Source organism: Cutibacterium equinum (genome assembly GCF_028021195.1).
GTDB lineage: Bacteria > Actinomycetota > Actinomycetes > Propionibacteriales > Propionibacteriaceae > Cutibacterium > Cutibacterium equinum.
Genome location: NZ_CP115668.1, coordinates 173,014 through 230,684 on the forward strand (window position 1 = coordinate 173,014; position 57,671 = coordinate 230,684).

42 protein-coding genes, 1 tRNA gene, 1 other RNA gene and 2 pseudogenes (2 of these 46 only partly in view) are annotated in these 57,671 nt (G+C 62.0%); 27 read left to right on the top strand and 19 right to left on the bottom strand.

Translation table 11 applies throughout. From position 1 onward, the window contains the following. The 9 genes and pseudogenes from O6R08_RS00710 to O6R08_RS00750 form a co-directional block, all read left to right on the top strand. A protein-coding gene (locus O6R08_RS00710) for a glycosyltransferase family 2 protein (RefSeq protein WP_271418303.1) crosses the window boundary here: on the top strand, nucleotides 1-2,028 show its 3' portion. The gene continues 153 nt to the left of window position 1, outside the view; only the last 2,028 of its 2,181 coding nucleotides appear in the window; its start codon lies beyond the left edge, outside the window; it ends in the stop codon at nucleotides 2,026-2,028. 4 nt (nucleotides 2,029-2,032) lie between these two features. Then, complete coding sequence (gene rfbA / locus O6R08_RS00715) at nucleotides 2,033-2,902, top strand: glucose-1-phosphate thymidylyltransferase RfbA (RefSeq protein ID WP_271418304.1); 870 nt, start codon at nucleotides 2,033-2,035, stop codon at nucleotides 2,900-2,902. Between the two features lie 123 nt (nucleotides 2,903-3,025). Further along, nucleotides 3,026-4,600, top strand: a complete 1,575-nt coding sequence (locus O6R08_RS00720) for a polysaccharide biosynthesis tyrosine autokinase (protein WP_271418305.1) — start codon at nucleotides 3,026-3,028, stop codon at nucleotides 4,598-4,600. Between the two features lie 29 nt (nucleotides 4,601-4,629). Next, the gene (locus O6R08_RS00725) at nucleotides 4,630-5,850 is read left to right on the top strand and encodes an O-antigen ligase family protein (RefSeq protein WP_271418306.1); all 1,221 of its coding nucleotides are present in this window, start codon (nucleotides 4,630-4,632) and stop codon (nucleotides 5,848-5,850) included. 100 nt (nucleotides 5,851-5,950) lie between these two features. Next, complete coding sequence (locus O6R08_RS00730; RefSeq protein WP_271418307.1) at nucleotides 5,951-6,949, top strand: CgeB family protein; 999 nt, start codon at nucleotides 5,951-5,953, stop codon at nucleotides 6,947-6,949. Nucleotides 6,950-7,077: 128 nt separating this feature from the next. Next, on the top strand, nucleotides 7,078-7,974 hold the full coding sequence (locus tag O6R08_RS00735; RefSeq protein ID WP_271418308.1) for a prephenate dehydrogenase: 897 nt from the start codon (nucleotides 7,078-7,080) through the stop codon (nucleotides 7,972-7,974). Nucleotides 7,975-8,198: 224 nt separating this feature from the next. Next, nucleotides 8,199-8,357, top strand: a pseudogene (locus O6R08_RS00740) (ISL3 family transposase); the annotation flags it as partial. A gap of 280 nt (nucleotides 8,358-8,637) precedes the next feature. Next, entirely contained in the window at nucleotides 8,638-10,140 is a 1,503-nt protein-coding gene (locus O6R08_RS00745; protein ID WP_271418309.1) for a lipopolysaccharide biosynthesis protein, read from the top strand. A 251-nt stretch (nucleotides 10,141-10,391) separates the two neighbouring features. After that, a complete protein-coding gene (locus tag O6R08_RS00750) occupies nucleotides 10,392-11,459 on the top strand; it encodes a polysaccharide pyruvyl transferase family protein (protein WP_271418310.1) in 1,068 nt (355 codons plus the stop codon). Nucleotides 11,460-11,495: 36 nt separating this feature from the next. Here O6R08_RS00750 and O6R08_RS00755 read toward each other — a convergent pair whose 3' ends face one another. Then, on the bottom strand, nucleotides 11,496-12,722 hold the full coding sequence (locus tag O6R08_RS00755) for a Coenzyme F420 hydrogenase/dehydrogenase, beta subunit C-terminal domain (RefSeq protein ID WP_271418311.1): 1,227 nt from the start codon (nucleotides 12,720-12,722) through the stop codon (nucleotides 11,496-11,498). A gap of 293 nt (nucleotides 12,723-13,015) precedes the next feature. Between O6R08_RS00755 and O6R08_RS00760 the strand changes: the two genes are divergently transcribed. The 4 genes from O6R08_RS00760 to O6R08_RS11355 all read left to right on the top strand — a co-directional run bounded on the left by O6R08_RS00760 (nucleotide 13,016) and on the right by O6R08_RS11355 (nucleotide 15,497). Further along, nucleotides 13,016-13,690, top strand: coding sequence for an acyltransferase family protein (locus O6R08_RS00760; RefSeq protein ID WP_271418312.1), 675 nt, complete (start codon nucleotides 13,016-13,018; stop codon nucleotides 13,688-13,690). Between the two features lie 35 nt (nucleotides 13,691-13,725). Then, on the top strand, nucleotides 13,726-13,974 hold the full coding sequence (locus O6R08_RS00765; RefSeq protein ID WP_271418313.1) for a hypothetical protein: 249 nt from the start codon (nucleotides 13,726-13,728) through the stop codon (nucleotides 13,972-13,974). Between the two features lie 266 nt (nucleotides 13,975-14,240). Beyond that, on the top strand, nucleotides 14,241-15,089 hold the full coding sequence (locus tag O6R08_RS00770; protein ID WP_271418314.1) for a glycosyltransferase family protein: 849 nt from the start codon (nucleotides 14,241-14,243) through the stop codon (nucleotides 15,087-15,089). Between the two features lie 147 nt (nucleotides 15,090-15,236). Beyond that, nucleotides 15,237-15,497, top strand: a complete 261-nt coding sequence (locus O6R08_RS11355) for a hypothetical protein (protein ID WP_408640140.1) — start codon at nucleotides 15,237-15,239, stop codon at nucleotides 15,495-15,497. Nucleotides 15,498-15,682: 185 nt separating this feature from the next. Here O6R08_RS11355 and O6R08_RS00775 read toward each other — a convergent pair. The 15 genes and pseudogenes from O6R08_RS00775 to O6R08_RS00845 all read right to left on the bottom strand — a co-directional run bounded on the left by O6R08_RS00775 (nucleotide 15,683) and on the right by O6R08_RS00845 (nucleotide 35,430). Further along, nucleotides 15,683-16,988, bottom strand: a pseudogene (locus tag O6R08_RS00775) (ISL3 family transposase). A 636-nt stretch (nucleotides 16,989-17,624) separates the two neighbouring features. Then, nucleotides 17,625-18,557: a glycosyltransferase family 2 protein gene (locus tag O6R08_RS00780; protein ID WP_271418315.1), complete on the bottom strand. Its 933-nt coding sequence runs from the start codon at nucleotides 18,555-18,557 to the stop codon at nucleotides 17,625-17,627. A 1-nt stretch (nucleotide 18,558) separates the two neighbouring features. Beyond that, nucleotides 18,559-20,688, bottom strand: coding sequence for a glycosyltransferase (locus O6R08_RS00785; RefSeq protein ID WP_271418316.1), 2,130 nt, complete (start codon nucleotides 20,686-20,688; stop codon nucleotides 18,559-18,561). A 71-nt stretch (nucleotides 20,689-20,759) separates the two neighbouring features. Further along, nucleotides 20,760-21,809, bottom strand: coding sequence for a glycosyltransferase family 4 protein (locus O6R08_RS00790; protein WP_271418317.1), 1,050 nt, complete (start codon nucleotides 21,807-21,809; stop codon nucleotides 20,760-20,762). Continuing rightward, a complete protein-coding gene (locus tag O6R08_RS00795; protein WP_271418318.1) occupies nucleotides 21,809-24,073 on the bottom strand; it encodes an N-acetylneuraminate synthase family protein in 2,265 nt (754 codons plus the stop codon). The genes O6R08_RS00790 and O6R08_RS00795 overlap by 1 nt, the downstream gene beginning before the upstream one ends. 34 nt (nucleotides 24,074-24,107) lie before the next feature. Next, complete coding sequence (locus O6R08_RS00800; protein WP_271418319.1) at nucleotides 24,108-24,791, bottom strand: acylneuraminate cytidylyltransferase family protein; 684 nt, start codon at nucleotides 24,789-24,791, stop codon at nucleotides 24,108-24,110. Between the two features lie 70 nt (nucleotides 24,792-24,861). Next, nucleotides 24,862-25,356: a VanZ family protein gene (locus O6R08_RS00805; RefSeq protein ID WP_271418320.1), complete on the bottom strand. Its 495-nt coding sequence runs from the start codon at nucleotides 25,354-25,356 to the stop codon at nucleotides 24,862-24,864. Continuing rightward, the gene (locus O6R08_RS00810) at nucleotides 25,356-26,840 is read right to left on the bottom strand and encodes a sugar transferase (RefSeq protein ID WP_271418321.1); all 1,485 of its coding nucleotides are present in this window, start codon (nucleotides 26,838-26,840) and stop codon (nucleotides 25,356-25,358) included. The genes O6R08_RS00805 and O6R08_RS00810 overlap by 1 nt, the downstream gene beginning before the upstream one ends. A gap of 126 nt (nucleotides 26,841-26,966) precedes the next feature. After that, nucleotides 26,967-28,691: a malto-oligosyltrehalose trehalohydrolase gene (treZ, locus tag O6R08_RS00815; RefSeq protein WP_271418322.1), complete on the bottom strand. Its 1,725-nt coding sequence runs from the start codon at nucleotides 28,689-28,691 to the stop codon at nucleotides 26,967-26,969. A gap of 9 nt (nucleotides 28,692-28,700) precedes the next feature. Continuing rightward, entirely contained in the window at nucleotides 28,701-31,226 is a 2,526-nt protein-coding gene (treY, locus tag O6R08_RS00820; protein WP_271418323.1) for a malto-oligosyltrehalose synthase, read from the bottom strand. An 83-nt stretch (nucleotides 31,227-31,309) separates the two neighbouring features. Next, complete coding sequence (locus tag O6R08_RS00825) at nucleotides 31,310-32,272, bottom strand: phosphotransferase (RefSeq protein WP_271418324.1); 963 nt, start codon at nucleotides 32,270-32,272, stop codon at nucleotides 31,310-31,312. Nucleotides 32,273-32,459: 187 nt separating this feature from the next. After that, complete coding sequence (locus O6R08_RS00830; RefSeq protein WP_271418325.1) at nucleotides 32,460-33,131, bottom strand: hypothetical protein; 672 nt, start codon at nucleotides 33,129-33,131, stop codon at nucleotides 32,460-32,462. 48 nt (nucleotides 33,132-33,179) lie between these two features. After that, a complete protein-coding gene (locus O6R08_RS00835) occupies nucleotides 33,180-33,872 on the bottom strand; it encodes a hypothetical protein (protein WP_271418326.1) in 693 nt (230 codons plus the stop codon). Between the two features lie 56 nt (nucleotides 33,873-33,928). Further along, nucleotides 33,929-34,645, bottom strand: a complete 717-nt coding sequence (locus O6R08_RS00840) for a hypothetical protein (protein ID WP_271418327.1) — start codon at nucleotides 34,643-34,645, stop codon at nucleotides 33,929-33,931. Nucleotides 34,646-34,701: 56 nt separating this feature from the next. Continuing rightward, the gene (locus tag O6R08_RS00845; protein WP_271418328.1) at nucleotides 34,702-35,430 is read right to left on the bottom strand and encodes a hypothetical protein; all 729 of its coding nucleotides are present in this window, start codon (nucleotides 35,428-35,430) and stop codon (nucleotides 34,702-34,704) included. Nucleotides 35,431-36,821: 1,391 nt separating this feature from the next. Here O6R08_RS00845 and O6R08_RS00850 point away from each other — a divergent pair. From O6R08_RS00850 to O6R08_RS00860, 3 genes are read left to right on the top strand one after another with little or no spacing between them, the layout of a single operon-like run. Continuing rightward, entirely contained in the window at nucleotides 36,822-41,831 is a 5,010-nt protein-coding gene (locus O6R08_RS00850; RefSeq protein WP_271418329.1) for a DUF6531 domain-containing protein, read from the top strand. Between the two features lies 1 nt (nucleotide 41,832). Continuing rightward, a complete protein-coding gene (locus O6R08_RS00855; RefSeq protein WP_271418330.1) occupies nucleotides 41,833-42,525 on the top strand; it encodes a hypothetical protein in 693 nt (230 codons plus the stop codon). Nucleotides 42,526-42,573: 48 nt separating this feature from the next. Beyond that, nucleotides 42,574-43,245 carry a hypothetical protein gene (locus O6R08_RS00860; RefSeq protein WP_271418325.1) on the top strand — a complete coding sequence of 224 codons (672 nt, stop codon included), beginning with the start codon at nucleotides 42,574-42,576 and terminating at the stop codon, nucleotides 43,243-43,245. A 611-nt stretch (nucleotides 43,246-43,856) separates the two neighbouring features. Here the strand turns inward: O6R08_RS00860 and O6R08_RS00865 are convergent. Beyond that, a tRNA-Ser gene (locus O6R08_RS00865) sits at nucleotides 43,857-43,941 on the bottom strand. Nucleotides 43,942-44,102: 161 nt separating this feature from the next. After that, nucleotides 44,103-44,468, bottom strand: coding sequence for an RNA-binding S4 domain-containing protein (locus O6R08_RS00870; RefSeq protein ID WP_271418331.1), 366 nt, complete (start codon nucleotides 44,466-44,468; stop codon nucleotides 44,103-44,105). 245 nt (nucleotides 44,469-44,713) lie between these two features. Here O6R08_RS00870 and ffs point away from each other — a divergent pair. From ffs to O6R08_RS00910, 8 genes are all read left to right on the top strand, one after another. Continuing rightward, nucleotides 44,714-44,810: signal recognition particle sRNA small type (gene ffs / locus O6R08_RS00875), an RNA gene on the top strand. Nucleotides 44,811-44,846: 36 nt separating this feature from the next. After that, nucleotides 44,847-45,224 (top strand): hypothetical protein, encoded by a 378-nt coding sequence (locus tag O6R08_RS00880; RefSeq protein ID WP_271419137.1) that lies wholly within the window; start codon nucleotides 44,847-44,849, stop codon nucleotides 45,222-45,224. A gap of 94 nt (nucleotides 45,225-45,318) precedes the next feature. Continuing rightward, nucleotides 45,319-48,228 (top strand): DNA polymerase III subunit gamma and tau, encoded by a 2,910-nt coding sequence (locus O6R08_RS00885; RefSeq protein ID WP_271419138.1) that lies wholly within the window; start codon nucleotides 45,319-45,321, stop codon nucleotides 48,226-48,228. A 114-nt stretch (nucleotides 48,229-48,342) separates the two neighbouring features. Beyond that, nucleotides 48,343-48,666 carry a YbaB/EbfC family nucleoid-associated protein gene (locus O6R08_RS00890; RefSeq protein ID WP_271418332.1) on the top strand — a complete coding sequence of 108 codons (324 nt, stop codon included), beginning with the start codon at nucleotides 48,343-48,345 and terminating at the stop codon, nucleotides 48,664-48,666. Between the two features lie 30 nt (nucleotides 48,667-48,696). Continuing rightward, nucleotides 48,697-49,302, top strand: a complete 606-nt coding sequence (gene recR, locus O6R08_RS00895; RefSeq protein WP_271418333.1) for a recombination mediator RecR — start codon at nucleotides 48,697-48,699, stop codon at nucleotides 49,300-49,302. A 106-nt stretch (nucleotides 49,303-49,408) separates the two neighbouring features. After that, on the top strand, nucleotides 49,409-49,993 hold the full coding sequence (locus tag O6R08_RS00900) for a PadR family transcriptional regulator (protein ID WP_271418334.1): 585 nt from the start codon (nucleotides 49,409-49,411) through the stop codon (nucleotides 49,991-49,993). After that, the gene (locus tag O6R08_RS00905; RefSeq protein ID WP_271418335.1) at nucleotides 49,990-50,772 is read left to right on the top strand and encodes an ABC transporter ATP-binding protein; all 783 of its coding nucleotides are present in this window, start codon (nucleotides 49,990-49,992) and stop codon (nucleotides 50,770-50,772) included. Before O6R08_RS00900 ends, O6R08_RS00905 begins: the two co-directional genes overlap by 4 nt. Beyond that, nucleotides 50,772-53,450 (top strand): ABC transporter permease, encoded by a 2,679-nt coding sequence (locus tag O6R08_RS00910; protein ID WP_271418336.1) that lies wholly within the window; start codon nucleotides 50,772-50,774, stop codon nucleotides 53,448-53,450. Before O6R08_RS00905 ends, O6R08_RS00910 begins: the two co-directional genes overlap by 1 nt. Nucleotides 53,451-53,483: 33 nt before the next feature. On the opposite strand, the gene O6R08_RS00915 is transcribed toward O6R08_RS00910, so the two are convergent. Continuing rightward, a complete protein-coding gene (locus O6R08_RS00915; protein WP_271419139.1) occupies nucleotides 53,484-54,953 on the bottom strand; it encodes a threonine/serine exporter family protein in 1,470 nt (489 codons plus the stop codon). Nucleotides 54,954-55,433: 480 nt separating this feature from the next. On the opposite strand from O6R08_RS00915, the gene O6R08_RS00920 reads away from it, so the two are divergent. From O6R08_RS00920 to ileS, 3 genes are all read left to right on the top strand, one after another. Next, nucleotides 55,434-56,234: an HAD hydrolase family protein gene (locus tag O6R08_RS00920; protein WP_271418337.1), complete on the top strand. Its 801-nt coding sequence runs from the start codon at nucleotides 55,434-55,436 to the stop codon at nucleotides 56,232-56,234. A 9-nt stretch (nucleotides 56,235-56,243) separates the two neighbouring features. After that, a complete protein-coding gene (locus O6R08_RS00925) occupies nucleotides 56,244-57,059 on the top strand; it encodes a Cof-type HAD-IIB family hydrolase (protein WP_271418338.1) in 816 nt (271 codons plus the stop codon). 282 nt (nucleotides 57,060-57,341) lie between these two features. Beyond that, on the top strand, nucleotides 57,342-57,671 hold the 5' portion of the coding sequence (gene ileS / locus O6R08_RS00930; protein ID WP_271418339.1) for an isoleucine--tRNA ligase. The gene runs 2,937 nt beyond the window's last position; 330 of the gene's 3,267 nt are visible here — the first part of the coding sequence; its start codon is at nucleotides 57,342-57,344; the stop codon falls past the right edge of the window.

Here is a 57,671-nt window from a genome sequence, read left to right on the forward strand (position 1 = left end):
CGTTGGCGGTGGCGGCTGGATGTTCGGCGGGTTGATGCCACAGCCCGTCCGGGTGACGGTTATGCCCGCAATGTGGCTATTTCACATGCGCGGTCTGACCTGTTGATGTTCACGGGTACCGACGTGATCGTGTCGTCTGACTGGGTGCGATCTGGTTGGGAAGTGGGACGCGATGCCCCCGTGTTCACCGGAGTCCACCCGGGCGGGGATGGCTTGGTCTCGCTCGACGTTGACGGATGCAACTTCGGAGTACGTCGTTCGACACTCATTGATGCGAGGGGGTTCGATGCAAGCTTGTCCGGGACGGCTGCTGACGCAGACCTCGCTCGCCGCCTGACCGAAGCCGGTCAGTGCGTGAAGCTGGTGGCGGATCTGCGGGTGAATCACGACTTCCGGTCGCAACAGGGTTCGACGGGGCTCACCCCTCGCATCCGCGCAACCTTGTTCGACCGTGCTCGTCGCCCCGCCCCGGACCTCGGAGCTGGGTTGGATTCAGCAACGACTGACGTGCCGAGTGTGTCGGTCGTCATTCCGCATTACGGCGAGGTCGGGCCGACGATGTCGGTAGTTCGGGACCTTATGGCACAGGAGGGAGCGACCTCCTTCGAGATCATCGTCAGTGACGACTGCTCACCGGAACCCTTTCCCGATGGAGACGGCTGGACGGTGGTTCGCAGTGCCGTAAACGGTGGATACGGTGCGGCCTGCAACCGGGGGGCGAAACAGGCAACTGGAGAGTATGTGCTGTTCCTCAACAGTGATGCATCGCTCCAACCAGACTTCCTTCGACGTTTTCTGGACGCCGCCCGCCCTTGGGGCCGTGCCGTCACGGCACCGGCCGTCCGCCAGCAAGGAGAGGTCAGGGCCAGATTGGGGCGCTGGGGGCGGCCGCACCATTACATCTTCAACTGGGCGACTCCGGGAGCCCGTTTTCACGGACAGGAGTGGTTCGACTGGCTCCAAGGTCAGGATGTCTTTGCAGCCCATCGTCTCGCCGAGGAGGGGCGAGGGGTCGTCGTTGACTGGGTGAGCGGGGTCGCCCACATGATGCCCTTACAGGACTTCTGGGCTGTCGGAGGATTTGACGAGGACTTCTTCATGTACTGCGAGGAGATGGATCTTCATCGCCGGCTGAGGGAGGAACGCGGGCTCAACTCGGTGTACCTGCCCCAGGCGGAGGTCGGCCACGTTGGTGGTGGATCGTCCTCGCCGGACCGTGTGAGGTCCTGGAATGTCGATGGCGAATTCCGATTCTTCGAGAAATGGGGTGGTGCACAGTGCTTCATGGTGGGAATGATTGCGACATCCGTACTCAACTTCGGGTGGAATTGTGCGAGAAAAGTCCGTGGCATCGACGTCAACTCTGGGCGGATCTTCGTCAATGAATGTCGTGTGATCAGGCATGGGTGGCAGCACCGCAAGGACAGTGGTCCGCAGCGGCGTCCAATCAGGAAAGTCGCGGATGTGAGCGTCATAATTCCCGCCGCTCGGCCAGTTCTGGTGGTTGAGCCGTGGGCCGGACGCAGTCGTGCCGGGGCGCAGGGGCTGTTGGACTGCACCGGTTCTGATGTGGTGACCGCCACGGCCGATGAAGGTGGCCGTCCGTCGATCAATGACCTGATTAGTCGTGTCGAGAATTGGCTGGACCTCCATGAGGACGGAATAGTTGCCGTCCCGGCGGGGGCAGGGGCGACGTCTGGAAGAAGCGCTGTGATGGGTGGATTCCGAAGGTCGAGCTCGGCGGCGAGGCGGACACAAAGCCCTGTGAGCGTGCTGGTTCGTGACCGCGTTCTCGAATTCCTGGCACGCAGATCTCTTGCACACGGTGGCTCGGACATGGTTGTTCTGTACGAGGAGAAACCGGAATTGGAGACTGGTCATCCGGCGTGGGGATCGGTCGTCGCCGCCGCGAGATGCCGCGACGAGCGCCTTGTGGTCCGGTACAGCATTGGTGATGACGGTGCCGGGGAATGTGGCGAGCGGGAGTTCTATTGGGTGGTCATGCGAGGAAATGATGCCGTAGGCTGAACCCATGCGTGGAATCATTCTGGCCGGAGGTGCTGGGTCGCGGCTGCACCCCATCACTTTGGGGACGAGTAAACAGCTCATGCCCGTCTACGACAAGCCGATGATCTACTACCCGCTGACCACCCTCATCTTCGCGGGTATCCGGGATGTCCTCGTGATCACCACGCCGCACGAGGCGCAGGCCTTCCACCACTTGCTCGGTGACGGTTCCCAATTTGGTATCTCGATCGAGTTTGCCGTGCAGCCAGAACCCAAGGGTCTGGCGCAGGCTTTCACCATTGGGGCCGATTTCGTTGGGAATGACTCCTCCTGCCTGGTCCTGGGTGACAACATCTTCTCTGGTCCAGGATTGGGGACGCGGTTGCTCGCCAAGGCGCAGTCGGTGGACGGTGCTCTCATCTTCGGCTATCAGGTCGCGGACCCACGCGCTTACGGCGTCGTCGAGGTTGACGATGACGGTCTCGCTGTGTCCATCGAGGAGAAGCCGGAGCACCCCAAATCCCACTGGGCGGTTCCCGGTCTTTACTTCTACGACAACGACGTCGTCGCGATTGCACGAGATCTCAAGCCCTCGGCGCGTGGTGAAGTGGAGATCACCGACGTCAATCGCACCTACATGGAACAGCGCCGTCTGCATGTGGAGCTTCTCCCAAGGGGTACCGCGTGGTTGGATACCGGGACGTTCGACTCCCTCAACGACGCAGGAAACTTCGTGCGCGCGATCCAGGCCAGGCAGGGACTCCAGGTGGGGTGTCCGGAGGAGGCTGCGTGGCGGCGCGGATTCCTCTCAGATGAGGACCTTCTTGCTCGGGCTGCGAAGTTCGAGAAGTCCGGCTATGGGGCGTATCTGCGTGGCTTGGTGACACCCCCCTGAGCTTGTTGCCTACTCAGCAACTCCCCCTGATGAATGGTGTCCTGTAACATGGCCCCTGCCTGTGGGCTGACTATGCCCTTTCCACAGGTAGGGTCAGCGAACTACCAGAGGAGTCCATAACCCGTGACAGTCGTCGACGTAGTCCGCATCCTGCGGCGCAACCTTGTCCTGCTCATTGTCTGTGCACTCGCGGGAGGCCTACTCGGCGCGGTTTACCAGCTGTCACGCCCCGAGGTGTTCACGGCCAAGTCGACCGGAATGGTGGTCGCGGGAGATTCTGCTTCGGTCGGTGGAGCGATGTCAGGTAACGTGATCGCTCAGCAGAGAGCAGCCGCGTACACCAAGCTGGTGGGAACGCGGACGATGGCGGAAAAAACGGCCGAGAGTCTCAAGAAGGCCGGCAAGCCGGAGGCAGCGAAGGGTACGTTGACGGCGTCTGTCCCCGACGGTACGGCCTTCATCGACATCAAGGCCACGGGAGACACGGCCGAGAATGCCCAGGCCCTCGCCAATGCCGGCCTCGAGGCACTTATCTCCGAGGCCTTGCGGATGGAGACCTACGGTCAGGCCGCAGGTGGGAAGAAGAGTGACGCGGAGCTTGCCAAGATGACTTCGGTCCACGTCCTCGGATACGAGTCCGCCGGACTTCCTTCCGGTGATCGTGGCAAGTCGATGGTTCTCTATCTGGCAGTTGGTCTGGTGGCTGGCTTCCTCATTGGTGCGGTCGTCGCTGTGGTGCGCAAGCAATTCGACCTCAAGGTTCGCGATCAGGCGACCGTTGAAGAACTCACCGGTTCAGGAATCCTCAGTGTCATTCCGGACGACAAGAAGCTTGCCGAACAGCGAGAGAAGTCGATCGTTCACCTGTCCGGCATCACCGGCGAGGCTTTCCGGCAGCTGCGTACCAACCTCCGGTTCGCCAACGTCGACAACCCTCCCCGTGTCGTTGTCGTCACCTCGGCCAATCCGGGAGAGGGCAAGTCGACTGTGTCGACACACTTGGCGGTTGTCATGGCACAAGCAGGTGAGAGGGTCGTCCTCATTGACGCTGACATGCGCCGCCCGGTGCAGCACAAGGCTTTCGGAGCCGAGTCCGGTGTGGGTCTGTCCCAGGTCCTTGCTGGCGACGTCGCCCTGGATGATGCCTTGATGCGGACCGAGACCAAGCGGCTGCAGATGCTGGCTGCCGGACGTATTCCTCCGAATCCTTCAGAACTTCTTGGTTCCCAGCGAATGAAGGACTTGCTCACGGAACTGCGTAGCCGTGGCTACTTCGTCGTCATCGACGCACCCCCGCTGCTTGCGGTGACCGATGCGGGCCTGCTCGGAACGATCGCTGACGGCACGATCTTCGTGGCAGTTGTCGGCAAGACTCACCGTGATCAGGTGTCGTTGGTGGTCAAGCGACTGGAGCAGGTCGGTGCCCCGCTTCTGGGATCGGTGCTCACGCGGGTGCCTCGAAAGAAGATGGGCGACGTTCTTTACGGCTATGGTGCCTCCAGTTACAGTTCCTACCGCTCATACGGCGACTATGGCAAGCACGGTTACTACTCGTCGTACGGAACCGAGGAACAGGACAGCGAGGAATCAATCGCAGTCATCAAGGATGAGCGACAGCCACGAGAGGGGGCTGTTCGGGTTCAGAAACACGAACGTCCGGCCGTGGATTCAGGTATAACCCCCCGCCGAGCCAAATGACTGGAGCTGGAGACGCCCTCGCCCTCGGCATGAGGGCCGAGCAAGGTTCTTCCACATTAGGAGTGAAGGCTCGTCAGGCGGCGGAACGAATCGGCAGTATCCGTCTCCCGGATTTTCTCCTCGGTATGACCTTTGTCTTGGGTCGTTACGAGATTGGCTTGCCGATGCCCATCGATGTTGCTCTCACTGCTGGGGCCATTGCAGTGTGCGCGTTTGTGCGGCCGACCGTGAAAGTGCGAGGCCTTGGGTTCTATGCGTTGCTGTGGGCGTTCCTGCTGCTGTGGGTGGTAGGTGTGTCCATCCATCAGGGACAACCATGGGCACAGAGGTCATTCCGTTGGCTCCTGCTCATTCTATTCTCGGTGTGTCTTGCGCAGGGCCGTCTGTTATGGCGGTCATTCGTGGCAGGGTATGCGATATCCCTGATATTCATAAATATCCCTGCGAACTTCACGCCGCTTCGTAGTCCCGGGTACGAGGGACTTCTTCTCGGGTTTCTTGGTGACAAGAATGTGGCCGGGATGGTTTACGCTGTGGTCGGTATTCTCGTGTTGGCTGTGGTGCGGACCACCATCAGTCGTGTCCTGGTATTCTTGGTTTTCAGTGCTGCTCTTTTTGCCACAGGATCACGCACGTCGATGATGGCGTTTGCGGCCGGGTGTGTCTGGGTCTTCATCAGGAGCCGTCTGGCCTTGACGTTTCGCCTCCTCCTCGTGTTGGTGGGATGGCTGGGAATTCGCTATGTCGAGGATAATTTCGCAGAGGTTGGCGTGTTCAGCGACCGGGCTGGTACGGACTGGTTCAGGGAAACTATCAACGTCGCCACGGCCGCTAAGATACAAGCGTCTCCGTGGTACGGAAGTGGTTTGGGAACTGCCTGGGTGTACGTCTTGGACGATCGCCGAATGCTCTTCCACGATTCGTATGCGGCATTGCGGGTTGAGAGTGGAATACCATTGCTTGTTGCCGTTGTTGGCCTCTTTCTTTTCGTTGTCTGGGGGCTGGCAGACCAACGGACAGTCGTGTCCGACGAGCAGCGTGTTGTAGAGGGTGCCGCGGTCGCGATCCTGGTATGTGCATGGAAACTGGGAGAAGTGTTCTTCACGGTGCCGGCATTCATTGTCATCGGCATCAGCCTGTGTGAGCGATACGGGTCTGCGTTTGCGTCGGAGTCGGAAACGCTGCGATCGGTGCCGCCACGGCGCAATAGCGATGTACTATCTCTTGTCGGTCCAAGGAGTCAGACATGAGGCGGAGCACCTACTCCTGCTGCTTGATTACCCTCACCCCCCAATGCCCCAATGCCCGGTTCATTCCATATCGACATGATCACTCGAGGACGGTGAAGTGATGAGGTTGCTCGTTGTAACTCCGAGCTTTCACGGTTATGGGAACGCCATTGGCGACGCCTTCGCAAGGAAGGGGTATGACGTCATCGTCCACAGGTACGATGCTGCCCCGCGTGTCGAGAAGGCTTGGAACAAGATCAGGTATGAGCTTCCTGCCAAGGTGCGTGGCACTCAAGGCCACCTGTCGTCGGAGGTTGTGACCAAGAGGGCGATCGAACGTCTTCGTACGGTACGACCAGATCTGGTCCTCACCATTCGAGGTGATGTTTTGGGTCCTGACTACTGGGCGGAAGTCGACCGCACGGCGAAGCACTCGGTGGCCTGGCTCTACGACGAGTTGCGCCGCATGACCCTCGACATCGATATCGCGGCAGCTGTGTCCACGGTCATCACCTACAGCCATGACGACACGGCCGAGTTGCAGGCGAAGGGGATTGACGCCCACTACGTTCCGACCGGTTTCAACCTGTCCACAAAACCGGAAGGGCACTGGCCCAAGGGCGACGTCACTTTCGTGGGCTCCAACTTGCCAGCTCGTCAACAGCTCCTGTCCACCCTCGTGAAGGAGGGAATCCCAGTCGTGGCCTACGGTCGAGAGTGGTCCGATCACCCCGTCGATCGCATGCGGACGTGGCGAGCGAAGTCGGCGGGTATTCCGGCCAGGCGGGATGTCACTTTGGGTGAGGCTTACGGCATCATGCGTGACTCCGCAGTCACGATCAACGTCCATGGCGATCAGGATGGCTTCACCATGCGGACCTTCGAGGCCTGCGGGCTCGGTGGTCTTCAAATTATTGATCGCGACGATGTCACGGAGTTCTATGAGCCCGGCAAGGAGGTACTGGTGCAGCACAGCGCAGAGGAGGCAACTGAGTTGTCTCGCCGTGTGCTCTCCGATCCGAACCGCATGATCGCCATGCGCCGGGCTGCGAAGGCTCGGACGATCGCCGAGCACACCTTGGACCACCGTGCCGCGACCATCGAGAAGTTGTGGTCATGAGCGACGTGGGGCTTGTCTTTCCAGACGACCTCGACGCTTGGCGGAAATGGTCAGACAGCAGAAACCGGGTGCGTTTCGCATTGTCGGCTGTGAGACGGCGACTGCGAGCGCCTGTCGTGGCTACGCCGATGCTTTATTTGCCCGCCGAGGAGCCGAAGACGCTCGTCGTCCTTGATCAGGTGTCCGCGAGTTGCCGCTACGCGACCTTCGATCCGTTGGCACATCTCGACCCTGATCGCACGGCCGTTCTTTCCCACCATCCTGAGGCGCGGGAAGTAGCAAGGGGTGCCGTCCGTGTCATGGAGTGGCGCAGGGGAGCCCCGTTACCCAGGTCGATCGAGCAGGTCCTCACCCTGGGATCCTTCAACGATCTTGCTGCCGAGGTCAGGCCGTGGGCCCTGCGGAACAACGCGCGTTTCTGTGTCGTCCAACACGGACTGCTGACCCCTTGGTCCCCACCCCTGACCCCCGGGGACCATCTGTTTGCGTGGTCTGAAGCTGATGCTGATTATCAGGTTGCAGGACGCGACGACGTTACCAGTGAGGTGGTCGGCTCGCAGATGCTGTGGAAGGCGTCGAGATTGCCTAAGGCGCAGGTCCTGGACGACACCCCGGTGATGTTGGGTCAGCTTCACGGCACGGAGATAGGACGCGGCCACAAACAACGTATTTACACCGAGTTCTGCACCTCCACCGGGGCGCTGTACCGTCCGCATCCCAACGAGGCTGACGCCATCTCACGCGCCCAGCACCGCGTGATGCGTCGTTGCGGGGTGCAGATCGAGAAGACCAAGCGGTCCTTGGTCGAGGAGGGGCGGCCGGTCGTTTCCATCTTTTCCACCGGGACCCTCGAGGCGGCGTGCCGAGGTCTGCCGGCATGGGTCCACCATCCCGTACCACCCGCCTGGATCGAGGATTTCTGGAGTCGGTACAACCTTTCCAGATGGGGGTCGTCACCAACCCAGCCCTACGAGTCGCCCGAGCTGGAACCGGCACTCGCTGTCGCCAGGGCGTTGTCTGACTGACCCACTTGTCATCGAGGCGCCCACCTTCCCGATGACCGCGCCGTTGTCCTGGTGCTGTGGTCAGGCGTGGGCGCATCGGGTCAGCATCGGGTCAGGTGGTCGACACGATCAGCGGCTCTTTACAGTTGAGGGTGTAGTTGGGCGGTAGCCCCGGGTCCGGAGACGGGCCGAGGTCCTTGGATGATGGAAGTTCCTACACTGCCTCACCAAAGACCTCGACATGGATGACGTTACCTTCACCTGATCTGGCCACGTTCCGTCGCATGGACGACCTCGGCCTGGCCGTGACAGGCCAGCGCGTGACTGGCGAGCGAGCCATTCTGTTGTGCCGCGCGGTTGACCCCGACGACTGGTGCCATCGTTGCGGCGGCCACAGATCACCGGATCTACACCCTCGATTGTGAAGAGCCTGTATGTGAGACACGCACCCTACCCACTCGGCGAGTTTATGTGAGTGTCGTCGGAGGTGTGCGGCAACTCACGAATGCGAATAGACTCCCCTCGGCTGCGGGGAAGAAGGAGAGCCAGCATGCACGTCGAAAGCACAGTCATGAGGTTCATGGGCAACCATCGTGATTCCGCTGTCGTGGCACATCGAAAGATTGACAAACCTGTGCTTGTGACGATGATTCAGGCAACATCCGCCTCGGTTGGGTTGACCAGGTGAGCGAGGCGAGGGCGAGTCTCGAGGACGAGTTCGAGGACTTGGGAAGCAGGACTCGGAAGGCTGGCTACTGGGCGTTGGCTGGGCAGGTGGTGAAAGCCCTGATCCAGGTGGTGACGGTCGTCGTGCTGTCCCGGCTGCTCACCCCGGACGACTACGGCATCTTCGGGATGGTGATGGCCTTCGTCGCATTGACTGACCTTTTTCGGGAGCTGGGACTTAGTGCCGCAGCGATCCAAGCCAAGCAGATCAGTGCGGCACAGCGCAGCAACCTGTGGTGGATCAACACGGCAGCGGGGGCCAGCCTGAGCCTCTTGAGTGTGGCCGCAGCTCCACTGGTCGCGTGGCTCTTCGCCGAGCCGCGTCTCACTCCGTATGTGTGGGCTATCGGGGCGCTATTTCTCATTAGTGGCATGAGCGCGCAGTATTCGGCCTCGCTGCAGCGGCAGTTGCGGCAGAAGACGCTGCAGGTAATCAACATTTCGGCACAAGTAATAGCGCTCGTTGTGACGATCGTGCTCGCCGCGTTGGGTTGGGGGGCGTGGGCGCTCATCGTGCAATCCCTTCTCGGCAGCGCTACCACGCTCGTATTACTGGTACTTGTGTCAAAATGGTGGCCGCAGCGCTGGGACCGCAACGCCGACATGCGAGGATTCTTTCGGTTCGGGTTCGCCGTCTTCGGATACAGCGTCGTGTCTTACCTCGCCAATTACATCGTCAATCTTTCCACTGGGCGATTTTTCGGTGCGCGTGAGCTCGGCTCCCTCACCCGGGGCACCCAGCTCGTCTCCACACCTGTGTCGCTCATGGTTGCACCCGTATCCAATCTAGCCTTCGTGACACTGTCGAAAGTGCAAGACGATGCGCAGCGGCTGCGTCGATACTCGCTGTTGTGGCAACAGACGGTGGGATACGCCGTCGCCCTGCTGTGCGGTGGTCTGCTCGTCGTGAGCCCCTCGTTGGTGCCGTTGGCGCTGGGCGATGGCTGGAGTCGCACTGTCGGCTTCGTGCAACTACTGTGCATCTCGACAGCGCTTGGCTATGTGCCGTTGGCGGCTGGCTGGTTGTACCAAAGCCTTGGACGCCCTGACATACAATTGCGCATCAGTCTCGTCTTCACTCCCATCCGCGTCGTCGTCGTGCTGCTCGCAGCGATGGTCAGCGTAGAGGCTGTCCTATGGGCCAACATTGCAGTCTCGATGGTAACTTGGCCCGTGTCGTACACAATCCTCGGGCGCACGACGCGCGTCGAGGTGCGGCCGCTCGTAAGAGGAGTGCTGCGCTCATTCGTGGTGGGCGGGTTACCTGCGGCGTTGTTGTTACTTGCGCGTTGGCAAATGCACACCGAGTGGCCTGTAATTGTGGACCTGCTCCTCTATGGCGGCGCCTATGTGGTGCTCGCAACGGGCTGGCTACTTGTGCCCCCTGTACGGCGGGAGATATGGGAAGTTAAGGCCGCAGTATTGCGCACACGGAAGCAGGCAGCCCCGAAGGCTACTTAGTGTTAATCTTGGCGAGGATACGTGGTGCCTCGTCCGAACCGAGAGGAGTGCGTAGGCGAGCCAGGTCAGCGGATGTGCGGGGTTCATCCAGAAATACCCGGAACCTCTCTGGCTGCGCGACATGAGGTGGTTGCACTTCTCACATGTGCCCGCTGATCCCGACAAATCCTGGCGCTTCGTCGGCGCTGTGGGACGGTTATCTGACTGAGTGAGGCATCACCTGGGTGCCCAAAGAGACGAAGGAGTGACGCATGAAGGCGCTCGTGCTGTGGGGCGATCCCCATGCTGCCAATTTCGGCATCCGCGTCCTGTTCGAGGGAACGAAACAGCTGCTGTGCTCGGTGGATCCGTCGCTGGACGTGGACTACCAGCATTACGGTTGGGGCACCGCCCCTTTCCCCGTGGCCCGAGCGAAGGGTGCGATCAAACGTCGGTTCCGGACCCGCGAGGCTGTGGAGTGGCTTCGTCAGTACTCGGTGGTGGTGGACCTGCGAGCCGGTGATTCCTTCACCGACATTTACGGCCTGAAGTTTTTGGCGGAGCAATCGTTGTGGGCGGAGTTCGTCGCCGAGCTGGGGATTCCTCTGATCTTCGGTCCCATGACCGTCGGCCCTTTCCGCACGCGCGCCGGGCGCCTGATTGCTCGTGCCAACCTTTCGCGAGTGAAGGCACTCGTGACTCGGGATTCGTACTCGGCAGGGTATGCCGAAGGATTCGGCCGTCCAGCCGATGCCGTTGGGACCGACGTCGTGTTTGCACTCCCTCGTCCGGAGCGACCAGCGCAGCCGGAGCACGACGTGTTGCTCAACGTCTCTGGGTTGCTGTGGTCCAGCGACGCGCATGGTGACAGCGGGCAGTACCAGACGCTCGTTCGCGACCTGATCCGAGATCTGCGCGAGGCAGGACGCTCGGTGACCTTACTCAGTCACGATGTGCCCGACGACGTCGTTTCCGACGCGCGTCCTGGGGCGATGCTCGCCGAGGAATTCGGCCTTGTGCACGTCCATCCTGAGTCGCTCGACCAGGTCCGCAAGACTGCGGCTTCGGCTCGGCTCGCCATCGGATCCCGGATGCACATGTGCCTCAACTCTCTGAGCGTGGGGACACCGGCGGTGCCGCTGGCGTACTCGCGCAAATTCGCGCCGTTGCTGCGTGACCTCGGTTGGGAACACACTCTCGAGCTCGGTGCCGCCACGACGACCAGTGCCGTGCTGGCGGCGTGTCAGCAAGCCGAGGAAGGAGACGTCGATGCGGTCCTGCACCGGGCCGACCTCCTGATCGACCGAGTACGTGAATGCTACGCATCCGTCATAGGCTGACGTTGACGCCGCGCCGGTCACGGCGTTTGTGAGGCGCTACCGACGCGGCAACCGCTTCGCGCGCCCCCACGTGGCCCTCGTGCGCTGGTAGAGCGTCTTCGGCGTGGGGCGTTCCTTTCTCAGCAGCCCGAATCCCCGGTAATGCGGGATGCGGCGACCGGCGACAAGGGTGCCCAGAAGCCGGCTGAACATCTGGGTCCGCTTGCCCCGCTGTCCGGGCTGAACGGCGGCCAGTGCGCTGGCGTCGAGAGGCTCAGCATCGATGGCGCCTGCTTGGAGTGCTGTGGCGACGAGTCGCTCGCCCCGCTGGGTGCGGGCGACGATCGCGCTGCGGCCATCTCCATCTTCAAAGACCGGGTAGCCGCGTTCGTCGGCCTCCCAATAGTCGGCGCACACGAGATCAGCGGATTCGCCGACCCCATCGGCGCACAGTTTGCAGCGCCATTGCATCGACGGACCGAGCGCCTTGCCCCATGAATCGTCGTAGCTGACCTCTACGCGCTGGCCGGATTCACTGACTCCGATGAAGGCGCCGGGCCAGCCGTTCCCGCGGTAGCGCAGCGAGGTGAGAGGTTCGTCGGGGCCAATACCTCCGGCTGACAGCAGGTCATCGGTCGCATCTTGGCTGGGGGTGCCGGCGCAGAAGAAACTTAGCAACAGTGGTGATGCGGCATCGTCGGCAGGATAATGCGCTCGAAGCGCAGCGATCTCGCACGGCTTCGCGATGACGACGTCGTCACGGCCGAGCCCTTCGCGTGGTAGCCCAGCCAGTGTCGATGCTGGGCAGTAGCGAGACCCCGCTGCCGCCAGCGCTTCCTCGCGGGTGGTTAGTTGTAGTGGCACCGTGGTGCGCCGCGGCGTGTCGGATTCGGCGACGCTGAATACCCGGCGCGCGCGACCCGAGCTGAGTAGCCAGGAGGCCAGTCCGGTGAGCACCCCGCCACTGGAGCCTGCGTGCCGAATCTCCTCATCGGTGCTGTGCCCCTGCCACACACGGCGGTGCCTGCCGACGACTACGTCGTCCAGCATGGAAGGCCCTCGCGGCGCTGAGCGCACCACGAGGCCCGGGCACTGACGCCGGAACTCAGCCACGAGCTGTGGGTCTGCATCCTCGGTCTGGGTGAGAGCCGACAACTGCGGTCGGAGATAGCCGTCGCGCAGTTCCATGTCGACGCTGTCGGCCAGACGCGCGCAGGCGCCGCAGCCGGTGCAAAGTTGGTTGGCGGTCACCTGGTTGATGGCTTGTCTGAGTGAGATGGTCACGCAGTGCTCCCTTGGTCGTGGCGTTTGGTGAGCGCGACCCTCATCTTATTCAATTCAGCCGACGTGGGGTACCGGACACAGCGCTCGGGCCGTTGGGCGTCGCAGCCGGGACGGAGGGCGACCGCGTTCAGGCGAGTCGAGAACACATAGCACGCGGCGGTAGGAGACAAACAGCCATGGCAGTGTAGTGTAGCCGTGGTCAACTGAAGGGATTGAGTGTAGTGCACCAGCCAACGCACGCTCCACCCCAGGGAAACGACGTCATCGTGGGATCCAAGCCCAGGATGTACTGGATGGATTCACTTCGAGGCTTGGCGGTGGTGTTGGTCGTCTTGCACCACGCAGTCGGTGTCCCTCGTGTTCTCGGCGTCGGCGAAGGACTACTGCTACCGGGCTGGGACGGGTTCGTGGCCTTCTTCTCCTCGTTTCGCATGCCGACCTTACTCGTGATGTCGGGAATGCTACTGGCCACCTCAGTAAGAAAACCCTTGATCCCCTTTATCTCGGGCAAGATCCGAAAGGTGCTCTGGCCTTATGTGGTCTGGGTGCTACTCACCCTCACCGCACTGGGCGGACTGTCGACTGTGACCAATCCCCGCATGTGGCTCACAGGCCCCTACCACATGTGGTTTTTGGTGGTCCTGCTCTTCTGTTATCCCGCTGGATGGCTTAGTCGATGGATACCAGCCTGGCTGATGGCTGTGGGGATGGTGGCATTGCTCGTCGTTCGTGATCCGTCATCGACGTGGATTCGCCGCGTTCTCTTCTACGGAGCGATATTCATGATGGGGGCAGCCCTTCGACGGTATCTGCCCTCTCTGCTTGCCATGCCTGGTTGGATCGCTGGCTTGCTGGGCGTTGTGGGTTTGAGCATTGCATGCTCTCATTCGTTCAGATGGGGACTGGCGCAGCTCAATCATCGTCAGGTCTGGACGCTTCTCCTGCCTTGGGGGGGGTCCTGTCTGTGATGTGGTTGTGGTCGCGAATACCGAGAATTCCGCTGTTGGAGTGGGTCGGTCAGAAGTCAATTGTGCTCTACTGCGTGCACTTCCCAGTGCAGGGCCTGTCCGCATTGGCCTTGCGTGATCTTGCGCTGAGTGCTCCGGTGCTCTTCGTGCTGGTGCAGGTGGTTGTGGGGATCGGTGTCCCGGTTCTCGTGCTGTGGGGTTACCGCTACACGAAAATTCTGTTCGAGTTGCCGGCTCTTCCGCGAATCGAGCGTCGAGCAGTCGAGCAGGCAGGACCGTCGTAGTTGAGGTCTCCGTATCCAAGCTTGGCCCGGCGAGTGTCGCCGCAGTTCAGCATGGTCACTTCGATCCCGGGCTCAAGGTCTTGGGCCGTGTTCGCATCTGACAGGTTTCGTGGGGCAGATCTGCCGGACACGGCTCCTATCTGCCAAGGCACTACGTCTGAGACTGGTCGTCATGCACAGATGCCCCGGCGCCATCGGTATGGTTAGCTTCGAAGGTGTGATACCGGAAGGAAGGGGTGCGGTGATGTCCACCGCAGGTACCAGGCGTGATTTTGCCGCGAGTCTGTATCGTGTCGGGAGCTGATCGCTTTACGGTGCCGAGCTACGTTAATCAGGAGATCTGGGCTCGCGAATTTGGATACGACTATCGGCTCCAATCCCTGCCTGATGCGGGGGATCACAACTACTACTTCCTGAAGCCTTCCGCGCTGAGGCATTACTTACCCTACTACGATTGGGTGTTTTGGGTCGATGACGACGTCTACTTCACCGATTTCACCGAGGACCGCATCGCCGGCCTCATCGCGGAGGCGGAGCAGGCAGAGCGCTCGATCATTCTGGCGGACGGCGTGCGGGAGCCCAACGGATGGTGGAACGTGGTCAATGCGGGGGTCATGCTCGTCCGCAATGACGAGCACGGGCTGCGGTTCCTCAACAGCGTGCTCGAGCCCCTGGAGCAGTTGGTGGCCGAGTGGTGGGATCCCGAGATTGTCGGCAAGCAATGTGGAGGCGACCAGGATGTTGTCCACTACGCCCTTGTTGAGTTGGGTATGCGCGACCACGCGTTGATCGTCGACCATATGCGACTGAACGCCCGTCCCCATCACTACCGCACACTGAAGGATGGAACCACCGTGCATTTTGCCGGACACCCGGACAAAGCCTTGTCCGTGATTGATTTCTCCCGAGCCATGGGGGTGAGCGATCTCCTCGTACCCAAGGCTCTTCTGGATAAGTACGGGATGCGTCGCCAGACCGTGCTCCTTCCCGGGGAGGAGCGTCGGCGTCGGATGCGGCTGTCAGTCCACATGAAGGGACGAGCGATGGCCACTCGGCTGGGGGCCAAGGAGCAGGTGAAATCTGCTGTCGCTAAGGTGCGTGATGTGATCGCGTGAGCGGTGCTCGCCGAGGTTCATCCGAGTGCCCAGGGCCACACATTCACTGACCATACTGCGCACATGTAAGCCAAAGGCACCTTAATAGCAGCGGTCGTCGTCACGGTAAGACTGGTGACGCACGCTTGGTATCTTGAAGTGACAGCGATGGCGTGGGTTGGGGGTTTATGGCGCGATGAGCCGGTCTGGATCGACGGTCCCTGGCTGCTGAGCTCCCACCCTTACCTTTGCGGCGGAAACCGTATCCACCAGGGCCTCGTCTGCCCGGGGCTCTATGCGAGTCTCGTCGTGTTCTTCATGTCTGGTGCGACAGGCTATATGAGTACAGCGCTCGAAAGCCCCCCTGATCATGGTGCCTGTCACCGATCCCAAGGGGGCAGACGCAGCTCGGAAGTTGTTGGGGCTTAGCGAGCGGGGAGGTCGCAAAGCGCAAATCTGAAGGGTTTCGCACCCTCAAAGAGGCTCGCGCAAAGGGATCCGTTCGGAACTGAGCCAACAGTCGACCCTGCCCGACCCCGTAGGTGATCCTGCGAGGGTATTCTCATGCCCGCGTTTGAGAATCCCAGTGAACTATCACGCAGCAATGTGGCTCTTCACAATCGAGGGTGTAGATCCGGTCTGAGTCTGCCGGCTTCGAGGAGGGATCGGGTGATGTCGTTGGTCAGGTTGGGGAAGCCTAGGGCGGTGCCGCGTAGGTGTTCGAGGCGTTCGTTGATGGTCTGGGTGGGGCCGTTGCTGGTGGCGGGCTGGTCGAAGAAGGCCAGGATGTCATCGCGGCGTGTGGTCAGGGTCCGGCCGAGTCGTGCGACCTCGACCAGGTTGGCGGGAACGCTCGATCCGATCGACGCGATGAGCCGGGTCATGATCTTTGTGCCTTGGGCTCGACTGCCAGCGCGGTAAACGGTGATCATGGTTTGGTAGACGTCCCAGGTGGCCTCGACCTCGACATGCCGATCATCACTGAACAGTTCATCCACGCGGTGTTGTTGTGTGTCGGTCAGCAGATCAGCGCCGGTGTGCAGGATTCGGCGGTTCTGGTAGAGCAGGTGGTGCTTGCGGCCGCGGGTGCCATGCAGCATGATTTGGACCCGCCTGCGGCAGGCATCCAGAGCATCGCCGGCCAACCTCACGACGTGGAACGGGTCTATCACCGTGGTGGCGTCAGGGAGTTCTTCGGCGGTGGCGGTTGTGAAGCCGGACAACCCGTCCATGGCCACGATCTTCACTCCGTCGCGCCAGGCTTGTGGTTGGTCGGTCAGCCAGGTTGCCAAGGCCTGCTTCGAGCGTCCTTTGATCATCGCCACCGGTCGGCTCGGGCTGGTGCCATCCCGCACCGGGGTCAGGTCGATGACCACGGTCACATACGTGTCACCCTTGTGGGTGTGACGCCACACATGCTCATCCACGCCTACCACGGTGACGTGGTCCAAGCGGCCGGGCTGGTCAATGAGCAGTCGTTGTCCTTCGGCTGACCGCATCGTTGGCAGTGGTCCATGTCACGCCGAGCGCGTGCGCGATCCTCGTCATCGATAGGTGGGTGACCACCAATGCTTCCAGCGCCCACCGTAACGCGCCACGTGACAAGCACGAACGCGGCGAAGCGGCACCGGTGAGGTGGTGGCGCCACACATGCCCGCAGTCGCGGCACTGGTAGCGGGGTAGCCGGACGTGCAGGGTGGTAGGGCGTCAACCGAACGGGACGTGCGCCAGGTCGCGGATCACGTTGTCACGCGCTGATCGGTGGCCGCCGCAGCGATGGCACCAGTCATCGGGTTTGATCGGATGGCAGGCCAGCAAGGCACGCTGGCTGGTCAGGTGTTGACCGACGACCCTCAGGCCGAGGTCGTCAAGCTGGCAGAACGTGGCCAAATCAGGGGTAGTGAAGGCAGCGTTGTCCATGTCAAGGTCATGGGCGGTGACTGTGTGCGAACTCCCATCATTCCAAGGACCCCGACCCGCCTCCGAACCCGAGGCTACCGCCCACCTACACCCTCGATTGTGAAGAGCCCGTTTCACCCCGTCGCCGGTAATGCGACGGTTGCCAGGCGCACTTGCCGTGTTGACGCCGATGCTGTAACTGCCCGCCGAGATCAGGCCATGATGACGTCGCAAGCGACACGATCGGCTCCCCAATGTTCGGGACGGCTGCCCGCAAGAAGTCCGTACAGTTTCTCGACGAAACCCCGGTGATGTTGGGTCAGCTTGACGGCCGGAGATATGATGCGATTCCAAGCAATGGATGCATGCCGAGTTGTGCATCTTAGCGGGAGCGCTGGACCGTTCTCATTCGAATGAAGCGGATGCCATTTTCGGGACTCAGCATCGACCGATGACGAGGGTAGGGGGCATGACCGACTCGCCCTTCAAGTCCTCGGTGGGGGAGAGACAGCCGATTATGCCGATCTTATCGACCGGAACCTTGGAAGCCGCGTGTCGGGAGTTATCGGCCGGCGTGCACTTCCCGCTCAGCCGTCATAGTGCGGTGGTTACGCGGCATGCGTATGTGACTTATCACGAATTTGTCTTGTGCCCCATTCAGAAATCCATCTCGGGTGTGTCAGGGGAGCAGTGACCCGCCACGGCAGCGGACTCCACTACCAAGGCAACAAGTTTGCGAGCGACGGCAGCCGGGGTGATGTGGATGATGGCATCAATGGCGTGCGCGAGGGCTGTGGTCCTCCGATAGTCCAGTTTCGAGGAGGTAGCCAGGACGGCTTTATTCCACAGGGTCACCGGCTCCGGAGCAGCCGGGCCTGTAGCTTCCTCGCCGTGAAGCCTCTCGAAGAGCTGACGGGCCTGTCCGGACCGGAATGAACGGGCCGCGCGACTGGCGGTGCTCACCGCGGCGGCATGGTGGTTTGTCTCCAGAGTTGGATCAAGGACGACAGGCACTCCTGCTTCGTGAAGCCGCCAGCCGTAGTCGACGTCCTCCCAGCCATAGGCACGGTAACGGGTGTCGTAGGGGCCGACCTGGTTCCACATGTCTCGCGTGATTGACACGTTTCCGCCCCAGTGGCGCCAGGTCTGGTCGGCATCGGCCCGGTAGGCGCCGGCCCGGGACTGCTCGTCGGCACCAGCTCCGTACACGGCGGTGTAGCGGTTGTTGGGAAGGACATTGAGGCACATGCCGATGGTTCCCTGCTCGCGATCGGCGTGGCTGGCGACGTGACGCTCGACGTAGTCGGGCGCCGGCTCCAGGTCGTCGTCACAGCGAATGAGGACGTTGCCTTCGGCGGCCTCGTGGCCGGCGTTGAGAGCCGCGACACGTCCACGATTCTGTGGGAACACCAAGGACCGGATCGGCAGGTGGGAATACTTGGTGACGACCTCTTCCGAGCCGTCCATGTCTCCGTCGATGACGACGATGGCCTCCCAGTCCTTGGTTGTCTGGGCTGCGAGGGCTGTCAGTAGGCGTGGCAGGCGCTGGGCTCCGCGGTATGACGGGATGATGATGGAAGCGGTAGTCATCTTATTCTTCCTCGAGGTGGGGTTGGATGGCCGTGGGAGCGGAGACGAACGCGGCGTTGGCATCGACCGGGAACCCGCAACAGCTCCTGAGTGTTCGTGAGAACACGTCTGGTGAGAACTTCCCCGCGTGGTCCAGCACGGTGCGCTCCTCGAGGGGGTTCTCGCGGAACTGGCGGACGGCCTGCGTCACGGCTCCGGGGGTTGCGGAGTCGAAGAATCGTCCGGAGACGCCGTCCACGACGGTGTCCAGGTAGCCGCCGGCATGGAGTGCCAAGCAGGGGGTTCCGAAGGCGGAGCCCTCCACAGGTGTCAACCCGAAGTCCTCCTTACTTGGCGCGATGACTGCTGCTGCGTGAGCATAGGCCCACCGCAACTGGGCGTCACTGATGCCCTCGAAGAAGGATACGTTGGCCGGAGCGAGGTCGTGCAATTCGTCGCGCAGCGGCCCTGACCCGATGACAACAAGGTGCTCGTTCGGCAGGTCCGCGAAGGCGCGCAGTAGGACGTCGACGTTCTTGTACGGCATGAGTCGACTGACCGTCAGGAAGAAGGAGGGATGATCCTCCAACCCGGGCAGTGGTTCTTGAGGGCCTTGCGGGTCCAAGGAATACGGCGGGTGGACAATCGTCGCATCGATGCCGTAGACGTCTCGGATGCGGTCGCGTACCACAGTGGAGTTGCACAGGTAGAGGTCAGCCGATGCGGCAGCTTTCTGGTCCCAGCGACGCAAGGCTGGGGTGAGTGTCTTGAGTACAATCCCCTTGGGCGAGCGCCACCACTTGCCGCCGAGGTAGTCGTCGGCAAGGTAGAGGAATCGGGCGGGGGAGTGGCAGTAGACCACCTTGCGGCAGCGTGGGGGGGTCTTCAGCCCATGGGCAAAGCCGGTTGTTGAGACGAGCACAACGTCGGTTCCTTCCGGAACGCGGGTGTGGTCGAAGGCCCAGCCATAGAGGGGAAGCCCGGCGCGGAAGTGGCGACGCAGCCATCCGATTCGGTTGAGTGGCGAGGTGATGACCTGGTGACTCCGGAACTCCGGGTAGGTGAGATCCGGCTCATACACCGATGTGACGATGGGGGCTTGAGGGAACATCGTGGCGAACTGGCTGACGACCCGTTCCGCGCCCCCGCGTTGGGTGAGGTAGTCATGGGCGATGGCGATTCGTGGACGGCTTTCATGCTGGGGCCCGCCATCTGAGCCGCGGTCGGGGTGCACTGGATCAGGGAGGTTGAGGGCCGAGCGGACACGTTGGCCCACCTTCTCCCAGGTGTACTCGGCGGCGCGTGTCGGCCCGGCATCCCGTAGACGCTCGATGAGGGCGGAATCCCCCAGAGCAGCGTCGATACCGGCGACGATGGAATCTGTGGAGTCAGGATTGACGAGGACGCCGGCATTCCCGACCACCTCCCCGAGGGCCGTGGTGGAGGATGCGACGACGACGCTTCCGCAGGCCATCGCTTCAAGAGCCGGCAGGCCGAATCCCTCGTAAAGTGAGGGGATCACGGTGGCGGCCGCTCCTCTGTACCACGCGGGTAGATCCTCTTCTGGGATTCCTCCCAGGAAAACGACGCGGTCGGCAATGCCGAGGGATACCGCGAAGGATTCCAACTCGGCGTCGCGGGAGCTTGAGAACACCAGCTTGACATCAGGGACTCGGGACAACGCACGCAGCAGTCGGGGAAGGTTCTTGTGTGGCCGACAATTACCGACGTGCAACAGGTAAGGCCAGTCGCAGGTCATGGTGCGGCCATTCGGGCTGAAGCTGGCATCAACGCCGTTGCCCACAACTGTGATCGTTCCCGCATCCACATCGGCCCATTCGGCGATGCGATTGCGAGAGAACTCGGAGACCGTCAGGGTGGCGATATCATCCCGCTTGACTGCCCGCCTCACCACAGACTGGTAGTAGGCCCGTTTCGCGGTCGATCGTTCGTCCTCGATGTCGAGGTGGATGAGGTCGTGGACGGTGAAGGCGCTCCTGCCGTGCCACGACAGGCATGGCGTGTATCCAGGCGACACGTAAATGCTGTTCGACTCGTCGATCCCGGCCTTGTGCGGTAGGAGCTCGGACTCGATCAACCCACGAGCGCTGACGGGGTGAGCGCCGCGAAGATCAATCGTGTCGGGAGGCATCGCCTTTCGTATGTGTTCGGAGAACCGTCCAATCCCGTGGGAACCTGACCATCGGGAGTCGAAGAGGATGGTCATGACTCGACCTTGTCGTAGATTCGTGAGATTTCCGTCGCCATTCCGCGCACTGTCGGTACCTCGTCAGAAAGCTTGGGGCGCTGGTCCATGTGAAGGCCCTGCTCGACCGCGATCCTGGCCAAGCCGTCGATGTCGTCGGCCTCCGCGATGCATCGCGGAGGCAGGATCTCCGGGTTACCGCCGATCGGGCTGGCAGAGACCCCCATCCCCTGTGCGACCGCGTCGAGGAGAGTGTAGGAGCAGTTGTCCGACTTCGATGGCTGAATGATGACGTCATGGTCGGCCATCGCTTCGTCGGGATTGACGAAGCCGGGGAAACTCACCTTGTCGTCGAGGCCCAAGCGGTGCGTCAAGGTCTTGAGGGACGCTTCCTCCTCCCCGGTACCGGCCACCGTCAGGGTTGCCTCCGGGTGATCACGGACAATGTGTGCGAAGGCTCGAACCGTCGCACCAATGTTTTTTTCCTTGGACAGCCGTGCCAAGGACAGCAGCTTCAGGCCGGGCTCACGGGATGGCGGGGTGGCGGGTCGGTCCACCCCGTTGAGGATGACCGTAATCGGCGTCTTGGTGTGCCAAAACTTGCGCATGTCCCGTCTGGTCGAGGCGCTCACGGCGATCACGTGCGAGAACCGACGCAGCCGTACGTGATGGGCCGTCTCCATCGCGATGGCCGAGGGCAATGTCGGATGGAACATGAATCGGTCCGGCGGGATGTGGTGCTCGGTGGACACGAGCTTGACTCCAGTCCCGACCGAGGCCATCGTCGCCAGGAAGTCGGCCCTGGCCAGATGAGAGTGGACGATGTCAGGCTTGACTCGTTTGATCGTCGCGCGCAATGACGCTGCCGCAGCCCTGGTTCCCGCATCGATGGGAAGATCAGCAACCTCAACGTTCATCTCACGTAGCCGGTCGGCCAACGGGCCCGACGGGCAGGTGACGACCATCCTCCAGCCAGGAATCCCCACCGAGGCGACGTCGAGGATGTGACGAGCAACCCCGGCGAGGTTGCTCACCGGGGACACCCACAGGGTGGTCCGCTCGTTCATCAGAACCACTGCTCCAGGCGCTCCAGAGCCGTCCAGAATCCCTCACCGTTGTTGACATGCCCCTGCCAGATCTCCGGGATGAAGGTGACGCCGGGGGCCAACTCGTCGAGCTGCTTGGCGGTCATCGGCCAGTCGATCTCGCCCTCGCCGATCTGCGGGCCCTCACCGTCGACACCCTCAGCGTCAACGATGTGCAGGTGGTCACTGAGCGGGGCCAGCTTGGCGACGTAGTCACTGAAGGGGATCTTGTTGAAGTTGGCTGCCAGCTTGGAGTGGGACAGGTCGAAGGTGAGCCGGCGTCCGTACTGGTTGCAGAACTCGACGGTGTCGTCCAGGCCCATGAACAGGTTGTGGTGCTGCTGGCCACCCATGAGCCACGGGTAGGGCGGCAGGGTCTGGGAGGTCAGGCGCACGCCGTCCTCGTCGATTCGCTCGAGGGCCTGGGCAATCCGGGCGTACATGGCCGGACGTTCCTCAGGGGCCACGAAGGCGTCCTTGGTGAACCCGCCCATCGTGCAGATGACGACCGGGGGCTCCTCGGCGTCGAACCACGTGTCGAGGTCACGGGCGATCTGGATGACCTTCTGCACCTCGACGATCGAGCGCTCCCAGATGTCCTCGTCGGGGGAGGCCAGATTGATGATGAAGTCACCGGCGTACAGGTCCGGGCAGTGGACGGTGTAGCTCATGCCGTCGAACTTGTGATTCCCGAAGGCATCGGCGATCTGCTCGGCCGTCATCTCCACGTCCTTGTAGGACAGGTGGAACTCCAGGAAGCTTGGGTTGGTCTCGGAGTGGGCCAGGAGCTTGCGGGCGTCGTGGTAACGCACCGGCAGACCCCACGGCCGACGGAAGGTGTAGTTGCGACCCTGGGCGACGGCGTCGGTCAGGTCGGTGTCGTAGAAGAAGTCACCGGCCTCGATGTCGCGTCGCATGGTGCGCCCGACCAACTCATCCAAGTGGTTGGGTTGCAGGCCACGGCCAGGAGACTTGACGGCCACGGCGTCGCGGGTGATGACCTCGCCGCTGTGCAGGGTGCGAGTAGCCACCAGGGACTTGGCCAGGTTGGCGCGGTTCATCATCTCGCCGGTCGACACTGCGCGGGCCTTGTCGGAGCCCAGGGCCAGTTCGACCTCGCGGATGCGCGAGACCATCTCGCCGAACTCCTCAGGGAGCAAGGAGACCTGGTGGTCATTACCCTCGAGGGTTTTGTCGATGGTGAAGTGCTTCTCGATGATGTGGGCGCCACGAGCCACCGCGGCGATCGGCACGTGGTAGCCGCGCTCGTGGCCGGAGTAGCCGACCGGGCAGTTGCCCAGAACAGCCAGACGATCCATGTAACGCAGGTTGACGTCCTTGAAGGGGGCCGGGTAGGTCGACTGGCACTGCAGCAGGGCGAACTGGGCACCGGCGTGACGCAGCACGTCCACCGACCCGAGGATCTCGTCCTCGGTGGACATGCCGGTGGAGACCAACATCGGCAGGTGCTCGGCGGCACAGGCGCGCAGCAAGGAGTGGTTCGTCATGTCGGCGCTGGCGATCTTGAGGGCTGGCACGCCGTAGTCGGCCAGAACCTTGAGGCTGGGCAAGTCCCACGGGGTGCAGAAGGCGTCGATGTCGACGGCCTTGCAGTGGTCGAAGATGTCGATCATCTGCTCGGGGCTCAGCGAGAACTTGGCCAGCAGATTGAGGGTGTACTGGGCGCCCAGATCCTCGCCGGCGGTGGCACCACCAGCCTGACGGTAGAGGGCGTCCAGATCACGCAGCTGGAACTTGACGGCGTCGGCGCCAGCCTCCTTGGCCAGGTCGACCAGGTGCTTGGCCAGCTTGACGTCCCCCTGGTGGTTGTTGCCGATCTCGGCGATGAGCAGGCAGGGATGGCCCTCACCGATGGTGTGTCGGCCGATGGTCATCTCGCTGGCTCCCTCGGTGGCGACGGCGGCCAAGTGACCACGTTCGTCGACCAGCGGGATGACCTCGATGCCGGGCCGGAAGAGACCGGAGATGGCCGAGACGTCGGCGCCGAGATTGGCGCGCACGCAGTCGGGATTGGCGGCCGCACGCACCGGGGTCGTCATGTCTCCAGCTTGCGCAGAGGTGATCCAGCGGCGGAAGTCGCCGTCGGAGAAGGATCCGGTGAGCATGCCGTGCTCGTCAACGCAGAAGACGATGCCCGACTTGTTGTCGGTGATCTTCGTCAGTGCGGTGAGTACGGTGTCTTCACCGAAGACGGTGAACGGGGTGGTCTGGCGGTTGATGATCATGGCGTGAAGGGGCCTCTTCCTGGATCGTGGGGGTTCAGAGAGTCAGTCGGGAAAGCTCAGCCGCTGCAATGTCAAAGTCGTGCAGGGAGTCGATGTCGATGCCCTCGATGGGATCCATCACGAATAGCTCGATCTGGCCGCCGAGACGATTGTGGTCGCGCTGATAAATCTCAGTCTTTGTCAGGTAGAGGGACCCCGTCTCCCGGTAACGCAACTGATCAGGGGTCATGTCTTGACGACGGGGACGATTCTCGTATGGGTAGTGGGCGGCGACTTGTGGTTCCTTCTGCCAGATGAAGATCGGTTCGGGGACCACGCCGACCATGGAGTCGGCGCATGAGGCCGCGAACTCCTCCAGGGCTCGGCCCATGGTGGTGGGCAGGCGCAGCGGGGAGGTGGCCTGCAACAGCATTACCTGGTCAGGGCGGCGACCCTGGGCAGTGAGGACGTCGATGGCGTGCTCGACGACTGGCTCGGTGGCGGTGGTGTCCTGGGCCAGTTCGTCGGGGCGGTCGATGACTCCGGCTCCCGCCCTGCGGGAGACCTCGGCGATCTCGGCGTCCTCGGTGGAGACGTAGACGTCCAGGCCGGCAGTGGCGAGGGCCTGCTCAATGGTCCACACCAGTAATGGCTTGCCGGCGAGATCCTTGAGGTTCTTGCGCGGAATCCCCTTCGACCCGCCCCGGGCCGGGATGATGGCGAGAGTGTTTGGGCTCATCGGTTCTCCTGGGAGTTACTCGTCATGCCGTGCTGGCCGATGAAACCGGCCCCTCCGGTGATGATGATCTTCACTGGTGTGTGCACCTCTCGGATGGTTTGCGGTTCGGACGGTCGGACGACGGGGAAGTTCTTTGCCCCAGGTGATGGAAGTACCCGGCGATTCCAGCTCCCACCCAGCCGCCAGCAGCATTCTCAACGGCATTGGAGATGAGGGGACGACGCCCCAGTTGAGGCAAGGCGTATTGGGCCGTTTCGGAGCAGATGCCAATGATTGTGGCGGCAACGCCCCACTTCCACCAACGTACTTTCGGCCAGCCGAGGGTGGCCAAGCACGCCAAGGGGAAAAGCATGAACAAGTTGAGAGCATGATCCCCAACTGTGGCAACCTGGTCGCCGGTGAGGGGGCGTGCTCCGATGGGTGTTACCCCGCCGGTGAGACGGTACCCAATGTTGTACTTGAAGGTTCCGATGCGTTGGCCGATGGGAACAATCACGCCGACAGTGGCAGCAAGAAGGTAGAGCCCCGTCAGGGCTCTGGCACCATGTTGAATTCGGGTGGCCATCAGTATGCCCCCGAGGAGGTGAATACCGCGCGGAAGGTCTTGACGAGGATGCTGGCGTCCTGAAGGATCGACCAATTGTCCACGTAGTAGAGGTCGAGACGGACGGTGTCCTCCCAGGACAGGTCGGAGCGACCCGACACCTGCCACAGGCCGGTGATTCCAGGGCGAACATCGAGACGCCTACGCACATGGGACTCGTAGGCGGCCACCTCATTCTCCAGAGCCGGACGCGGACCGACCAGGGACATGTCACCACGCAACACGTTGTAGAACTGCGGGATCTCGTCGATGGAGTAGCGACGGTGGAACTTGCCGCACTTGGTGATGCGCGGGTCGTCCTTGATCTTGAACAGGACGCCGTCGGACTCGTTCTTGTCTGCCAGCATCTTGGCCTTGATCTCGTCGGCGTTGACGACCATCGAGCGCAGTTTGTAGCACTCGAAGATCTCTCCCTTGCGTCCGACCCGGCGCTGCTTGTAGAACACGGGACCGCCATCCTCGTGCTTGATGAGGATGGCGGCGATGAGAAGGATCGGGGAGGCCAGGATGAGAAGGAGGAAGGAGCCGATGATGTCGAAACCTCGTTTGAACCAGCCGCCGGCCCTCTCAGCTCGTGGCTTCTCGATGTGCACCAGTGGCATGCCGGCAACCGGGCGGATCATCATGCGCTGCGAGGAGATGTCACTCAACGCGGGGACGACGATGAGTTCGGTGCCCAGGCCCTCCAGGGCGCGTGCCAATCGGTTGAACTGGTAGGCCCGTGAGAACGACCCCTCGGCAAAGATCACGGCTGAGGCCTTGGTGTGCTGGGCGACAGCCACGACATCTGTCGGCTCCCCAAGTACCGGGACGCTCACGACCTGGCAACTCTCTTGGCCGCGCGTCAGGACGCCGATGACGTCATATCCGAGCCATCGCTCGCGTTGCAGGATCTTGGCCAGATCATCGATGTGAGCGCAGTCGCCAGCAATGATGACGTTGCGACGGAACTTCCCGCGACGCCTCTCGTGGTGCAACCAGCGCCGCATGGCAAAGCGTTCCACGAGGAGGGCCGGAATCCCGAAGAGAAAGAGCAGGGAGTAAAAACCGCGTGAAAGCGGGTACATGAACAGGTACGCCAACACCCCGAGCGAGGCTCCGGTGATGGCTGATCCGTCCAGGACAGCGCGGTACTGGGACATGCCGGCATCGAGGTACTTGCTGCTGTAGGCGCCTCTGGCTCCCATGATTGCCAGCCATGCGGCCGCGATGATTCCAGCAAGGGGGATGACGTTGCTCTCGACGTCACTGGCTGCGCGAAACACCGTCATCGATGTCCTGGCCCGTACCGCGATGACGAGGACCAAGCCGATGACGATGATGTCAGCGACGATGATGCGCGTGCGGTATTGGCGAAGATGATGCTGGGGGCGGCTTCGTGGGGGAGTCCCTCGGCGCTTCATGGCCGTTGTCGGGGGAGTTGACTCGGTCATGACGTCGATCACGGACGGGTCACTCCTCTCATTTGGGGGCATGAGGGTCTGGGCTCGAACTGCGTATGGGCCTGACGGCGGTACTCGACCCAACTCCAAGGAATCATATCGCGAACCGTGGTAGCTCATCCTCCTGAATCATGCCACAACGACGACGCAGCCAGGACATGTCAGGGTGACCGAATCTCCCATGATCTCCTGATGGCCTCTCACCAATGTTGACGATGGATTCGAGGGCAGGTCTGAAACGGTCACGGGATCATCACCTCGATTGGTGATGACGGTCACCCCAGGGCGCCTCATGACGACGGCATCGGGGGAGAGGACCTCCATCGTCGTGGAGGTCAGGCTGGTGTCCTTGAGGCCTGGCAGGGATGAGCGGATGTCCAACAATCGCTGATACCAATCGAGCATGTCTGCATGATCATGTTCGCTGCGCTCGGCCCAGTTCAGCTTCGCGGACTCGAAGGTGTCGCGCGACTGGGGATCAGGGAACTCCCCTTGCCATCCCATCTTCGCGAACTCTTGACGTCGCCCGGTGGTCACCGTCGGGCCAAGCTCAAGGCCGAGATCGCTGAAGAAGGGGAACGGGGTGGACGCGGCCCATTCCTCACCCATGAAGATCATCGGGGTGAACGGTCCGAGCAGGTACAGGGCCGCGGCCGCCGCCTGGAGATGCGGGTCGGCGCCGTTGTGGCCCAGACGGTCTCCTGTGGCCCGGTTGCCAACCTGATCGTGGTCCTGGATGAAACTGATGAAGGACGCCGCGTCGTAGTGGCTGCTGTGGACGTCAACGGGTGCCCCCCAGTTTTGCCCCCGGAAGGACGACCACCCACCATCGTGGACAAATACTTTCGTAAACGCTTTGACGAGGGTTTCGGCGCTCCCGAAGTCGCAGTAGTAGCCGTGGGTCTCGCCGGTGAAGAAAGCGTGCAGACAGTGGTGGATGTCGTCGTCCCACTGCATCGTCATGCCGCGCGCGCCCTGAGTCGCACCGACGGGAGTGACCATGTCGGCGTTATTGAGATCGGACTCGGCGATGAGGGTCAGGGGACGGGAGACCTCCTGCGACCACTGGGCGACGCTGGTCGACAACTCGGCGAGGATGTGGGTATCGGAGTCATCCACGAGGGCGTGGACGGCGTCCAATCGCAGCCCGTCTACCCCATATTCGACGAGCCACTGATGGGCATTGTCGATGACGAATTGACGCACGGGCTTGTTGTCGTCGCCGTCGAAGTTCACCGCGTCTCCCCAAGGAGTCGCGTGATCGTGGTTGAAGTAGGGGCCAAAACTGGCCAGGTAATTCCCCTCCGGCCCCAGGTGGTTGTAGACGACGTCGAGGATGACCCCGAGCCCCTTGGAATGGGCGGCGTCAATGAAGCGCTGGAAGGCCGCCGGGCCGCCGTAGGTGTTCTGGGTGGCGTAGAGATCAACGCCGTCGTATCCCCAGCCGCGAGTCCCAGGTATTTGGGCGACAGGCATGACCTCGACAGCTTCCACCCCGAGCTCGACGAGGTCGTCAAGGTGGTCGATGGCAGAGGCGAAGGTGCCCTGTTCGGTGAAGGTGCCGATGTGCATCTCGTAGAGCACCCTGCCTTTGAGGTCCATGCCTTGCCACGGTGCTGGTGTGTGAGGTGTGTAGACCTGTGACGGGCCGTGAACTCCCTCGGGCTGGTAGCGGCTGCGCGGATCAGGTAATGGGTCACCGTCGTCCAGCACGAACTGGTAGCGCTGGCCGTCTTCGACGGGTTGGGGGAGGGTCCACCATTCCCCGTCTCGGGTCATGTCGAAAAGCTGTCTGTCGAGAAGGGTCTGGACCTTCGTGGCAGCAGGGGCCCAGACCGTCAACTGGTTGGTCATCGCTTCTCCTCATCCGACCAGCAGCGCAACTGGCATCTCGTCCAGTAGATCAGCGAGTTTGACCATGCCGCCGTCAATCGTCTTTCCGGTGATGGCGTCGGTGAATGACCCCTCGGGCAGCACGATCTGGTGGTCGGCCCAGCCGCCGCGTCCTTCCAATGCCCCGGCCAGGCGGGTGGCGACGGTGATGGCGACCGGGGGATCGTCGTCGATACCGCGTGCGAAGGCGACCGCGTGGCCGGTGGTCGTCGCGACGGGACGGTAGCTCGCATGTTCGCCACGGAAGGCGTCGGCATGGCCACGGCGAACATCCAGAGCTTCATGGACGACGAGCAGCTTCTCGGCGTCAAGTCGATCCTCGTCAGCTACGCCAGCCACGCCGTCAGAGGTCACGGCCTGCAACAGTCGTGCTGACCGGTCATGATCGACGGGGCGACGGTTGTCCGGGTCCACCAAGGACAGATCGACAATCTCACAGCCCTGGTAGGTGTCGGGCACCCCAGGCATCGTCAGTTGCACCAGCGCCCGCCCCAGGATTGCCGCACGCACAGCAGTTCGCGTTGTCTCGGTGAACGTGTCGAGGGCTTCGGACACCGACTCGTCACTGAGACAGAACCTCGCCAGATCCATCAAGGCCGACTCGTAATCCCCATCGGGGTCAGTCCACGTGGTGTGGGACTTGGCTTCTCGAACCGCCTTCGTCAGGTAGGCGACAAGTCGGTCCTCGCTGATGGGGCTGGCCCCAGCGGCCGTACCGGGTAGGCGCCAGGTGCCAGCCAAGGTTTGCCACAGCAAGTTGATCGTCGCGCCATCGAGCAGTTCAGAACGCTGATCGGCGGTGGCCGTCTCCACGGCTGCAACGGTGTGATCCCACTCGTGTGGGAACTCCGTGAGGCAGGCCAGGCGGGCGCGGACGTCAGTCGATCGCTTCGTGTCGTGAGTCGACAGGGTCGTCATCGTCGTCGGATGGGTTTGATTGAGATTGCTCGCAAAATCGTGGAAATCGTCGACGGAAATACCGGCAATCTCAGGGTCGCAGCCCACTTCATTGACTGCGGTGAACCGGGTGTAGCGGTAGAAGGCAGTGTCTTCCTTGGCCTTGGCCATCACCGGGCCGCAGGTTTGAGCGAAACGCACCATGAACTCGTCGCGGCTGGCCTGTACCACCGGATCGGTCGAAGGACCGAGTCGTCCGCACACCATGTCGACGACCAATTCGAGGGTGTCGTGTTCCTCATCCGGTAGCTCCTGACGAGCGAGGTTCGCGGCGTCCTCGATGACCTTGACCTCACCAGGCCCAGGAGCACGACCAGGCTCGAGGTAAGCGCGGTAACGACTCATCGCGATGAGAAGCTCGGTGATGACTCTCGTCACCTGACGCCGAGTGTGGTCACGCAGCATGATGTCAGAGGCGCAGATGTCCATAGCGACGTTCGCCAGACGGTTGAGCTCGGTGACGAGCATGTCGTCGAGCACCTCGCGTTTCGCGCGGTCAAGTTCGGCGGGGAAGGACATCTTCGACTCGTCGTCGGAGCACATGCGCTCGTAGAGGGTGCTCAGCGGCACCAATCCGGCTGGGTCGATGAACAGCCCGTCGACGCGCAGCAGGGAGTCGTATCCCGTCGTGCCGGCACACGGCAGTTCGGGGGACAGGGTTTCGGATGGTTCGAGAATCTTCTCGACGACGACCCACGCACCTTCGGTGGCCTGCTGCAGGTCTGCCAGATACTTGCGCGGATTGGCCAAGCCGTCCGGGTGGTCGATGCGGAACCCGTCAATGAGTCCTTCACGGTAGAGCTGCAGCAACTTGGCGTGGGAGGCTGTGAAGACATCGTCATCCTCGACACGGATGGCCGCCAGGGTGTCGACGTTGAAGAAGCGGCGATAGTTGAGTTCTTCGCTGGCGACCTTCCAGTACGCCAGCCGGTACCACTGCTGGTCGAGCAGCTCGGCCAGCGGCAAGGACTCGGTGCCTGGACGCACGGGAAAGACATGATCGTGATAGACGACGACATGCTCGGCGTGGGTAGTGCCGTCCTGGTCGGTGATGTCTCTGGTCTCGACGTGGATGGTGCCGGCTGTGAGCTCGGTGCCGATGCGATCACCGAGGACGGCCATGAGGATCGACAGGGAGGTCGAGACGTCGACGTCGAACCAGGACGCATACGGGGACGACGGGCCGTCGCGCAGCACACTCCACAACGGATAGTTGCGCCACAACGGCGTCGGGACCGCCATGTGGTTGGGGACGACGTCGACGACGATGCCCAATCCGGCGTCGTGGGCTGTGGTGCACAGGCGACGAAAATCGTCCTCACCACCGCATTCCTGTGAGATCCGGGTGTGGTCCACGACGTCGTAGCCGTGGGTGGACCCCGGCGCTGCCTGCAGAATGGGGGAGCAGAACAGGTGGCTCACGCCGAGGCTAGCGAGATAGTCGAGCTGAGCGATGGCGTCAGCGAAGGTGAAATCCTTGTTGAATTGCAGACGGTACGTTGAGGCGGGCGCGGCGGACGGGGTCTCGGAAGTCGTCACGTCACTTACTGTATGGGGGTCTTCTGACAAGTTCGAGACCCTCGATGTTCCGGGCTGTGTCCTGCGCGGTGTTGAAACCCGAGTCAAGTGAGGTGTTCAGAGGCCCACAACCAGGCTCGCAGCCGGCTCGCCCTCTCACGCTGGAACTGGCGCAATTGCGGCATTCCGGCAGGGTCAGGCTTGCGGGATTCGAACTCTGAAATCCCCAGGACGGCAACGAGGAGGTCGACGATGGGTTCAGTGGCCGGTTCGCCATGAGTGGACGGGGAGAACTCAGCCGCGACGCGCTTCACGAGGTCGTCGGCTCGATTCCATCGCGGTGCGTCGAGTGGGTCAGTGTGAATGATGTCGATGATGAGTCCTGCGGCATCGACCCATGTCGGTCCGACCACGGCGTGGGACCAGTCGACGAGGAAAGCCGCTTCGTTGCACAGCAGGACGTTGTCGGAACGGACGGAGCCATGAACGATGGTGTCGCCAGATGCGTGATAGGAGAGCCTTTCGACTCGTCCGGCAAGGTCTGGCATCCGCTCTGTGATCCACGGATCAAGATCAGCCGGAGGGGTGTCCGTGAAGGTGTCCCACACCGACAAGTAGTTCTGGATCCGTGCGGAGAACGGCTCCCACTGCTCATGGAAACCAGCTGTCGACTCGGCCAGACGAGACAGGGCGGCCAATGTAGTGGTGATGTCCTCGTCGGACCAGGGCAGCTCAGGATGAGTTCCTTGGATGTCAGAGGTCACGATGCCCGCCCAACCGTCAACATCGATGGTGCCCAATAGCTGCGGAGCAGGGGCAGCTTCGGGCAGGAAGGACATTACGGTGGCCTCGCGACGATTGAGGTCGGGGATGTTGTTGTTGATGCTGGGGTGACTGACCTTGACGAAGGCGTGGGTGCCGTCAGCGGTGACGACGCGAGAAGCCAGACCCGGGGTGGTGCCGTGTGTCTGGACGGCGTCGACGGAGACTGGGGACCCTAATATTTCAGCGACTCTGTGGTGAACCGAATCGGGCAGTTCATCCCAACGAACTCGTGACGGTTTCATGGACGCCTCCTCGTGGCCTTGATCACAATTTTAGGTCACGGCGGCGTCACAATGCGGTGGCAATCACGGTGAGGAACGAGGTTTGTGCCACTCGTGGTGGCAGGTCAGCCGCGGCGACGCCGAATGAGCAGGTGCAGGGTGTGGCTGGTGGGTGGGGATGATCGCGGTGGTGTGGGTGGGTTGTGGGTTAGTGTGTTTGGGCTTGTGTGGGGGGTTGGATGAGGGTGTTGAGGTGGGCCAGGGCGTCGGGGTGTGTGGCGTAGTAGGTGGTGTGGTTGTCGTAGATGGTGGTCGCGAAGATGTTGCGCCAGTGTTGGGCCCAGTCGGGCCAGTCGGGGTGGTCGGGTGAGCCTTCGGGTAGGTCGATGGGTCGGGTGTGCAGTGTGGTGAGGAGGTGGAGTAGTGCCCGGTCGATGTCGTGGGCCATGTGGTTGATGCGTACGTGGTGTCCTGAGGTGTCGGTGATGAGGTAGCAGTTGGGTGTGATGTCCAGTTTGGTGATGTGGTGGGCGTCGATGGTGCGGCGGAGAGGGCCGATGCGGACGCCGATGGTGTCGTTGTCGATGTGGGTTCGATATAGCAGGCGGTAGAAGATCATGATGTAGCCGGGCAGGGTGACGGATAGTTGGCAGCAGATTGTGAGGATGGGATGGCTGATGGGTTTGGTAACGAAGTGCCATAAGAAGGGGGTGGTGATGATGGCGATGATGAGTCCCCATTTCAGCCATTTTCGTGAGGGGCGCAGGTGTTGGGGGCTGGCGGGGTCTTGAGCTGAGGTGTCATCAGGGGTGGGAGTGCCAGGCTGGCCCCAGGATTGCGAGGCCCATGGGTGGGAGAAGGTGAGGGGTTCGGCGGTCATAGTGATCTTTTCTATGCAAGGCGGAGAGCCTGCTGTGTGACGAATCTGTTAATTATCGTAGTGGTCGGGTGGGCTGATGAGGGTGTTGAGGTGTGCGAGGTGTTGGGGGTGGGTGTCGTAGAAGTCGTAGTGGTCGAGCCATAGGTCGCCGGAGAGCATGTTGCGCCAGTGTTGGGCTTGTTGTTCCCAGTTGGGGTCGGTGGTGTCAGCTCCGTTGAGGCGGAATTTGTGGTGGTGGAGTTCTTCGAGGAGGCGTATGTAGAGTGGGGCGTAATCGTATTTGTGGTAGTAGATTTTGATTTTGGTTTTTCCGGCCCAGATATCGTATCGATCCATGTTGAAGTTGAGTCGGGTGATGTCGGCGAATCGGATTTCGCGGTAGAAGGGGCCGAATCGGGCCCAGACTTTGTCGTGGTCGACGCCGTATCGGCGGAATGTGGCGTCGCCGAGAATCCAGAAGACTACCCCGAGGAAAAACGCAATCACGATCCACCCGTACACGATGTTGTTGATACCCTCGGAGGGGTCGGTGTCGAGGGCCATTGGCAGTCCGGTCCCTGTCGCCAGAGCTCCGATGGGTAGGAATATTGGTATCATGCCTCTGGCTTGGGATAGTACGCGTGGCTCGTAGGGATTTGATCCCATGACGCGTAGGGCTTCTTGGACTCGTTCTGAGCCTTCAAGCAGTTTTATGGGCGGCTTGTCCATATCTGCGGATAGGTAGCGTGGTTCGATACTCATGTCATCGACTCCGGGGGTGTCGGTGGCAGGCTGGTGGTGGCCGCGTTTCTGCGGTTTCATGCTGGTTGGCCTGGTTGTTCGTCGTCGTAGTGGTCGGGTGGGCTGATGAGGGTGTTGAGGTGTGCGAGGTGTTGGGGGTGGGTGTCGTAGAAGTCGCGGTGGTCGAGCCATAGGTCGCCGGAGAGGAAGTTGCGCCAGTGTTGGGCTTGTTGTTCCCAGTTGGGGTCGGTGATGTCAGCTCCGTTGAGGCGGAATTTGTGGTGGTGGAGTTCTTCGAGGAGGCGTATGTAGAGTGGGGCGTAATCGTATTTGTGGTAGTAGATTTTGATTTTGGTTTTTCCGGCCCAGATATCGTATCGATCCGTGCTGAAGTTGAAGCAGGTGATGTCGGCGAATCGGATTTCGCGGTAGAAGGGGCCGAATCGGGCCCACACTTTGTCATGATCGACGCCGTATCGGCGGAATGTGGCGTCGCCGAGAATCCAGAAGACTACCCCGAGGAAAAACGCGACCCCGATCCACCCGTACACGATGTTGTTGATACCCTCGGAGGGGTCGGTGTCGAGGGCCATTGACGGCTCTGCCCAAGTGAGCCCCGCTGCAAAGGGTAGGAATATTGGTATCATGCCTCTGGCTTGGGATAGTACGCGTGGCTCGTAGGGATTTGATCCCATGACGCGTAGGGCTTCTTGGACTCGTTCTGAGCCTTCAACCAGCACTCTTATGGGCGGGTTGTCCATGTCTGCGGATAGGTAGCGTGGTTCGATACTCATGTCATCGACTCCGGGGGTGTCGGTGGCAGGCTGGTGGTGGCCGCGTTTCTGCGGTTTCATGCTGGTTGGCCTGGTTGTTCGTCGTCGTAGTGGTCGGGTGGGCCGATGAGGGCGTTGAGGTGTGCGAGGTGTTGGGGGTGGGTGTCGTAGAAGTCGCGGTGGTCGAGCCATACGTCGGCGGAGAGGAAGTTGCGCCAGGTTTGGGCTTCTTTTTCCCAGTTGGGGTCGGTGATGTCGGCTTCGGGGAGGTGGATTTTGCGGTGGTGGAGTTCCTCGAGGAGGCGTATGTAAAAAAGGGCGTAATCGAATCGGTCGTATCCGATATTAATTTTGGTTTTCCCGGCCCAGATATTGTAGTGCTCTATGCCGGTACTGAGTCGTGTGATGTCGGCGAATCGGATTTCGCGGTAGAAGGGGCCGAATCGGGCCCACACTTTGTCATGATCGACGCCCGGGCGCAGCCAGAGGCCTTGGGATAGGGGTATGTATGTTGAGGCGAGGGCCCCAAGGATAACGACCCATCCGGATAGGCCGTCTCTAAAGCCGTCGCTGTTGTCAAGTATTATCGGGATTCCGCACGATGTCATCAGAGCCGCCAGGGGTAGCCATACGGGGAGCATGAGATAGGCCAGGGAGAAGGCTCGGGGGTGGTGTGGATCGCGGCTCATGCGTCGTTCCATGCGGGCGATGCCGTAGACGCCTTTTTCGTTGTATTGCCGGGGCGGGTCGTCCATGTCCGCTGCGAGGTAGCGGGGTTCTGCAAGGTAGACGAGTTCAGTGCTCATATCATCGGCCTCTGTGGTGTAGGTGGGGGGCGGTCCAGTTCTCGACGTGCACTCCGGGGAATCCGGCATGGATGGATTCCCCGGTTGTGTCGGCGCCATTCTGGACGATGTTGTCGGGGGTGAACTTGTTCTCGCGCTCGGCTGATTAGCAACCGGATCAGAAATATATTCTGCACTGGAGCCTACTGGTTGCGCCACAAGGTCTCTAGCGAATTCATTATAAGTGTTTTCCGGCACGGCTCGCCAGGTATCATGACGCCAGTCGGCGCGGAATACGAAGCAGGGCTGGCCAACACCGGATCGGGTGCAGCTACCGTCATAGCAGTGCAACTGCAAGCAGCGAAAACGGCTGCGCCTCGGCGCCAGCGGTGAAATCGTCGCATGGTCGTGTCCTCCTTGGGTCACCCAACTTTTCAGATGCACCCGTGGTGTCCTTGACCCTGTTGGGGTGTAGGTTACATGCCAGATTCTAGTGGACGATCGACGTCAGCTGGGTCGGATGTGTGCCACGTTCTTGTAGGAGTGTGTTGAATGTCTCGGGTGTTGTCTACTGATGAGGCTAAGGATGCTATTCGCCAGATTCAGTCGGTTGTTAATGGTGGGTTGACGGATCAGATTCAAGGGTTGGATAACTAGGGTCAGCGGTTGTCGGCTCCGTCGTACCACCATGGAGGTGTCGTGTTTCCCTGGGATCGCGGTGTGGCTTTCGTGTGATCACGATGTCATCTGAGAGCAGCCGCTAAGGTTTTTCGGTGCGGTTAGGTCGCCCGTGCTGGCTGCCCCTTGGGGTGTGGGGTTATTCATCGGTGTTGTGTCTGTAGTGTGAGGTCTGCGTGTCTGATACGAGTGGTTTGGGTGATTACCAGCACCCTGTCACTTTCGATTTTGGGGTGGCGAGCGAGTTTGCATCTAAGCTCCGGGTAGCTGCGAGCCGGGTGACCGTTTTTGATGGTGAACGTGGTCATGCTGAGTCCATGGCGTCGACCGAGTTCCGTGGGTTCTTCTCTCAACTGTTTCGACGAAATATGCAGGTGTGCTCGGCGGATGCGGCTGAGTTCAGGGAGATATTCAGTCAGACCGCCACGGAGGTGGACTACCTGGCGCAGGAGGCTCGTAAGGAGAACGAGCGGCGTCGGCAAGCGCGTGAGTATATGGCAGCCCGCGCCAACGAAAACTGGGTGGAGAAAAAGGTGCATCAGCTGTTTGGGTATGAAGAAACTGCGTTTGTACCTCAGCCGAACCCACCTGTTTCTCGGTGGGTGAACCCGCCTCAGGCTGGCCAGCGTCAGACTGATCAGGGTCTGCGTGGCCCCTCGGGGGGTGTCTCGAGTGCGGTTCCGGCTCATTTGACGAGCGCGGCGCGTGTCATTTATGGAGCGAATCGGGAGTTGATGCCTGCATCAGCGTTGGCGACTCTGTATGAGCAGTTTCGTGCGAGTTGCGAGTATGGATCGTTGGATGTGGGGGGCTTGTTCGCCCAGTATCAGTACTGGATAAACCTCAATGATGCTGATGTCGCGTGGCTGGAGGCGGTGGGACGAGCGTTCGCCGCTGCAGGAGGGTCGGGGGCCGTTAAGCTTGCTGACGTAGCTTTGGAAGCTGGGTTAAGGGCAGCTGGTGTCAGTGCGGTTCGGGCGGATATTCAGGTTTCCTCGCCAACCTTGAGTGGGATTGATCCTGCCACGGGGTACATCGAAGACCCAGTGAACTCGGCAACCGGAAACTTCGTCCTTCCTGAAACGGATCTGGCGTATGGCGGGCTGAGTCAGCGACTCATGGTGTCTCGAATGTACAACTCGACACTGGCGGCCGGCTATGATGACGCCAGTAGGTGTGGTGTGTTGGGGCCCGGCTGGTCGACGATCTTGGATCAGCGTTTGGTCGTCGATGATGACGAGGCACGGTGGGTGCGTGATGATGGCCGCGAGATCGTGTTTCCTTTGGCTCGTGGTAGGTCTGAGGGCCATGCCGATGAGAAGGGGCCATGGCGGGCAGTTCAGGACAATGTGTGGCTGTGGCGCGGCGACGCGGCTGATGCGGCTGTGGCTCAACCTGCGGGTGTGGTTGGGCCGGTGTGGATTATCGGAGACAATGGCGGTGATCGGTGTGTCTTCACCATTGATGGCGCCTGGGTGGGGGCAGATTCTGGTGCCGGTGATGGTGTGTGGGTGGAACGCCATGAGGATGCCGCTGTTGCTCTGCATTGCGAGTGGGGCCGGTCGATAAACCTGTTCTACGAACAGGGGCGTCTGGTCAAGGCTACGGCCAGTGACGGCCGCAGCGTGGACTACACCTATGACAATCATGGCCGGCTAGTAGAAGTGAATCGCCCCGACGGGATCTGCTGCTACCGGTGGGATGGCTGGCTACTCACCCAGGTCATCGACACATCTGGTGTGGCTCAATGTGTCAACACCTTCGATGACTTGGGGCGGATCTGTACCCAACAGGATGCCACCGGACACTTGACCCGGTTTACGTATCTTCCCGGTGGGGTGACAGTTGCCGATGACGGGCAGGGTCATCATTGCAATACCTGGATCAGTGACGAGCGTGGCCGTACGGTTGGGATCATTGATGCCGACGGGCAGCGTACCTCCATGCTGTATGACCGATACGGCAACCTTGTGAGCGTAACGGATCGGGCCGGCAAAGTGATCCGTCACGCCTACGATGATCGGGGCCACCGCATCGGCACCACCCTGCCTACTGGCGGGACTATCGATTACAGTTGGGACGATGCTGACCGGCTAACCGCGATCTCGACCGGCGGGCAGTTGCGCGTGCGTCTCGACTACGACGGTAGCCAGCCCACACCGGTGCGCCTCGCCGACGCCCACGGCACCATGATGACGATGACCTGGCACCATGGCCTGCTGAAAAGACTCGTCGATGCTACAGGCGTTAGCATCGGTATGGACTATGACAAGTATGGCCAGCTTACGGCCATGACAGACGGGGTCGGCGCCACCTGGCAGATCGGCCACGACCAGGCCGGATACGTCACCGAGATAGTCACTCCGCTGGGAAACCGCACTCAGATGTCCTATGACCAGGCTGGCCACATGACCGAGCGCATTGACCCTGATGGGGCCTGCTGGTCCTACGCCTATGATGACGCCGGGTACTTGGAAACAGCCACAGCTCCCGATGGCGGGCGCACCTGCTACACGTGGGGCCCTGCCGGCCAGATCACCACGATCACTGATCCCACTGGTGCCACAACCGCCCTGTCGTATGACGAGGTCGGAGACCTGACTGGGATCGGGCTGCCAGATGGGGCCGGATGGGCATTCCTTCGCGACACGATGGCGAGGATATGCGGGGTGACCGATCCTGCCGGGGGTACGTGGCGCGCTTCCTACACAGTCACCGGTCAGCTCGCCTCGCTCACCGACCCGACCGGGGCAAGTTTACGCGCCACCACCACCGGCCACCACACCCAGATCACCAACGGGGCAGGACGGATTATCGCCGCAACTCACGTCGACGACTACGGGCGTGTCATCTCTGCCACTGATGTATTCGGCTCCACTAGCCGCATCGACTACAACGCTGGCGGTCTTCCCGCGGTGTTCACTGACCCTCTCGGAGCAGACACCCGATTCGGCTACGACCGGGTCGGGCACCTCACAGATATCACCAGCCCCACCGGGCTGGAAGAGCACTATTCTTATGACGAAGCGGGACGCCTGGCCAGCACCACTGATCCAACCGGCGCACGCACCTGCTACCACTACGACGCTGATTCCCGCCTCGTTGAGGTGGTCGACCCGACCGGGGTCGCCACCACGTACACGTGGGATCCCGTCGGGCGTCTCGTCGAGACCCGAGTCGGTGAGCGTGTCACGTTCAGCGCTGACTATGACACCTGTGGACGGCCGGTACGCACCTGGGATCCGATTGCCGGGAACCGGTCATTGCGTTACGACCAGGCTGGACGGCTCATCAGCGCTGTCGATGCTGCAGGCCAAGTCCACCGCTACACGTGGGACAAACGCGGACGCTTAGCCACCGCGACCACCGGCGCTGACACCATATCTACCTACCGGTATAACCAACTCGACCAGGTCATCGAATCCACCGATCCCGCTGGCGGAATCCATCACTACACCTGGAACCCGGCCGGTCGTCTCGCGTCTCACACCGGCCCGGACGGAAGCCTCACCACTTACGACATGGCCAACGGGACAGAAACTGTGACGATCAACGGTCACGTCTCCACCCGTAAGTGGTGGGACTGTGACGCCCGCCAACTTCACATCGATGACCACACCGACCCTGCGGCCTCGCTTCACCATTTCATCAGCATCGATGCGCGCGGGCTAGTCTGCGACCACACCACCACCGATGATGAGGGCAACGTCATCAGCCGCCACCACTGGGACTGGGACCGTGAAGGCCGTCTGACCCGTGCTAATGACGCCCACACCAGCGTGTCCTATGACTACCGCGAGGACGGGCTACCCGCCCGGATCACTCATTCCACACTAGGCACGACGACGTTGACCGGGGATGATGCAGGGCGCCTCAGCGACATCATCACACCCAACCACCACGACCATTGGGACCACGACAGCGGCCTGCTGTGTAGATACACCCATGATGGGCACACCACCCGCATCGCCCGTGACCACCAAGGGCGCGTCACCGGACTGGATACGCCCGACGGCGTGTGGTCCTACACCTACAACCAGGCAGGATCACTGATCACCGCAACCGGGCCACGCACCCACCACACCTGGACCCACGACGCCTACGGCCGACTCGCAAACCACACAACCTCTGAGGATAATCCCCAGTCACAATCCGAAACAGTTTTCAACTGGGACTGTCACGGTCGCCTCGCGGACACCCGCACCCGTAAACATGGCGACACTTCTGTCACCCACTACGCCTACGACCCGGCAGGACGACGCACCAGCGCCACTGGCAATGGCAGTGATCGGCGATACTCCTGGGACACGCGAGGCTGGCTATCTGGCATCACCACCGACACCACCACCACCTCAACCCACGTCGACGCACTCGGATACCCCAGCAGAATCACAACCCAAGACCAGCACATCCACGTTGACTGGGACCTCGTCACTGGAACACCCACCTCCATCGACGGCCATCCCGTCTTAGCCCTCCCCGCGAGCCGCACCCTCGGCACCACACCCACCGGCGAGGTCGACCACTGGCGTGCCACAACACCCACGAGCCCCCAAGACCCATACCAACCCATCAGCTCCACAATCGAAGGAGTCCCCGACACCATCAGGCTCGCCGGGAACACACTCATCCTTGACGGCCACCCCTGGTGGGGAGCACGCCTCTACGATCCCGCCACTACCACCTTCCTGACCCCCGACCCAGAAACCCCACCCATCGGCGCATTATGGGCCAACAATCCCTACAACTACGCCAACAACAACCCCCTCACCCTCACCGACCCCCTCGGCACCCACCCCGTCACAGACGACCAACTAGCAGGCCTGGCCCACCCCGTCCAACACTGGTGGACCACCCACAAACACCGCATCCTTTCCCCAGGATTTATCGGCGGCGCTATCTTGATCGGTCTCGGTATCGGCGTGGCAGCAACCGGCGTCGGCGGCCCCATCGGAGCCGCAATGATCTCCGGAGCCCTCATCTCCGGAGGGTTTTCCGCCAGCTCCCAGAAGTACACAACCGGTCGTGTCAACCAAGGGACCTTCATCAAAGACACCCTCATCGGCGGAGTCGTCGGCGGAGTCGGAGCAGGCACCACCAACCTCGTCGGCTCCCACATCCTGCAACACTCCGACACCGCGGCAGCGCTGGTGGAGACATACGCGGCCGATCCCACAGTCGCTCGTGCAGGCTCGGGCATCCTCGCCAAGCTTCGAGGCAAGACCGCTGCCGACAACGCCCTGAAGCAGGCAGTCAAGGAGGGAGACGACGTGTCTGAGTTGTTCATTCGCAAGAAACTTGTAAATAGCACAGCGTCACAGTTCACAACCACGAACACTAACTATATTCTCAGCACTTCTTTATACGACGACAAACATTTTTCTGCCAAAGGCCTTATGATTGCTAATAGTCAAACTGGAGTGCAAGCCCTGACAGAAACAATGCTGAAGCTTCCAACTCACACTATCGCACCCTCCACCATTCCTGGCTACCGTACCCCTGACGGCTTCAAGCAAGGCTTAGCTGAGGCGGGGAAAGAAGCTGCATGGTCAATCTCAACTGACATCATCTCCGATGACACAAAAGCACTGTTCGACTACGGTTCAGGCTCATACGACTCCAACCCAATCAAAGAAAATGGGATTAAGCACGTGGCCAAGGGGATCGGAAAGTCCATTCATACCGGTTTCCCCGACGCACACGTCGAGAACTGGACCACCCACCGACACCCCCGGAGTCGATGACATGAGTATCGAACCACGCTACCTATCCGCAGATATGGACAAGCCGCCCATAAAACTGCTTGAAGGCTCAGAACGAGTCCAAGAAGCCCTACGCGTCATGGGATCAAACCCCTACGAGCCACGCGTACTATCCCAAGCCAGAGGCATGATACCAATATTCCTACCCTTTGCAGCGGGGCTCACTTGGGCAGAGCCGTCAATGGCCCTCGACACCGACCCCTCCGAGGGTATCAACAACATCGTGTACGGGTGGATCGGGGTCGCGTTTTTCCTCGGGGTAGTCTTCTGGATTCTCGGCGACGCCACATTCCGCCGATACGGCGTCGACCACGACAAAGTCTGGGCCCGATTCGGCCCCTTCTACCGCGAAATCCGATTCGCCGACATCACCCGACTCAACTTCAACATGGATCGATACGATATCTGGGCCGGAAAAACCAAAATCAAAATCTACTACCACAAATACGATTACGCCCCACTCTACATACGCCTCCTCGAGGAACTCCACCACCACAAATTCCGCCTCAACGGAGTCGACACCACCGACCCCAACTGGGAACAACAAGCCCAACACTGGCGCAACATCCTCTCCGGCGACCTATGGCTCGACCACTACGACTTCTACGACACCCACCCCCAACACCTCGCACACCTCAACACCCTCATCGGCCCACCCGACCACTACGATAATTAACAGATTCGTCACACAGCAGGCTCTCCGCCTTGCATAGAAAAGATCACTATGACCGCCGAACCCCTCACCTTCTCCCACCCATGGGCCTCGCAATCCTGGGGCCAGCCTGGCACTCCCACCCCTGATGACACCTCAGCTCAAGACCCCGCCAGCCCCCAACACCTGCGCCCCTCACGAAAATGGCTGAAATGGGGACTCATCATCGCCATCATCACCACCCCCTTCTTATGGCACTTCGTTACCAAACCCATCAGCCATCCCATCCTCACAATCTGCTGCCAACTATCCGTCACCCTGCCCGGCTACATCATGATCTTCTACCGCCTGCTATATCGAACCCACATCGACAACGACACCATCGGCGTCCGCATCGGCCCTCTCCGCCGCACCATCGACGCCCACCACATCACCAAACTGGACATCACACCCAACTGCTACCTCATCACCGACACCTCAGGACACCACGTACGCATCAACCACATGGCCCACGACATCGACCGGGCACTACTCCACCTCCTCACCACACTGCACACCCGACCCATCGACCTACCCGAAGGCTCACCCGACCACCCCGACTGGCCCGACTGGGCCCAACACTGGCGCAACATCTTCGCGACCACCATCTACGACAACCACACCACCTACTACGCCACACACCCTGACGCCCTGGCCCACCTCAACACCCTCATCCAACCCCCCACACAAGCCCAAACGCACTAACCCACAACCCACCCACACCCACCACAACCGCTGGGTTGGTCCCCTGTTGGGTCTGGGTGTTGAGGGTCGATGTAGTCGTTGTGTCACAGTGATCCTGGCGGACTGTAGGGCAGGCCGATGCGAGTGGCTATCGCCTAGTTGATGGGCTCTGGGCCGTCGTCGGACCTGAGCGTGCTCTTGCGGTCGTCGACTGCTCGCTAGATCGAGTTATGAGCGCCACTCTCACAGCTAAATGCAGGCAGGGTATCACTACCCATTGGTAGGATGTTTTTCACGTGTGTAGAATAGGCGAATGCGACTGTCGATAATCCTCGGAAGTCTCGTTTTTTAATTGGCTCGACAAGCAGAGTATGGGCGTCAAAAATGTTGATGTGTTATGAAGCTAGCGCAACTGGCTGGGGGCTCTTTCGGTTGTTGAAAGATTGGATTCTTCGGTATTCTGGTAGTCGCTGAAAATACTAAAATAGGCCACGGGGGGATTCGTGCTGATCCGGTGAAAGCGGAGGTTAGTAGTGGCGGGCTATCACCGCCCGGGGTCGACGCTGGCCTTCATGCTGTTGTCAGAGAAAAAGGCCCGCCCCCTCGGATATGCCGTGGGGGCGGGCTGGCCGCGGAGGATACGAGATTCGAACTCGTGAGGGCGTGAACCCAACCCGCTTTCCAAGCGAGCGCCATAGGCCTCTAGGCGAATCCTCCGCCGAGTAGGGTACATGGAGTTGGCCTTCGGCGCCAATTGTGACCTGGGAGTCGCACCTTGCGCACTATCTGGCGGGCGGCTCGGGCGTCTCCCTCCCAGTCACCGGCATCAGCCCCAGCCACTGTGGCATCAGCGTGCCGTGCGCCCCCCGACCAGGAGCTCAGTAGTGAGAGTCCCGGCCCCTCAGGCGATCGATCTCACGGCGATCCTTCTTGGTTGGTCGCCCAGTCCCACGGTCTCTACGCGCCACCGGAGCGGACAGGTAGGCGGGTCGAGGTGCTGACAGATCCTCGTAGGCCTCGACGGCCATCTTTGCGCCGACGCGTTTTGTGATCGGGTCAACGACCTTGAGTACCCGATCCCATCCGGGGGTGCGGATCGTGACGACGTCGCCAGGGTTGACGTCGTGGGAGGGTTTGACCGGGTCCCCATTGAGGCGGATGTGCCCGCCCTTCACGGCGTCGGTGGCCAGCGACCTCGACTTGTAGGCGCGCACCGACCAGAGCCAGACGTCGATCCTCGTCATGATGCCTCCCTGGTGTCCCGGTTGGTGTCTCGATGGTGCCGTCATCGCGAGATCGGGGCAACCCTTGTCGCCGGACCTTGGTGGAAAAGATGGTGGTAATGCTATGACCTGCCATCTGTCGTTGCAGGCGATGCCATTAGCGACCAATCCACCACACCGTGGGTGATGGGCCTTCACCACGGTGCGGGCGGCGGACCGGGAGCGAGTTCGGTTGTCCCCGTGGCGAGCCGTCGGTTAAGCTTGAACCCGGTTCCCCGTGCGGCGGCACCTGACTGAACTCCCCCAGGACCGAGAGGTAGCAAGGGTAGGTTGGCTCTACCGGGTGCGCGGGGAGCCCTTTTCATGTCCTACGCGCTGCGCCCGGTGAGACATCGAGCGATGCCCGGAAGGAGGGCCGTCATGAACGATCAGCGTCGCATCGTCACGACCGACCGAGCCGGTTCCATCTGGGCGGGTATTACCTGGTGCTCGCTGCTGTTGTTCATCGTGGCGGGCATCGCGGGGATGATGGCCCAGACGATGCTGCCAGCCAATCTCGGTTACCCCCAGCTTCACGACACCGGGGTTCCGGCCTGGCTGACCTGGACGGTTGTCGCGGTGGACATCATCGCATTCCTCATTCCTGCGGTGGTGTGCACGTCGTGTGGGCGCAAGGCCAAGCGGTTGGGGCATCCGGTGCGCTCTGCGGTGCAGATCGCCTGGGCCACCTTCGCCGTCGTCACCGTCATCAGTCTGCTGCTGGTTTTGTTTGGCTGAGTGTGTTCCGCGCACAGCTCGTCGAACCGGTGAGATTGTGTCGTGATCGTCAACTAGGGTTCTCCTCGTGGATGAGAGGGTGCCTGAATCGGGCATGGAGGACGAGGTCGTCGAGCCTGAGGCCTTTGAGCAGGACGGTCTGGATCTTTTCGGCGACGAGGAGCCGCCGCGCCTCGTCATGCCCCCCGACGAACCCACCCCCGACGATGATCTTCCCCCGGATCCCCATGATCCGGGGTTGTTGGACGGCCCTGAGACCCCCGACGAGCCCGACGGTTTGCAGACCGATGAGGACGCCGACGAGATGACACCTCCCGAGGGCTTCGAGTCGGGCCTGGTCGAGGTAAGCCCCTCGTCAGCCCTCGACAGGGATCGTGACGACCTGCCCGAGCCTCCGCTGGCCCTGTACCGGCGTTACCGTCCGGAGACCTTCGACGAGGTCATCGGAGAGGAACACGTCATTGAGCCTCTCAAGCGCGCCATCGTCAACAACCGCGTCAACCACGCCTACCTGTTCTCTGGTCCGCGCGGCTGTGGCAAGACGACGACTGCTCGCATCCTCGCCCGAGCGCTCAATTGTGAGCAGGGTCCGACGCCGACCCCTTGTGGAAAGTGCCAGTCCTGTCAGGATCTGGCCTGTGGCGGCCCTGGATCGATCGACGTCATCGAGATCGACGCGGCCTCCCACGGTGGTGTCGACGACGCCCGTGACCTGCGTGAGCGGGCCTTCTTCGCCCCGGTGCATTCGCGCTACAAGATCTACATCATCGACGAGGCCCACATGGTCACCCCGCAGGGTTTCAACGCCCTGCTGAAACTCGTCGAGGAGCCCCCTCCGCACGTCAAGTTCATCTTCGCGACGACAGAGCCCGAGAAAGTCATCGGGACGATTCGCTCCCGAACCCACCACTATCCCTTCCGGCTGGTTCCGCCGAAGGTCCTCGTCGACTACCTGGACGGGCTGTGCGTCAAGGAGGGGATCGACGTCGACCACGCCGTCCTTCCCCTCGTCGTGCGTGCCGGTGGCGGATCGGTGCGCGACAGCCTGTCGGTGCTCGATCAGCTCCTCGGCGGTGCCGCTGATGGTCACGTCAGCTATGAGCAGGCGGCGGCCCTGCTCGGCTACACCCCTGAAGCGCTCCTCGACGAGATCGTTGACGCCTTCGCTGCCGGGGACGCCCACCAGGTCTTTGCCACCATCGACAAGGTCATCGAGGTGGGCCAGGACCCGCGCCGTTTTGCCGAGGACCTGCTGCGACGGATGCGTGACCTCGTCATCATCTCGGCTGTCCCGGATGCATGCCGGACCGGACTCATCGACGTCTCCCCTGAGCAGGGGACCCGTCTGACCCATCAGGTGGCCGGTTTCGGTGCCGGAGAACTCACCCGTGCCGCCGAGGTCTTGGCTAGCGGGCTGACGCAGATGCGCGGCACCACGGCTCCCAGACTTCACCTGGAGTTGATGTGCTCTCGAATCCTGCTTCCGGCGGCTGACACCGACGGGAGAGGCATCCATGCCCGTCTGGAGCGGTTGGAGCGCAGAGTCGGTGTTTCGGGTTCGGTCACGGAGGCTGACCGTGCACAGGACCATGTTGCCCATGCAGAGAACCACGTTGCCCGTGCAGAGGACCATGCTGTCGCTCAGCCTGTCTCCCCGCCGGTTGAACCACCCCAGCAGTCCAGTGTGACCCGGAGCGTCGAGCAACCTGCCCGGCGTCCCTCGGGGCGTCCCCGTCCCAGCCGTAGGGATTACCAGCCCGGCAACCAACCGTATGGCCAGTCGTCCGCTGTCCATGACGGTCCCCGAGGAGGTGCCCAGGGTTCGCAGGAATCGTCGAATGGTTTTGGGCCCGAGCAGAGCCAGCAACCCGGGCAGCAGAGCCAGCAATCCAGATGGCAGGAACAGCAACCAGGGCAGCAGACGTCTCCACAATCCCAGCCCGATCGTGTCTCTCAGCCCGCCCCTCAGCAGACACCCCAGGAGCAGGGTGGTCTTGGCGAAGGGGCCGTCGACATCACGACCCTGCGTCGCGAGTGGCCTCAGGTGCTCGATGCCGTCAAGGAGGGGGGACGTGTCGCGTGGATGGTCCTCAACGGCTACGCCCAGGTGCTGGATGTCCACGGGAACCAAGCGACCTTGGGCTTTTCCAACCCCGGTGCTCAGGAACGGTTCGTCAACGGCAATTACCCCAAGGTCCTGCACGACGCTGTCGTCAAGGTGTTGGGGGTGGATCTGACGTTCACGGCAGTGATTGGCGAACCCCCGGCCACGGCGCGACCGCAGTTCCATCAGGAACCGGCTGCCCCCGAGCCCCCACCAGTCGACTCCTGGGCTTCGCAGCCGCCTGGCCACGAGTCCACCTCTCGAGGTCCGGCGTATCAAGGTCGGATGAGCAATGACGGTGAGCCGGACCGACATCATCCCGGCCGACCTTTCCAGGACCGCCCCGGTGATCGTCAGCAGGGTGACGCCGACGCTTCGGACGAGCCCTCGAACACGTCAGTCGACAGTTCCCACCCCACCGACTCGGCAGAAAACACCTCCGCCCCGGATTCCACCGTCGAGGATCAGTCCGGAGATGTCCGCGATGAGGTCGTCGAGTCCGGCCCGGTAGCTGGTGCCCCCGACCCGGCCAGTGGTGAGGCCGCTGACCCGGAGCCGGACCTGGAGCCAGCCGAGGCTCACGTCGAGACGGCAGAGGACGGCCAGACCCATGATGCAGGCCAGGGGCACAACACCTCCGAGGTGTCCTCGCACACCACCGCAGGGCAGGAATCCCACAGCGCCAGCCATCGCTGGAGTGAGCGTGCCAAGGGAAGCGTTCGCCCACTCGAGACGGCCCATCATCGTCCAGCCTCCGACGAGGAGCCTCCCGAGGAGGACAGCGAGTGGGACGACACCATTTTGGAAGAGTCCGGCGAGAGCCCGGTCGACCTCATCATGCGTGAGCTGGGAGGGGTCGTCATCGACACCTCTGGAGACGGCGACGCAGCTGCTCGATGAACGTGTCTGCCAGGCGCATTGAGCCACGAACGTGTCGTCACCAACGGCTACTGTGGTCCACGACACCAGGCCGCCCCCGCCGACGAGGATCAGGGGCCACACACAGGAGACATCATGACTACTGGAGGATTTGACCTCAGCGGAATCGACATGGGTGCTTTGCTTGCCCAGGCCCAGTCCGTCCAGAGCCAGCTCGAGACGGCCCAGAACCAACTCGCGGAGAGCAGTTTCGAGGGCACTGCTGGCGGTGGACTCGTTCACGCCACGGTCACTGGGGCCGGTGAGCTTGACGCCCTGACGATCTCGCCGGAGGCCCTCGAGGACACCGATGCCGAGACCCTTGCCGACCTCGTTGTGGCTGCTGTCAAGGACGCCACCGAGCAGGCTCGCGCCATGCAGCAGTCGCTCATGCCGCAGATGCCCGGCCTCGGGCTGTGAACCAACACCACCCACCAGACAGGAGAATTGATGTACGACGGTCCGTTGCAGGAACTCATCGACGCCCTTTCTCGGCTGCCCGGGATCGGGCCGAAGGGTGCTCAGCGGATCGCCTTCCACATCCTTGACTCCCCCGCCGAGGAGGTCAACGAGCTCGCCGATGCCTTGCGTGAGGTCAAGGAGAAGGCCAAGTTCTGCAAGGTCTGCTTCAACGTCTCCTCCGATGAGGTGTGCCAGTACTGCCGTGACCCCCGCCGTGACCATGCGATGATCTGCGTCGTCGAGGAGTCCAAGGACGTCATCGCAGTGGAGCGTACCCGGCAGTTCCGTGGGCTGTATCACGTGCTGGGCGGCGCCATCTCCCCGCTGGACGGAAAGGGCCCCGCTGACCTCCATATTCGTGAGCTGTGTCAGCGCCTGGCCGACGAGACGGTGACCGAGGTCATCCTGGCGACGAACCCGAACCTCGAGGGGGAGGCGACGGCGACCTACTTGTCTCGTCTCATCAGCCCCATGGGTGTGACGGTGTCGCGTCTGGCCTCGGGGCTGCCAGTCGGCGGCGATCTGGAATACGCCGACGAGGTGACCTTGGGACGGGCCTTCGAGGGACGTCTCCACGTCGGTGCCGACGCCTGATCCGCACCGTGTCTCACCAAGTGGTCAAGACCTGAGGGTTCCTTGACTGGCAGATATCGCGTATGCGAACATTGGTCAACATCGCTTCACGGCACCTGGAGATCACATGTCAATCAAGTTCGCCATCCTCGCCTTGCTCGCTGAAAAGCCCCGTCACGGGTATGAGATCAAAAACGAGTTTGATCGCCGTACAAATCACACCTGGCCCCTGAACATCGGGCAGGTTTACACAACTTTGGACCGCCTTGAGCGTGACCGGCTGTGCTTCCGGGGTGACGAGACTCCCGATGGCAGGGTTATCGCCACCATCACCCCTGAGGGTCGCGCAGAGGTGCGTCAGTGGTTCGCCACTCCGATCGCCCCGGCGAATCCGCCGCGCACTGAGTTGGCCATCAAGATTGCCCTTGCAGCCACCTCGAAGGACGTCGACGTCGCTGCCCTCATCCAGGATCAGCGCCGCGCCACCATGCACCAGTTGCAGGAATACCGCCAGGCCCGTCGCAGTGTGGCCGAGGACGATCTTGCAGGCCAGCTCCTTGTTGATGGACTGATCTTCGCCGGCGAGGCTGAGATCCGCTGGCTTGACCACTGTGAGTCCAAGGCCATCGAGGCCTCCCGCCGTGGCAGTCGCGAGTCTGCCGAGGTCGTGGCTGCAGACTCCAAGACCGCCCAGGAAGTCCGAACCGCATGACGTTGACCCCGCCGCGAGCAGCCGGCGAGATCAGTCAACCGGCGCCTCGCACCGTTCTGTCCCTGGATCACGTGAGTCGTTCCTTCGAGGAAAGCGGGCAGCGGGTCGACGCCATCATTGACGTCAGCCTGGGCGTCAATCCTGGTACCTTCGCGGCCGTCATGGGGCCGTCGGGGTCGGGCAAGTCCACCCTGCTGGGTCTCGCGGGTGGGCTGGACAAGCCCACCTCGGGCACGGTTTCCGTGTGTGGAGAGCTGCTGGGCGGCATGTCCCGGGACGATCTGGCCCGGGTTCGACGTCGTCAGCTCGGCTTCGTTTTCCAGGATTACAACCTCGTTCCCACCCTCACGGCGGTCGAGAACGTCTCTCTGCCGTTGGAACTTGACGGGGCGTCAGCCAAACGCGCTCGCAACGCGGCCCACATCGCCTTGGAACGTGTCGGCCTGCCCGAACTCGCGGATCGTCATATCGAGGAGATGTCGGGAGGACAGCGTCAGCGGGTCGCCATCGCGCGCGGCATCGTCGGGGATCGCCGGATTCTCCTTGCCGACGAACCTACCGGGGCCCTCGACTGCGCAACGGGTGACGACATCATGGCCCTCATCCGGGCTCTGGCTGACGAAGGAGTTGCCGTCGTTCTGGTGACCCATGAGGCGCGCCACGCCGCCTGGGCTGACCGCGTGGTGTTCCTGCGTGACGGCAGGCTCGTTGACGAGTCTCAAGTCGTCAGCGACCCCATGGAACTTCTCAACGACCATCCCAAGCGCGGAGAGGCCTGATGGGAAGCGGGAACGTCCCCGACAGTCATGACAACGCAGCGACTGTCCGGCTCTCCGGGGATGGTGTCGCGCACGGACGATCTCACCGACGTCTCATCACCCGGCTGGCTGCTCGTGACATTCTCAAACACAAGGCGCGGTCCCTGCTGATCGTGCTGCTGATCGCTCTCCCGGTGGCCATCATGTCCGGTCTGGGCACGATCCTCGATGCTGGAGGATTCATCCCTGACGGCCAGCTCGTCTCGAAGTATGGCGATGCCGACATGCTCATCCGTCCGATGGAGGACTGGGACGGTCACTGCTCCCAGCATGCACTGGACTTCGCATCTTGCAGTCTCGATAGCTCACCGAACGCCGAGTTGCGAGCCCGCCAGAAGCAGGCCATGGAGAATATCCATCTGGCCGGCCACGAGCTGTACCCGATGCGGACCAAGTCTGTCGACGTGGCATGGCGCTCTGTCACCCTTGAGGGCACCGTCAAGGGGGCAGACCTGACGGCCATGCTTCCTGATCGCATGGAAGTGCCCAGCGGACCGATGCCCCGTGGCGACAGCGTTTGGGCTTCCGGCGACTCTGCAAAGAGATATGGCTGGTCAGTCGGTTCTCACGTCACCATCCAGGGTCGTCAGTACACCATCACCGGGCTGACGCGAGAGCAGCTGTTCACCTATGAACCGAGTTTCTGGGTGGGTCCTGAGGACCCACTCGTCAAGAATGGGACTCTCACCTACTACGTCAAAGGTCCTCGGCCCACCAAGGAACAAGTCTCCCACCTCAACGCGTCAGGTCTCGGGGTTGAGGTGCGAGAACTCGACACGAATGGGGACGATGCCGACGTCGTCGCTGGCCAGATCTTCGGCATGGTCCTGGCAGTCGTCGTTCTCTCCGCGATCGTCACCGCCACCATTGCTGCCGCTGCCTTCTCCATCGGAGCGCGCCAGCAGCGTCGCATGCTTGCCCTGCTGGGAACCACGGGTGCTGCCCGACGAGACCTCATGGGAGTGATGATCGGCCAAGGTGTGTTGCTGGGCTCGGCTGGCGCGGTGCTCGGAGTAGTACTCGGCATCGGAGCGGCCAACGCCTTCGTCGCCGTCCAACGTCACATCGACCCCGGGTCTCTCCTGACCTACGGCGCCAACTGGGAGTACGCCATCGTTGGTCTGGTCGTCGGCCTGCTGGCAGCAGTGGTCGCCTGTTGGTTCCCGGCGCGGGAGGTGGCTCGGCAGGATGTCCTCATGGGGGTTCGGCATGCTGAGGCAGCCGCTCGTCCGGTGCGGCGTCCCATTGCCGCGATCATCGTGGCAATCCTAGGGGTGCTCGTCGGAATCGGCTTCGTCGTCAGCGATCGGATCTACACAACGGACTCCTACGACATCGTCCCCCTCAACATCGGCATTGTCGTCACCATTGTCGTCGTGTATCTGGCTGCCATCCTGGCTCTGCCATGGCTGGTCAACACAGTGTCGCGGCGTCCCTCGTCACGACTGTCGATCCGCTTTGCACTGCGCGACCTCAACCGGAACCGGGGCAGAGCGGTCGCGGGAGCCGCGGCATCGGTGGCCATCACCGTCTTGGCCTGCACCTTCGTCACCATGGCGGACGGCATCGCCATTCAGGAACGCAACGACTACCGGCCCCGCTACGCCACCAACGTGGCGATGTTGGTCGGGGATGATGTTCGCGGACACCAGAATTCAGAACAACGCATGAGCCAGGAGATCGAGCAGGTTCAGGCAGTTTTCGGGCCATCCGTGCGGTACCAGCGTGCGGTGGAACCGGTCAACTGCGACACGGACCCACAGATCTGCGACAACAAGCTCATCGTGAATGTGCCGAGTTTGGCTGCCCGGGACATCGACATGGGACATGACCTGTCCGTCTCGTCCGTGGTCATTGACGATGGCAGCCTCTATGAGTTGCTGACCGGTCAGAAGGCCGATGACGAAGTCATGAAGGCTCTCGACGAGGGCATCATCCTTTTTCATCCTGATGCGCCGGAACGATCCCGGGCCGTACTTTCCCGATATGACGAAGGGCCTGGGCCCCACGATCTCGAGGTGACATCGATGAGGGCCCCGGAGAGCTCTCTCGGCGTTGAGATGCCAGCCCTCATCGGACGCAACACTGCGGCCAAGGCGCTGAGAGTCAGCCCTGACACGATGACGACTCAGCGGACGGACATGTGGCTTCGTCTGCCTCGCACCCCGACCTCGAAAGAGGACGACCGTCTGCAGAACTCCCTCATGAATACCACCGGAAGACCCTACCCCTTCGAGTGGGAAGAGGGATTCCAGGACGTCACGGGAACCATGGTGCGCTGGGCCGCAGTCATCGGAGCGCTGCTGGCCACCTGCGTGGGAGCCGTGGTACTTGCCCTGACCCTCTCCGACTCGAATGCCTCGCGCACTGCCATCGCATCGGTGGGGGCGTCCACGGCGACATTGCGACGCATGGTCGCTGCTCAGGCCTTCGTCACGACGGGTATCGGTCAGGTGCTCGGGTTGATCGTGGGATTCCTCCCCATCGTCGTCATGACCGCGTGTGCCGCCACAGTACGGCCCATTGCGTGGCCACTGGGTTGGCTGGCTCTCATTGTCATTGCCCCACCAGTGTTGTTGGCTCTCGTGGCCAGGTGGTGTGTCCCGGTGCCCAAAGCCCGGATGACTCGGGTGGACTGACGACAGCTCCCGCAAGGCTCACGGCCCCGGCCATTACCTCGCCCAGGTTCCCGTCATGGACGGGTCGTTGTCGGGATCGTTGAGAGCTCGATGATGCGGATCGGCGGGAGGTTGATGGCGACGGCGTCGACGCTCGCGCGGAACAGCCTGGCCAGCACCCCAGGAGGCCAGGGTCGCCAATCGGGAGCGTAGATCCTTCGGCAAGGTGAAGGGGCGAGCAATGAGGGCCCCGAAGCTGCTGCCCACGGCCAGGGCCACTCCCACCAACAGGGCCTCCAGGAAAAGGGTCCAGCCGTTGTCCTTCGCGACGCCGGTCGTCCCGTTCTGGGCGTTGACGATCATGTACAGCGCCCGGTACATCATGACACCGGGCATGAGCGGGACGATGGCGATCGTCACCAGACCGAGTTGCGGCACCTTCCACCGTCGTGCCCCCAGGGCAGCGATGATGCCGGCAACCATGGCACCCAGGCCCGATGCGGCAGATACCGACCCGGTTAGTTGCATGCCGACGAGGTAACCGGCCCACGCAGCAGCTCCCAACACCGCACAGATGGCCAGGGTCCGGTAGCCGGCATGGGACGAGATACCGAAGGTGACGGCGATGACGGCCGCGCAGATCATCTGCAAAACGGGATCGGTCGAAAATCCCAGGGATGGCGAGATGTATCCCGGCACGCCTAGTCGTAGTCCGATCCACATGGCGGTGATGACGCCGAGGATGATCCCGCCGGTCTGCACGAACCCTTCCAGGAATCGTCCGGAACTGGTGACGACGTAGCCGTCGAGGGCGTCCTGGGAGGCAGTGACGAAGGAGCCTCCCGCCAGCAGGGAGACGATTCCCGAAGCGACGATGAGGGAGGGAGACAGCGGCAAGGGCTCGTGGGAGATTGCCATGTACTCCATGACGAGCAGGGCGAAAACAGTGGCGATGGCTCCGCCGGCCGCTTGGGTGAAGAAGTTGGTGATCCTCTTGCGGGCCATAGCCTGCACGGTGGCATCGACGATGCAGGTGGAGATGAAGCTCAGCACACCGTCCATGGCGGTGCCCCCGAAGATCGTCGAGAGTCCGGCGCCCATCAAGCCCATGTTCATGGTGACGAACCACTGCCGGTACAGACGTGGGCTGCGGGTGATGGCGGCAAGGCGATCGGCAGCCTCCTCGAGTCCGACGGACCTGTCGCAGATGGAGTCGACGAGAAGTTGAAGCTCGCCCAACCGCTGGTAGTCGTTACTGCGGGAGCGCACGACTCGCAACGCGGTGATGGGATCTTCCTCCAGGCCGCGATGCTGGGTCACGATGACTGAAGCGTTGGTGATGTCGATGTGGACCGTCACCCCGTAGGTCGCCGTGATGCGTAGCGCCATGGCAATGGCCTCAGAGACCGAGCCTCCGACCGAGATTGCCATGACGGCGACCCTGGTCACGAGGTCGACAACTCGTCGCGCCTGCCGCGTCGCCATCTCCGCGTCGCCCGGTTTGAGGGCGAGGGTGGTCTCCATCGGGGTGGCCGCCCGGAAGAACCGCTCCAGGGGGACCCGACGAGCGCGGTGAACCTTGGGAGGGCCAGACCGATGGTTTGGGGTTGCGTTGGTCTCTGGTGAGGTCGTCGCGGAGGGGGGCAGGGTCCACGACGTCGATGCGCTGATTCCTTGGCCGAGCCGGGTCGGGCTGTCATCTGGGGCCGGAGGTTCCGGGGGAGTCGGGCGCACCTGACGTCGGGACGTCGGCTGAGCTGATGGCTGTCCGGGCCGGAAGATACGCGCGTCGATGCCGTCGGAGGTGAGCGGAATGGACTCGTCTGCGTGCCAGGGTCGATGGGGTGACGCCGACCCGCGGCCAGAGTCCGTTCGCTTCTGTGCCATCGCCAATCCCCCTCTCCACAGGAACACCCAGCAGAACCATTGTGGTGCTCTCCACCGGCGGTACCCAAACTGCTCGGGCCACCGGCCCAGTTCGACCTGGATCGATAGGCTGGAGCGGTGCTCATCGCCACTGATCTCGACGGAACCTTCCTGCGCCCAGACGCCACAGTGTCTGCCCGCAACCTCGCCGCTCTGGAGGCTGCCGAAGCAGCCGGAGTACACGTCGTTCCGGTGACTGGACGGGCCATCGGCGGTCTGCGCCACATCGGGCCGATCTTCCATCGGTATGCCCTGGTGTGCAACGGCGCTGTTGGTCTCGACCTGTCCGGTGACGATGTTCTCCACACCCTGCCGATCCCGCCCGAGACGGTCCGAGGATTCGTTGAGACGATGACCGCCCACCTTCCAGGTGTGCTGTTCTGCTCGGCTGTTGATGACTCCTCGATCTTCGCCGTCGAGGCTGGCTACGACGAGCTCACTCCGCCCTACGAAGCCGAGAATGACCCGGCTGAACACGTCGTCGTCACCCGTGAGGAACTGTGCTCCCGAGGCGCGCTGAAACTCATGGTCACCCATCCGAGCGTGCCGGCCCGGGAGGTCTTCGCCCTGGCCGAGCGTCTCGCGATTCCGGGTGTCCACACCACCTGGGCCGGGTTCTCGATGGCTGAGGCGAACCGGGCCGACGTCAACAAGGCCGCAGGACTCGAACAGATCTGCAAGGTTCTCGGCGAGGATCGCTCCGATGTCGTCGCCCTCGGTGATGGTGCCAACGACGTCGAGATGCTGCGATGGGCTGGCACCTCCTACGCCATGGCCAACGCCAACCCCCTTGCCATCGAGGCCGCCGACCGGCGTGCCCCTTCCTGTGACGAGGACGGGTTCGCCATTGTCGTCGAAGAGTTGCTGGCATCCCGATAATCTCGCCGTGTGCTCATCGCAACAGATCTTGACGGAACCCTGTTGACCCCGCAGGGGGCCATCAGCCCTCGCACTCGTGATGCCATCCGCGCCGCAGAGCGGGCCGGGGTGCCCGTGGTCCCGGTCACCGCCCGGCAGATCTATGGCATCCAGACATGGCGTGACGACCTGGGTCGTTGGGCTCTGTGCTCCAACGGGGCGATCTGTTGGGACCTCCGGGCTCGCACCGTGCTGTTTCGTCAGCCCATGCCGTCTGCCCTGGCCAGCGAGTTCGCGCACGGTCTCCTCGAGGCCGCCCCCGGTACCCGCTTCCTGACCATCAAGGACGACGGGTTCACCTTCGCCTCTCAGCGCGGTTATGCCGAGCTGACGACGTTCGCCGACCACTCCCGCGAGCCGGCCGAGATGCCGGCATTGGACCTCGACGAGGTTCTTGACGGGGACTGCCTCAAGATGGTGGCCCGTCACCCCAGCCTGCCTATCGAGGAACTCGCTGCCCGTGCATCGGGTCTTTCCGTCGCTGACGAGGTGCACGTCACGACCTCCGGTAAGCCGATGTTGGAGATCAGCGCCAAGGGGGTCACCAAGGATTCTGGTCTGGCCATGCTGTGCGATCACCTGGGCGTCGATCAACGTGACACGGTGGCCTTCGGGGATGGGGCCAACGACGTCGAGATGCTGGAATGGGCCGGGGACTCCTACGCCATGGCCAATGCGGTCCCGCTGGCTGCTGCAGCGGCCCGACACCAAGCCCCGTCCAATGCCGAGGACGGGGTCGCCCAGATCATCGAGGCCCTGCTGGCTGAGCCGGCTGATCGCTGCTGACGGCTCGGGGGTACGGACGTGATCACACGATATTCGCGGTCTGGAGCATGACGATGCCGTGGAGTAAGCTGTGGCCTGACCGCAAGGCAGTGATGGGGCGATCACCCCGGAGCCGCCGGAAGAACGGGTACGTGCGCACACCACCTCAGTAGAACCGGCAGCGATCAACGAACCAAGAGGCCGACGTCGTTGACGTCGTGCAAGGAGGGTGGTACCGCGGGTACCCGGAGAAACCGGTGTGCTCGTCCCTCGGAGACCCGAGACGAAGGACCCTCCGCCGCGATGACCGATGTGAACTCAGTCCGCCCTGACGGCTACCGGCAGTACAACAGCGTGCCGCCGCAGATTGACCTTCCCGCGATGGACCACGAGATCATGGATCTGTGGGCCCGGGAGCACACCTTCGAGAAGACCTTGGAGGCCACCAAGGACGGCCAGCCGTGGACCTTCTTCGAGGGACCGCCGACCGCCAACGGTCAGCCTGGCACCCATCACGTCGAGGCCCGCGTCTTCAAGGACGTCTTCCCCCGTTTCAAGACCATGCAGGGTTTCCGCGTCGACCGCAAGGCCGGCTGGGACTGCCACGGCCTGCCCGTCGAGCTGGCGGTCGAG

Excerpts from the sequence above, each read along its gene's own strand:
- rfbA (WP_271418304.1), top strand. The coding sequence starts at position 2,033 with ATGCGTGGAATCATTCTGGCCGGAGGTGCTGGGTCGCGGCTGCACCCC.
- O6R08_RS00725 (WP_271418306.1), top strand. The coding sequence starts at position 4,630 with ATGAGGGCCGAGCAAGGTTCTTCCACATTAGGAGTGAAGGCTCGTCAG.
- O6R08_RS00730 (WP_271418307.1), top strand. The coding sequence starts at position 5,951 with ATGAGGTTGCTCGTTGTAACTCCGAGCTTTCACGGTTATGGGAACGCC.
- O6R08_RS00735 (WP_271418308.1), top strand. The coding sequence starts at position 7,078 with ATGCTTTATTTGCCCGCCGAGGAGCCGAAGACGCTCGTCGTCCTTGAT.
- O6R08_RS00750 (WP_271418310.1), top strand. The coding sequence starts at position 10,392 with ATGAAGGCGCTCGTGCTGTGGGGCGATCCCCATGCTGCCAATTTCGGC.
- O6R08_RS00760 (WP_271418312.1), top strand. The coding sequence starts at position 13,016 with ATGGATTCACTTCGAGGCTTGGCGGTGGTGTTGGTCGTCTTGCACCAC.
- O6R08_RS11355 (WP_408640140.1), top strand. The coding sequence starts at position 15,237 with ATGGCGTGGGTTGGGGGTTTATGGCGCGATGAGCCGGTCTGGATCGAC.
- O6R08_RS00780 (WP_271418315.1), bottom strand. The coding sequence starts at position 18,557 with ATGACTACCGCTTCCATCATCATCCCGTCATACCGCGGAGCCCAGCGC.
- O6R08_RS00785 (WP_271418316.1), bottom strand. The coding sequence starts at position 20,688 with ATGCCTCCCGACACGATTGATCTTCGCGGCGCTCACCCCGTCAGCGCT.
- O6R08_RS00790 (WP_271418317.1), bottom strand. The coding sequence starts at position 21,809 with ATGAACGAGCGGACCACCCTGTGGGTGTCCCCGGTGAGCAACCTCGCC.
- O6R08_RS00795 (WP_271418318.1), bottom strand. The coding sequence starts at position 24,073 with ATGATCATCAACCGCCAGACCACCCCGTTCACCGTCTTCGGTGAAGAC.
- O6R08_RS00800 (WP_271418319.1), bottom strand. The coding sequence starts at position 24,791 with ATGAGCCCAAACACTCTCGCCATCATCCCGGCCCGGGGCGGGTCGAAG.
- O6R08_RS00805 (WP_271418320.1), bottom strand. The coding sequence starts at position 25,356 with ATGGCCACCCGAATTCAACATGGTGCCAGAGCCCTGACGGGGCTCTAC.
- treZ (WP_271418322.1), bottom strand. The coding sequence starts at position 28,691 with ATGACCAACCAGTTGACGGTCTGGGCCCCTGCTGCCACGAAGGTCCAG.
- O6R08_RS00825 (WP_271418324.1), bottom strand. The coding sequence starts at position 32,272 with ATGAAACCGTCACGAGTTCGTTGGGATGAACTGCCCGATTCGGTTCAC.
- O6R08_RS00830 (WP_271418325.1), bottom strand. The coding sequence starts at position 33,131 with ATGACCGCCGAACCCCTCACCTTCTCCCACCCATGGGCCTCGCAATCC.
- O6R08_RS00835 (WP_271418326.1), bottom strand. The coding sequence starts at position 33,872 with ATGAGTATCGAACCACGCTACCTATCCGCAGATATGGACAAGCCGCCC.
- O6R08_RS00840 (WP_271418327.1), bottom strand. The coding sequence starts at position 34,645 with ATGAGTATCGAACCACGCTACCTATCCGCAGACATGGACAACCCGCCC.
- O6R08_RS00845 (WP_271418328.1), bottom strand. The coding sequence starts at position 35,430 with ATGAGCACTGAACTCGTCTACCTTGCAGAACCCCGCTACCTCGCAGCG.
- O6R08_RS00850 (WP_271418329.1), top strand. The coding sequence starts at position 36,822 with ATGCCTGCATCAGCGTTGGCGACTCTGTATGAGCAGTTTCGTGCGAGT.
- O6R08_RS00855 (WP_271418330.1), top strand. The coding sequence starts at position 41,833 with ATGAGTATCGAACCACGCTACCTATCCGCAGATATGGACAAGCCGCCC.
- O6R08_RS00860 (WP_271418325.1), top strand. The coding sequence starts at position 42,574 with ATGACCGCCGAACCCCTCACCTTCTCCCACCCATGGGCCTCGCAATCC.
- O6R08_RS00870 (WP_271418331.1), bottom strand. The coding sequence starts at position 44,468 with ATGACGAGGATCGACGTCTGGCTCTGGTCGGTGCGCGCCTACAAGTCG.
- O6R08_RS00880 (WP_271419137.1), top strand. The coding sequence starts at position 44,847 with ATGCCCGGAAGGAGGGCCGTCATGAACGATCAGCGTCGCATCGTCACG.
- O6R08_RS00885 (WP_271419138.1), top strand. The coding sequence starts at position 45,319 with ATGGAGGACGAGGTCGTCGAGCCTGAGGCCTTTGAGCAGGACGGTCTG.
- O6R08_RS00890 (WP_271418332.1), top strand. The coding sequence starts at position 48,343 with ATGACTACTGGAGGATTTGACCTCAGCGGAATCGACATGGGTGCTTTG.
- recR (WP_271418333.1), top strand. The coding sequence starts at position 48,697 with ATGTACGACGGTCCGTTGCAGGAACTCATCGACGCCCTTTCTCGGCTG.
- O6R08_RS00900 (WP_271418334.1), top strand. The coding sequence starts at position 49,409 with ATGTCAATCAAGTTCGCCATCCTCGCCTTGCTCGCTGAAAAGCCCCGT.
- O6R08_RS00905 (WP_271418335.1), top strand. The coding sequence starts at position 49,990 with ATGACGTTGACCCCGCCGCGAGCAGCCGGCGAGATCAGTCAACCGGCG.
- O6R08_RS00910 (WP_271418336.1), top strand. The coding sequence starts at position 50,772 with ATGGGAAGCGGGAACGTCCCCGACAGTCATGACAACGCAGCGACTGTC.
- O6R08_RS00915 (WP_271419139.1), bottom strand. The coding sequence starts at position 54,953 with ATGGAGACCACCCTCGCCCTCAAACCGGGCGACGCGGAGATGGCGACG.